We start from the raw sequence: 56326 nt of genomic DNA, 5'->3' as shown, positions 1-56326 counted from the left end.
TTCGGCCTGATCCCGAGAACGCTGCAGGGGCTGCCCGGCATACTCATGTCACCGTTTCTGCACGGCTCGTTCGCCCACCTGAGCGCCAACCTGATTGCCTTTGTGATCCTGGGCAGCCTGGTGATGATCGAAGGGCTCAATCGGTTTGTGGCCGTCAGCGCGATCATCATTGTGCTGGGTGGCTCGCTGGTCTGGCTGTTCGGTTTTGCCGGCATACACGTGGGCGCCAGCGGCTGGGTCTTCGGGCTATGGGCCTACCTGTTGTCTCGCGCCTGGTTCCACAGGAGTTGGGGCAACCTGATAACGGCCGCTGTCGTCGCGGCACTGTATGGCGGCTTGATCCTTGGCTTCCTGCCTCGCCAGGGTGTTTCCTTCGAAGGGCATCTGTTTGGCGCGTTCGCCGGATTTATTGCAGCCAAGGTACTTCTCTCCAAACCACGCAGCAGGTTTAATGCCGGCTGAGCGCGCTTGAGCATCCCGATGTCGAGGCGACAACGTCATCAGGTAATCAAGTACCCAAGGAGCCAGGGACAACGTGTCGATTTTTCTTCTGTTGCGCAGGTACGCTTCCTCGCTCTTTCACCGCTTCGGTTGGGCGGGGCTGGTGATCGCCCTGGGGATACACCTGATCACCGCCTACCTGGGCCTGGTGTACCTGGGCGAACAGCACCTCACCGCTCCCGCCACATTTATTTACTTCTACCTCACCACCACGCTGACGGTCGGCTATGGCGATCTTGCGCCGCAGACCTCGGCGGGGCGCGTGTTCGTGGCTGCCTGGGTGATGCTCGGGGGCATTGCGCTGCTGACGGCAGCCATCGGCAAAACCACCAGCACTGTCATCGATGCATGGAGAAAAGGCATGAAGGGCAAAGGCGATTTCACCGGTAAGGTCGGTCATACCGTGCTCATTGGCTGGGAGGGCGCGTCCAGTGAGCGAGTCATTGAGTTGTTGCTCCAGGACGAGACCTCGAACGACAACCTGATCGTCATTTGCGATTGCACCCTCGAAGAAAACCCGATGCCGGGCAAGGCGGCGTTCATCCGGGGTGAAAGCCTGTCTTCGACAGCGTTATTGTTGCGTGCCGGCGTGCCCGGTGCCGAGCGTGTGCTGGTGCGCACTCCGTCTGATGATCTGACGCTGGCCACCGTGCTGGCGGTGAATCAACTGAGCCCGGTTGGTCATGTGGTTGCCCACTTCAATGAAAGCGAAATTGCCGCCCTGGCCAGCTCCTACGCCCCCAGCCTGGAATGCACATCAAGCATGGCTATCGAAATGCTGGTGCGCGCGTCTCAGGATCCGGGCTCGTCGGTGGTCATCAATGAGCTGTTGTGCGTGGGCCAAGGTGCCACCCAATACTTGATGAAATTGCCCGAGGCCTTTGAAGCCACGTTCGGCGACCTGTACACCCAAATGAAAGAACGCCACAACGCCACACTCATCGGCTATCGCGCCCAAGGCGCCCCGCAACCCTCGATCAACCCGCCCAGCAACACGCGCGTTGCAGGTGGCGAACTCTTCTACATCGCCTCCACCCGCCTCAAGGAAATCTCCAATGGGATGGTTTAAACAGTTGATGGGGCTTGAGGCCCCGCACGCCAATACACAATCGAAAGAGCCTGGCCAAGCCGTGCCGACCACCGGGCCGCTGGGCCTGGCGCCGGGCAAAGGCGTGATATTCGACACGAGCCTGAAATTGCTGCTCGACGGCAAAACCACGGTGATCATCCCCGGCACCCAGGAAATCTGGAGCAACGGCACCGTTGACCTCGGGCAGTCGACCTGGCTGTCTCGCTACTACATGAACGACGAAGATTACTGGCTGCAGGTACACACCACGGGCGATATCACCGGGCAGGTCGAGTCGGTGATCCTGTTCAACTACCTGAGTTACGTCACCCTCAGCAGCGAGGCCGAACTGCGCCGCCTGGCGGGGCCGCAGAGTCTGATCGGTTTGCCGACCTACACCCACAACGGCGTCGAATACGCGCGTGTATGGGGCAGCGAGGAAGGTCAGACAGAATTGGTGGCCATGAGTGAGCAGGTGATCAACCCCGAAGACGCCTACAGCGTCGAGCACCGTTCGATGCTATACGCACGGGATACAGGCCTGACCGATCGACGTGAGTTCCTGCTGTTTTCCGTCGAGGAAGACGCTGAAGGCACCGTTAGCCTGAGCACATCGCTGGGCATTTCGCTGTACACAACCGACTTCAAAGCGCTCTAAAAAAGGAAGAAACACATGCTAGAAGCTCTCTCCATTTCACTGAACAAAACCGCTGTGCTCGGGTTTGTGACCTACATCCTGGGCGCTGCCGTACTGTTCGCATTGTTCCAGTTCATCTACACCCGCATCACCCCGCACAAAGAATTCGAACTGATCCGTGCAGGCAATGTTTCCGCAGCCGTTGCCCTGGGCGGTGCCATCGTCGGGTTCGCCATTCCGGCCAGCAATGTGATTGCCTACTCGATCAGCATTCTCGACTTCGTCGTCTGGGCAGTGATCGCGGCCGTCGTCCAACTGCTGGCGTTTCTGCTGACCAGCCTGGTACTCAAAGGCACGTCCGAGCGCATCAGGAAGGGCGAGCTTGCGGCAGGCATCTACGTGGCCGCCGTGGCTATCAGCGTCGGCATGTTGAATGCCGCCTGCATGACGCCCACCCAGAACTGATTGCGCACGGAGCTCCCGATGAAACGAAGCAAGTACGTCCAGCTTTCGCTGGCAGCGTCGGTCGCGATGGCGATTTCCGGCTGCGGGCCGACGGAAAAAACCTACGATCTGCAGAAGAAGTACAACTTCCAGTCCGTTCAGCAATGCGCCGATGAAAAGCTTCCGGTGGACGTCTGCTCGGACGCCTACATGACCGCCATGGCCGAGCATCGCCGCATCGCTCCGGTGTACGCCAGCCAGGCCGACTGCGATGCCGACTTTGTCGCCGGCTGGTGCCAGCTGGACTCCAATGGCCAGTTCATTCCCAAGCTGGGCGGTTTCGAGCTGACCGCCGAAGGCCAGGTGACACAATCCCAGGTCGACGCTGCCAATGCTCAGGCGGGTAATGCTCAGGCAAGCGGCGGCTCCGGCTTCTCCACCAGCAGCCTGCTGACCGGTCTGCTGATCGGCAACATGCTGAGCAGCAATCGCAACAGCTACCGTTCTGAGCCCGTGTATCGCTATCGCGATGATCGCGGCGACTACGCCAACTCGACGCTCAATCAGCGCGTCTCCAATGGCGCCACGTTCGGCCGCTCGAACCAGGCCCGGTATGGCAGCAGCAGTTACACCAACACGCTGCGCTCCTCCGGCACGTCGGGCTCCGTGGCATCGGCCACCTCCCGTGGCGGTTTCGGCAGCAAGGCCAGCGCACGCAGCGGCTGGGGCGGCGGGTCGAGCAGTTAAGGAAAACCCGGGCATGAAGAAGATCCATTGCGCAGAGCGTCATGACTGGAAACAGACGGCCGACAGCCTCGGCTTTCTGTTCCACACCATCGACAACGAACCCTATTGGGACGAGAGCGCGTACTACCAGTTCACGCTCAAGCAAATCGAGCAAGACCTGGAAGACCCGACCACCGAGATCCATGACATGTGCATGGACCTCGTGGCACGCGTCGTCCAGAGCGAAGAACTGCTCGAACGCCTGAGCATCCCCGCGCCTTTCTTCGACATGATCAGAACGTCGTGGCTGGAAGGTCATCCGCACCTGTATGGGCGCATGGATTTCTCCTACAACGGCACCGGCCCCGCCAAGCTGCTGGAGCTCAACTACGACACACCGACCAGCCTTTACGAGGCTGCGGCGTTTCAGTGGGGCTGGCTGGAGCAATGCATCGAGCGCGGCCTGCTGCCCAAGCATGCCGACCAGTTCAACAGCATCGACACCAAACTGCACCAGGCTTTCGCGCAGTTGCAGGTCAACCAGCCGTTCTACTTCGCCTCGATGAAAGACTCGGTCGAAGACAAAGGCACCACCGACTACCTGCGCCTGGTCGCGGAAAAAGTCGGCATCGAATCACGCCACATCGACATCGAAGATATCGGCTTGACCCCCGAAGGCCGCTTCGTCGACCTCCAGGACCGTTGGATTCCCCATCTGTTCAAACTGCACGCCTGGGAATTCATCTTCCACGAACCCTTCGGCGCCGCGATTGCCGAGAGTGATACCCAGTTTTTCGAGCCTGCGTGGAAATCCATCATTTCCAATAAAGGCATCCTGCCGCTGTTGTGGGAATTCAACAAAGGCCACCCGAATCTGCTCGCCGCCCATCTGGATACCGAACCGGGTAAAGCGGTGCCGAAGGGGTGGGTGCGCAAGCCGTTTTTCTCGCGGGAAGGCGCCAACATTGAGCTGCAAACGGCTGATGGGCTGGTTGTGAAGGAGGACGGGCCCTACACGGATGCGCCGTTTATCCTGCAGGAATTTGCGCCGTTGCCGCGGTTTGGGGACAGCTATACGTTGATTGGGTCCTGGGTGATCGGGGACCAGGCGGCGGGGATTGGGGTGCGGGAGGATAATAGTTTGATTACCAAGGATTCGAGCCGGTTTTTGCCGCATTTGATATTGGATTGAGGCTGGCGCTTAAAGGGCCAGCAGGGCTGATCCCTTTCATTTGCAGGACGTTTCCGAGAGAATCCCAACCGCATTGCGCCAGCGGGAATGCGTGGCTAGGCTGCGGATCGTCACTGCCTATTCAGTGATCGGGTTTAGTCGCCCGGATTCGATTGGCGCATAAGCAACTCATGAGTCAGGCCCCCCTTCGCCTGCATCTTATGGTGGCTGTGCGCAGGGCACCTCCGGGTGCGCCGGGTTTCCAATCGACCGGTCGACTAACCTGCGTACAGCTGCCGCCTTTTGTTTAGTCGCGAGAAGTGGCAGCTCCAAATTATCGATTGGAGGTTTGCTATGGATAACGTTGTTTCGGATTCGCTCTCATCGCCTGCGACCAACCCTTTTACTGTCAATGAAGAGCTGAGCTTTGAGGATGCCTGGGTGCGCGTGGCTGAGTTGCTGCAGTGTGCGGTGGCGACTTCGCAGGTGCTTGGGGAGCCGTTGGCTGCGCCGCAGAGGGCGGTGATGCATCTGGTGGAGATGGCGAAAATGGTGGCGGATCGTGCTGTGGAGTGTATGCGGCCCGCATAAGGCCACAGAGAGAAGGGCAGGGTATAGCAGCCCGCTTTTGATTACTCAATTGTCCAACAGTTGTTGGACAATTGAGTCGGGGTACTTCGCTCGGCGACTTTTCGTACCAACCCTAGTTAACATCAGGGCGCCAAGTCACCTCACGCTTCCGATTTCTAAAGTTTATTTCGGAGTTTAGTTAGATCCGCTCGTTAACCCTCGACGGATCAGATCAACAACCGTCATGACCAGGCCAGATGCGTATCGCTGGGCTAGCATTCTTTCCTCTGCGTCTTCCTCGTTCTTACCATATAGGAACTGTGCGTAGGAAACCGGCCCAGTGAGTTCAAAACCCTCTGCATCGTCGCAATCACAGAACCGGAGCTCTAATGCTTTGAGAGCGGCGTCTACCGCCGGTTGGTGTAGGCCTGTCGACGCTCTGTCGATGAATTGTGCTGCTACAGCCTCAGGAGGGCCGAAGTACTGCATCACATGAATTAGATCCCCCGCATCCTTGGGTTCAGTACGACTGTCGAAGGCAAGGGCTTTGAGAATGATGAAAGCTGTGATATCTGCGTACCGGACCGTTTCGCGCGAGATTCCGCCGCCATCCAGTAGGCTGGCGGTGACCAGCCTCTCCTCATACCATTCATGTACGATTTCAGCATGCTCGATCGGCAACGCAGCGACATCTTCACCGTCGATGTTTCTTGCTTTGCCTGGAGGCGACTCAGCCGTGGCGCCCTGTAAAAACTCTACAAGGACGTACTCGTGCTCCGATAAGCGTCGCATCCAACGCCAACCAGAGGACCAGCCATTCAGCGGGTTAACATAGCGCTCAAATCCGCGCTCCTTCAACTGTTGGCCGAGGGAGGCGTAACCCTCACCATCAGCCATCAACTGAAGGTTCAACACCATGTCCACATCCGAAGTGCCGAAATGTGCAGGAACTTCAGGCGACTCTGGCGTGAGGTACCTGGGCACCAATCCGCCTACGAGGCGAAGCGTCGATTTAAGGGGGCCAAACGCTCCCAGAAGCGTCACAAGAACTTGTTCGCAGGCATCGGTCTTATTAGGGGAGTAGCCAGCTGCAGTCTTGGGTTTTGGTTCTAATGCCATGGTTTAGACCTTCAAAATGTCCTGTCGGAACTGAGCTGCCAGCTCAGCATTTCGGCCTCGACCATCCAGCAAGTCCAGATATTGAACGAATGGACTGGCAAACCAGCCCTCGTACCCCTCTAGGCGCTGTCGGAAAAGCATGCTTGAGCCTGAGCGTTCGATCAGCACTACGTTGGTCCCTTTCTCAGCAGGCTTCAGTCCAATTATGTGGGCCATCTCTTCAATGCGCCCGGGCGTGACCTGTAGCTCTGCGGTATTTGTCTGGGTAAGTAAGGGAGAGATAGCGTTTGCAGCAATTGCTCCGGTGATGGCCCATTCGATGTCATAACCGGCCGCCTCAGCTCTGTAGCTGATCTGGTTCAAAAGTTGGCCGGGTTTGGGGCAGAAAAAGTACCATTTAGTTTTGTTTTCTTTCCGCTTTTGCCAAGCCTCAACCCAAGCGTCTAGTAGATCACCCGGTTTGGAGAGCCTTCTGCGCAGTTGGCGCCCCTTGCCTTCGGATTCGACCCACTCCAGTCGCTCAAGCTCTTGCAGGACCGTTGAAACAGTGAACGATGAGGTTTTGGACAATTCTGAAAGAGCTAATCCTGTGAGCCAGTCGCCTTTGCTCTGCAGCAATGCGTGGATCACCATCTCGCGAGAGCCGGTAAAAAGGGAAATGGTACGTTGCTTTGGAGAGGTCTTAGGTTTGCGATCAATGTTGACTAGCCATTTATCATGATGCAGGTATAGCGAGCCACTGGCATCGTAGAAGCCTATCCCTCGGCGGATTAGCTCTTCACGGGCACCATAACTCAACTGTTCTGCTAGGAGCATTGGGACGATGGCATTGTCTGTTGGGGTGCTGCGGTATCCATCTAGAACCCATACTGCTTGGCGAACGTCGCGAGGGTATACCACTCGCTTGAGTTCTATCGGCATCTCCCATGTTCCAGAAGGTGTTGCGATCTTGAGCAGGAGATCAACGTTGCCATCATGGCAAGGAACCTCATATTTTCGGTCCAGAACCTTGGCGCCCGTCGCGCGTTGAAATGACTCAACGAATGACTCGATAAGTGGGAGCTGGTGGTGCTCAGAAATCTCGTACCGCATAGCTTGATCGTCCAGATAATGTAGCAAAATAGACGTTTATTTATGTTTTTTATAGATTAGCTGTACAGATAAGCAAGGGCAATGAATTTTTATTTATGTATATTAGCTAGTTTAGCTGTACAGCTAATATGCCATAAAGAAAGGCTTCTTATGGTTTTTGCCGCTTGTTTAGCTGTGTTTTTTTGGTCAGGGGAAACTCGTAAGCGGGGCCAGTTATTAGGGAATTCCGTCTGGAGGGTATGCCTCAGCGCCCAGTACATGCCGTCCCACAAGGTCGGCCGGCTTTGGAAGTTCTAGAAAACAGAGGTGGATGCCTGGATTAAGGCCGGTGGTGCCAGTGACAGCTGCGCACGAGGCTCGTGATGATGTCTGAACGCTATCGCTTGTCTTATGCCGCGAGCGTATTGTTTGCTCGGCAGGATGAGCGGGTTGTCGGTCGCAATTTTTCATTGCACAACGCTGGGGATCTGGGGAAACCCGTCTGCGGGTAAGTGAACTTCCTTGCGCACATTGTATTGAAGCGTCCGCAGACGCCCGAAGGCGAGAGCAACGCATTCATGACTGCTGGTTATCAAATCGAAGTGGAAGAAGAAACAACGCATGGATAACGTATTCAATTTCCGCGATCAATTGATAAATGAATACAGCAGCTTTTCCCGCAGCTTCTCCCGGATTCAAGCTGCCGACATCCGAGAAGAAGTCGAGCGTCAGTATGCCAGTGGTCGTTATTGGCCTGAGCCTCTTATCCAGATCAACCCAAACTATCAGCGCAAGGGGACGGTGCAGCAACTTGCTGCGGATGGTCTATTGCACAAAGCCTGTGCCGAGCTTTTTCAGGTAGGCACTCGCCGTTTGCGGTGTAGCTGGAAGCGCAGCAACCAAAATTTTCGACCTGAGTCCTTGATGACCATGCGTAATCCATCGCCGTCTTCATAGGTTCGTGGTTCGGTCAAATTTTCGACTTGTTTCGCGGTCAGCTTGCCCATTTTTCTACTCAGTTCCCCCGCCGGTTCCCCCACTTTGCCGTGGAAGAGAGTGGTTCAAAACGGAAGTCACAGGAATAAAAATAGGCTGAAACCCTTGATCTAGCAGGGCTCTAGCACATTTCAGTAGATGAGGGTGGCTATCAAAAAGACATTAAAAAGCCGGCTTGTGGCCGGCTTCTCGCTGACTGCCTCGGCTTGTTTTTGACAAACCTCACCAGCCTTCAAATCGCTCAGCCCACATTGTGTCGGGCTGAATAGTAGGGGCATCCGCGGGAACTCCTCCGCATCGCCGAGCAGGGTGGATAGCGCAAAGCCACCCCCTGCCAAATGTGCGGCGCATGATACCCGCATTCATCTCAGTTGCCCACCTCGGGTTCCGATTTAGAGCCTTCCCAGCCCAAAAGATGCTCATCCAGCGGCACGGGCGGGCGGCGGTTGTTGAGGGTGGACCACCAGAATACCCAACCCACGATCTGGAAGTTCTGTTCGAAGCGTTCCTCGTAGGTGAGGTATTCGTCCGGGTGTTCGCCGGCGTTGTGGCTGCGCATGCGCAATCCGCCCCCAGGTCGGTTGTAGAGGTATTTGATGCGTAGCATCCCGTCGTGTTCGACGGCGTAGATTTCGCCGTCGATGATTTGGCTGCGGCCTCGGTCGATGGCGAGGGTGGCGCCTTGTTGGATGATGTCGATCATGCTGTTGTCGACCATGTAGGCGCCCAGTGCGCGGTCGGGGTTGACGTTGAGGGTTTCGAGGGCGTGCAGGGAGATGCGGATGCGCTCGGTTGAGGTGAAGGAGGTGTGGAGGGGAATCTCCACGTCGATTTTTTCCGGGCTGCAGGCGGGGCCTGTGAGGTATTTGCCGCTGTCTTCGCGGGTGGGCAGTCCTTTGCGTGCACTGGGTGCTTCCAGCAGGAAATTGGCCGGTGGGTGTTTGGGGCCTTCGCCGGTGCGCAGCCAACGGCTGGAGACGCAGAGCAGTTCTGCGAACTCGTTGAGTCGGCCCATGGGCACGCCGCGCTTGAACCAGTTGTTCACGTGTTGAGGCGTGACGCCGCGGTTCTTGGCGAAGTCGGAAGCGGAAAGATGAACTTCCCGCAGTAGTGCTTTTAAACGATCACCTGATGTATTCATAAACGCAGAGTTTACTGGCGGATAAAAACCATCAAATAAACCATGCGTTGATTTGCGCGTGTAGGTTTTGGCTTAGTTGTAGCCGGTTTTTTCAACTTTCTTGTCTGTTTAAACGTTAGTTGATGTTAGTTGAACTCGCTGTTTAATTTTTTCCAAAAAAAAAGCCCCGAATGAACGGGGCTTTTTCAATTGCCGGGGCAATGAGTAGCGGGTATCAGCCTTTGTAGGCCGCGACCGACTTCATGATCTCGGCGCGGGCGGCGTCTGCGTTGCCCCAACCGTCGATCTTCACCCATTTGCCTTTTTCGAGGTCTTTGTAGTTCTCGAAGAAGTGCTTGATCTGCTCCAGCAGCAATGGCGGCAGGTCGGTGTATTCCTTCACGTCCACGTACAGCTGGGACAGCTTGTCGTGTGGCACTGCGATCACTTTGGCATCGCCGCCGCCGTCGTCGGTCATGTTCAGGATGCCGACTGGGCGCGCGCGGATGACCGAGCCTGGGGTAACCGGGTAAGGGGTCACGACCAGCACGTCGAGGGGGTCGCCATCGTCGGCCAGGGTGTTCGGGATAAAACCGTAGTTGGCCGGGTAGAACATCGGGGTGGCCATGAAACGGTCAACGAACAGGCAGTCGCTGTCTTTGTCGATTTCGTATTTGATCGGCGCGTGGTTGGCCGGAATCTCGATGGCGACGTAGATGTCGTTCGGCAGGTCTTTGCCAGCCGGAATCTTGCTGTAGCTCATTGGGCGTTGCCCCCGTTAGTTGGCCAAGAAACTTGGCCGGATTGGCCTAAAAGTGGCCGCGATTATAGGCACATTCTGACGCCGATGCCATGCGCCAGACGTCGTACGGTTATTCGCCCGATGGCTGATAACGTGGGTCGTGGGCCTGCAGTTGGCTCAGGCGGGCCAATGGATCCTGGCGATAGAAGCAGCTGAGTTGGGCGTACACCTGTGGATAACTGGTGGCGAGCAAATCCGGGGCACTGAAGAAATATTCGCTGGTGACCGCGAAGAATTCCGCCGGGTTTTCGGCGGCGTAGGGGTCGATGGCAGTCTCGGCGTCGGGGTCGGCATCGAGTTGGCGGTTAAGGTCATCAAACGCGCTTTGCATCACGCTGGCCCACTCCTGCACGCGCATATCGCTGTGCAGCGGCGGAAGACCGTTGGCGTCGCCGTTGAGCATGTCGAGCTTATGCGCCAGTTCGTGGATCACCAGGTTGTAGCCTTCCCATTGGCCGCTCGCCAGCACACCGGGCCAGGCGAGGATCACCGGGCCTTGCTGCCAGGCCTCGCCGCTGTGTTCGCCGTCCCACTCGTGCTCGACGCCGCTGGCATCGCGATGGCGTTGCGGGCTGAGGAAGTCGTCGGGGTACAGCACGATTTCGTGAAAGCCCTGATACCAGTCCAGGTCGCCCAGGTTCATCAGCGGCAGTTGCGCCTGGGCGGCGAGCAGCAGGCGTTGTTCCTGATGCAGCTCGACGCCAGGCAGGGCGGTGAGGTGTTTTTCAGCGAGGAACACCACGCAGGCTTCGCGCAGCCACTGGTCCTGCTCGGCGCTGATGCCATCGAGGAAGGTCAGGTGGTGCCGCACCCGCTGCCAGGTGTCATCGGCAATCGGGTGCTTGGCCAGCAGGCGCCGGCGACGCCAGCCGCTGAGAGACCACATCGCCGATTACTGCTGGTTGGCTTCGGAGGAACTGCGGCCGAAGCGGCTGCGGAACACGCTGATGATCATCGGTACCAGGGACAGCAGGATGATAAACACCACCAGCAGCGACAGGTTCTTCTTGATAAACGGCACGTTGCCGAAGAAATAACCGAGGGTCACCAGGCCACCGACCCACAGCACGGTGCCCAGCACACTGAAGCCGAAAAAGCGTGCGTACGGCATTTTGGCGATGCCGGCGACGAACGGCGCAAATGTGCGCAGGATCGGCAGGAAGCGCGCCAGGGTCACGGTTTTACCGCCGTGTTTGTCGTAGAAATCGTGGGTTTTCTGCAGGTAATCGCGGCGGAAGATTTTCGAGTTCGGGTTACTGAACAAGCGCTCGCCGACGGTTCGCCCAATCACGTAGTTGGTGCTGTCACCCAGGATCGCCGCCAGCATTAATAAACCGGCCAGCAACACCGGGTCCATGCCGCCGCCTGCCGCGACGGCACCGGCGATAAACAGCAGGGAATCCCCCGGCAGGAAGGGCATGACCACCAGGCCGGTCTCGCAAAAAATCACCAGGAACAGAATGGCGTAGATCCATGGACCGTAATTGGTGACCAGCATGTCGAGGTAAACATCGAGATGCAGGATAAGGTCAAGCGGGTTGAAATCCATGGATGGCACCTGTGTGAACGGCCCGACTCGGCAGGCCTGTGCGGAAGCTCGGGTAAGTAAGGCTACAAGCGTATGCCGTGATTCTTACAACCCTGAAAGGTGCGCATTATACGGATTGATCGGTGAAAAGCGTGTTGCTTTTGTAGCGGGGGATGTCGTGGAGCCCGATGCGCTGATCGCCACAAATCCAGCGTGATTGCCAAAGTGGTGGGTCAGTTATAGATGGGCTGGCTGAGCAACCATTATCGGGGGCAAGCCCCTCCCATATTGGAGTAGTGTTGAGGCAACTGACTCAGAGCGATCCCGTGCATTCACACGGCACCACCGGCCCCCCACTGCCTAGCCACTATGCCAATAAGGCCAATGTGGGAGAGGGCTTGCCCTCGATAGCGGTGTGCCTGTCCGGGCGTCAGTCTTCGCTGATCGGCAGTGTGTAGTTCTTGAATTCGGTGTCCTCGCGAAAGCCGATCGACTCGTAGGTTTTCTGCGCCACCTGGTTATCACTGCTGGTGGAAACCCGCAGCCGCACCGCATGGGTTTCCTTGGCCATCTTTTTCGCCGTGCGCATCAGGTTATCCGCCACCAATTGGCGCCGCGCATCTTCGGCTACATAGATGTCATTGAGGATCCACACGCGCTTGAGCGACAGCGAAGAAAAACTGGGGTACAGCTGGCAGAAGCCAAGTAACTTTTTGTCGTCGTCATCGGCCAAAGCCAGATAGACCACCGATTCCTTGCGGCGCAGGCGCTTTTCCAGAAAAGCCCGGGTTGAATCCGGAAAGGGCAGCGCCCCATAGAACTCGCGGTATTTGACGAACAATGGGGTCAACAGGTCCAGGTGTTCCAGGGTCGCTTGAATAATCCGCATGCCAGGCCTCGACTTCCTAGGGGGTATGACCACACAAGCGGCCGTGACCCGATGCTGCCTAATGCCGCAAAAAAGCGCAATCGCGCGGCTATCGGTCATCTGGTGAGCTGAGCAGGAAATTTCCTTTCATCAGGTCCGGGTCGTCCGACTCGATGGTCTGAACCTGCGCCTCGTCCTTCAAGTTGACCCCCGATAACTGCCGACGGCACGCCTCCCGCATCAAGTAAAGCAGGCGATGCGCCGCCATGCCGTAACTCAACCCTTCCAGGCGTACATTGGAGATGCAGTTGCGGTAGGCATCGGTGAGGCCGACCTTGGGGTTGTAGGTGAAATACAGCCCCAGGCTGTCCGGCGAGCTGAGCCCCGGTCGCTCACCGATCAGGATCACCACCATTTTGGCGCCGAGCAATTGCCCGATTTCGTCAGCCACGGCCACACGGCCCTGTTCCACCAGAATCACCAGCGATAACGACCAGCCCTCGGCGTGGGTCTGTTCCTCCAGGCGGGTCAGAAACGGCACCGTATGTTTATGCACCGCCAGCGCCGATAAACCATCGGCCACCACCACGGCCAGGTCCACGCCGCCAGGGTTGGCCTGGGCATGCTCGCGCAGGGTCTGGGCCGAGTCGTCACTCAAGCGTCGGCCCAGGTCCGGGCGTTGCAGGTAACTGTGGCGATCGATGGCGGCGCTGTGCAGCAACAGGCTGTCCCGCCCGCGCTCGGCGAGTTGCCGGCTCAGGCCGGCATGGTCGAACGGCAGGTGCACCGCGTCGCGCGCCTGGGCGTGGGCAAACTGGAAATCCAGTTGCGCGCTGGTGGGAAGGCTGGTGCCGGTGCGGCCCAGGGCAATGCGCGCCGGGGTGAGGCTGCGCAGTTGCAGCCAGGGGTTGTCGGGCAGGTCTGGTTGCACGGTAAGCTCCTTCATCCCAATTGCGCCAAGGCGTGGCGAAACGCTGGTGGCAGGCTGTTGCCGAAGCGCACCTTGCCGTCGGCCTGCGTGAAGATGCCCATTTTCGCCAGCCACTGTTCAAATTCCGGTGCCGGTTTTAAACCCAGTGTCTGCCGGGCGTATAGCGCGTCGTGGAAGGAGGTGGTCTGGTAGTTGAGCATGATGTCGTCGGAACCGGGGATGCCCATGATGAAGTTGATCCCGGCCACGCCCAGCAGGGTCAACAGGGTATCCATATCATCCTGATCGGCCTCGGCGTGGTTGGTGTAACAGATGTCGCAGCCCATCGGTACGCCCAGCAGCTTGCCGCAGAAGTGGTCCTCCAGGCCGGCGCGGATGATCTGTTTACCGTTGTACAGGTACTCGGGGCCGATAAAGCCCACCACCGTGTTGACCAGAAACGGCTTGAAATGCCGCGCTACTGCGTAGGCGCGGGTCTCGCACGTCTGTTGGTCGACACCAAAGTGCGCGTTGGCCGACAAGGCGCTGCCCTGGCCGGTTTCGAAATACATCAGGTTTTGCCCCAGGGTGCCGCGCTTGAGGCTCAAGCCCGCCTCGTACCCTTCCTGCAGCACACTCAAGCTGATGCCGAAACTGGCGTTGGCTGCTTCGGTGCCGGCAATCGATTGAAACACCAGGTCCAGCGGTACACCGCGGTTGATCGCTTCAATGGAGGTGGTGACGTGGGTCAGCACGCAGGCCTGGGTCGGGATCTCATAGCGCTGGATGATCGCGTCGAGCATTTCCAGCATCGCGCAGATCGAGGCGATGCTGTCGGTGGCCGGGTTAATACCGATCATGGCGTCGCCGTTGCCATACAGCAGGCCGTCGAGGATGCTCGCGGCGATGCCGGCCGGTTCGTCCGTGGGATGGTTGGGTTGCAGGCGCGTCGACAGGCGCCCGCGCAGGCCCATGGTGCCGCGAAATTGGGTAACCACGCGGATCTTCTGCGCCACCAGCACCAGGTCCTGCACGCGCATGATCTTGGAGACGGCCGCTGCCATTTCCGGTGTCAGCCCCGGCGCCAGGGCGCGTAGGGATTGTTCATCGGCCGCATCGCTGAGCAGCCAGTCGCGCAGTCCGCCGACGGTCAGGTGGCTGACCGGGGTAAACGCCTGTTTATCGTGGGTATCGATGATCAGTCGGGTGACTTCATCGCTTTCGTAAGGGATCAATGCCTCTTCGAGAAAATGCTTCAACGGGATATTCGCCAGCGCCATTTGCGCCGCCACCCGCTCGCCATCGTTCTGCGCCGCCACGCCGGCGAGGAAATCTCCGGAGCGCGCGGGGCTGGCCTTGGCCATCACGTCTTTAAGGCTGTCGAAGCGGTAGGTTTGTGTACCCCCCGCGTGGGAAAAGCTTGCCATACAGTGTCTCCTTGGCGACGCGGGCCAGATGAGGTAACAGCGCCCGCGTCGAGGTTTACGGCTCAGTGCAAGGCGGCCTCTGCGGCCTGGATCGCCGCGAATTCCTCTTCGGGCGTGCCTGCTACCAAGTGATGCCGGCTGTAGAAAGCAAAGTAAGCAATTAATACTCCATAGATGATCGCCGCGCCAATCACCACCCGTGGGTCCACCAGAAAGCCCGCCACCACGGCCACGCAGGCCAGTACCAGAGCGACCCCGGAGGTGAAGATGCCACCGGGCGTGCGGTAAGGGCGTTCCATTTTGGGGCGACGGATGCGCAGGGTGATATGCGCGGCCATCATCAGCACGTAGGAAATCGTCGCGCCGAACACGGCCACCAGGATCAGCAGGTCGCCCTGGCCGGTCAGCGACAGGCCGAAGCCGATAACGCCGGGGATCACCAGTGCCAAGACCGGAGCCTTGCTTTTGTTGGTCTCCGACAACTTGCGCGGCAGGTAGCCGGCGCGGGACAAGGCAAAGATCTGCCGCGAATAGGCATAGATAATCGAGAAAAAGCTGGCGATTAAACCGGCCAGGCCCACCAGGTTGACGAAGCCGCCCATCCAGGTCGAGCCGCCGTAGGACAACGCCAGCGCTTCAACCAGTGGGTTGCCGGATTTGATCAGCGCATAGGTCCCCGCACCGCCCGGTGCGATCACCAGAATCAACAGGGCAAAACTGGTGAGCACCACAATGGCGCCAATCAGGCCGCGAGGCAGGTCGCGCTTGGGGTTCTTGGTTTCTTCGGCGGCCAGTGGCACACCTTCAACCGCGAGGAAAAACCAGATCGCATAGGGGATCGCAGCCCACACGCCAACGTAGCCGAAGGGCAGGAAGGTGCTGGCGCCCTTGGCCTCGGTCACCGGGATGTCCAGCAAATTGGCGACATTGAAGTGCGGCACCATCGACACCAGGAACACGCCCAGTGCAATCGCGGCGATGGCGGTGATCACAAACATCAGCTTCAAGGCTTCACCGACGCCAAAGATGTGGATGCCGATAAAGATGATGTAGAACGCCAGATAAATCATCCAGCCGCCAATGCCAAACAGCGACTCACAGTAGGCGCCGATAAACACCGCAATGGCGGCGGGGGCGATGGCATATTCGATCAGGATGGCCGTGCCGGTGAGAAACCCGCCCCAAGGCCCGAAGGCGCTGCGGGCAAAGCCGTAGCCACCGCCGGCGGTGGGAATCATTGAGGACAGCTCGGCCAGGGAAAAGCACATGCACAAGTACATGGTGGCCATCAGCAATGTGGCGAGGAACATGCCGCCCCAGCCACCCTGGGCCAGGCCGAAATTCCAGCCGGCGTAGTCGCCGGAGATCACGTAGGCAACACCGAGGCCGACCAGCAGCACCCAGCCGGCGGCGCCTTTTTTCAGTTCGCGTTGTTGGAAGTATTGGGAGTCGACTTTTTCGAAGTCGACGGAGGATCCAGTCGGTTCGCTAGGCATGGGGAAGTACCTTTCATTCTTATTGTTTTATGCAGCAAGGGCGATCGTCCCCACGCTCTGCGTGGGAATGCATCCCATGACGCTGCGCGTCACCTTGCGCAGGGCTTGAACCTTGCGCAGACATCGGGACGCGGAGCGTCCCAGGTGGCGTTCCCACGCAGAGCGTGGGAACGATCGAGGCGGGTTAGAAGAAGCCCAATGGATTAATGTCGTAGCTCACCAGCAGGTTCTTGGTCTGCTGGTAGTGATCCAACATCATCTTGTGGGTCTCACGGCCCACGCCGGACTTCTTGTAACCGCCGAACGCGGCATGCGCCGGGTACAGGTGGTAGCAGTTGGTCCACACACGACCCGCCTTGATCGCGCGGCCCATGCGGTAGGCGCGGTTGATGTCGCGGGTCCAGACGCCGGCGCCCAAACCGAACTCGGTGTCGTTGGCAATCGCCAGGGCTTCGGCTTCGTCCTTGAAGGTAGTGAGGCTCACCACCGGGCCGAAGATTTCTTCCTGGAATACGCGCATGTCGTTGGTGCCCTTGAGCAGGGTCGGCTGGATGTAATAGCCGCCGGCCATGTCGCCACTGAGCTGCTCCACCTTGCCGCCGGTGAGCAGTTGCGCGCCTTCGCCCTTGGCGATTTCCAGGTAGGACAGGATCTTGTCGAACTGCTGCTCGGACGCCTGGGCGCCAACCATGGTGTCGGTGTCCAGCGGGTCGCCGCGCTTGATCTGCTCGATCTTCTTCATCACCACTTTCATGAAGTCGTCGTAGATCGACTCTTGCACCAGCGCGCGGGATGGGCAGGTGCACACTTCGCCCTGGTTGAAGAACGCCAGCACCAGGCCTTCCGCCGCTTTTTCGATGAATGACGGCTCGGCTTGCATGATGTCGGCGAAGAAGATATTCGGCGACTTGCCGCCCAGCTCAACGGTGGACGGAATGATGTTGGTGGCCGCCGCGTGCATGATGTGCGAACCCACCGGGGTAGAGCCGGTGAAAGCGATCTTGGCGATGCGCTTGCTGGTGGCCAGGGCTTCGCCGGCTTCTTTGCCGAACCCGTGCACCACGTTCAGTACGCCCGGTGGCAGCAGATCGCCGATCACTTCCATCAGCACGTTGATGCCCAGCGGCGTCTGCTCGGCCGGCTTGAGCACGATGCAGTTGCCGGCGGCCAGGGCCGGGGCGAGTTTCCACGCGGCCATCAGCAGCGGGAAGTTCCACGGGATGATCTGGCCGACCACGCCCAGCGGTTCGTGGAAATGGTAGGAAGCGGTGTGTTCGTTGATCTCGGCGCTGGTGCCTTCCTGGGCGCGCAGGCAGCCGGCGAAGTAGCGGAAGTGGTCGGCAGCGAGCGGGATGTCGGCGTTGAGGGTTTCACGCACGGCCTTGCCGTTGTCCCATGTTTCGGTGATGGCCAGCAGTTCGAGGTTCTGTTCGATGCGATCGGCGATTTTCAGCAGCACCAGGGAGCGGTCCTGGGCTGAGGTTTTGCCCCAGGCGTCGGCGGCGGCATGGGCGGCGTCCAGCGCTTTGTCGATGTCTTTGGCGGTGGAGCGGGGGAATTCGGCGATAGGCTTGCCGTTGACCGGCGAGGTGTTGGTGAAATAGTTGCCATCGACCGGGGCAACGAATTCGCCACCAATGTAGTTGCCGTACTTGGCCTTGAACGAAACGATCGCGCCTTCAGTACCGGGGTGTGCGTAACGCATGGTGGGTATCTCCTGGCTTTTATGTTTATTGGAGTGCAGCGCTCAAGCGCGTAATAAAGCGTAGAGCAAAGGTTGGGCCAGCGCTGTGCACACCAGGTAAATCAAGGCGGCGGGCTTTGTTGCAGGGCGTTGCTGTGACACGCCTGGTACAGCCTGTGTGACAGTTTGTGCCACTAACGGTACAGCCCATGACCGATCAGTCGGCTCGGCATTGCATTGGCTGGGTGGCTGGGGGATGCTGGTCCCTCTCACGCCGGGAGAATAATAAGAACATGCACAACGATCATTTCAGTCGCCATGCCCAGCAGGTATTGACCGTCGCGCGCGGGCAGGACCTTTCCCACGGACCTGCCAGCGACCCCTCCATCGCTCGCTCCTGGCTGCGTTGCCTGCATGACTATCACCTCGACCCCGCATTGACCATGGCGCCCACCGTGCTTGAGCACGGTCGCCTGCTGGAAAGCCGCGAGCGCCTGCAGCACGTGCTGCACATTGCCGGCAGCGAAATGAACAGCCTGCACCAGCAACTCTCGGGCGCTGGCCATGCGGTGCTGCTCACCGACGCGCGCGGGGTGATCCTCAACTGTGTCACGGCGCCATCGGAGCGCAAGATTTTCGAGCGTGCCGGGTTGTGGCTCGGCGCGGACTGGAGCGAGGCCTGTGAAGGCACCAACGGCATCGGCACCTGCCTGGTGGAGCGCCAGCCGCTGACCATACATCGTGACGAACACTTTCGCGGCCGGCACACCGGGCTGACCTGTTCGGCGAGCCCGGTGTTCGACCCCAATGGTGACCTGCTCGCCGTGCTGGATGTGTCATCGGCTCGTGAAGCGGTGTCGCGCCAGAGCCAGTTCCACACCATGGCGTTGGTCAACCTGTCGGCAAAAATGATCGAGAGCTGCTATTTCCTGCGGCATTTCGAGCAGCACTGGCTGCTGCGTTTTCACCTGCAGGCCGAGTCCGTTGGGCTGTTCAGCGAAGGCTTGCTCGCGTTCGATGGCGACGGGCGCGTCTGTGCGGTCAACCAAAGTGCGTTGAACCTGTTGGGGCAGGTACGCGATGGTTTGCTCGGGCGCCCGGTGGACGCCTTGTTCGACTGTTCCCTGGATCAATTGCTCGGTCGCGCCAGTGCCACCGCCTCCAACAGTTGGCCACTGCGCACGCGCGATGGTCGACAGTTGTTTGCGGCGTTACGGGGCCAGTCGCGTAGTGTGCCGACCGTACTCGCGCCTGCGCCCAGGCCCGCGCCCCGGTCGGCGCCCGGCATCTGCCTGGGCGACCCGACGCTGCAGGAGGCTTTTCGAAAAGCGCTGCGGGTGTTCGAGCGCGACGTGCCACTGTTGATCAACGGCGAAACCGGTTCCGGCAAAGAAGCGTTCGCCAAGGCCGTGCACCACGCCAGCCAACGCGCCGATAAAGCCTTCATCGCCCTCAACTGCGCCGCGATCCCGGAAAGCCTGATCGAAAGCGAACTGTTCGGCTATCGCGGCGGCAGCTTTACCGGCGCGCGCAAGGAAGGCATGCCAGGCAAATTGCAACAGGCCGACGGCGGTACGCTGTTTCTGGACGAAATCGGCGACATGCCGCTGGCGCTGCAGACCCGGCTGTTGAGGGTGCTGGAAGACCGCCTGGTCGTGCCCATCGGCGGCGAGCCCCACGCGGTGGATGTGCGCATCATCAGCGCCACCCACCGTCATTTGCTCGAACGCGTACAGGACGGCAGCTTTCGCGAAGATTTGTATTACCGCCTCAACGGTCTGGAGGTGGGCCTGCCGCCGCTGCGCGAGCGCGCTGACAAGGCCCAGTTGCTGGACGTGCTGCTGGCCGAGGAGGCCGGGCGCCAAACGATCAGCCTGGAGCCTGCTGCGCGCCAGGCCTTGCTGGCGTTCGCCTGGCCTGGCAACGTTCGGCAGTTACGCACGGTGCTGCGCACAGTGGTGGCGCTGTGCGACAACGGGCGCGTAGGGCTGGCGGACCTGCCTGCACCGGTGCGCCAAGCGCCTGTGCACAAGGTGGCCGAGTTGCCGCTGGCGGATGCCGAGCGCCAAACCCTGCTGGCGGCATTGGAACGCCAGCGTTGGCACATGACCCAAACCGCAGAACAGCTTGGCGTCAGCCGCAATACTCTGTACCGAAAGTTGCGCAAACATGGGATTGCCCGTTTAACGGCGTTATAAATTTAATGTTCAATGATATAAGCACTGAGGTTGTAGGTTTTATGTTTCAACGTAGTCGGAAGTAAAAGGCTTTTTATTGTCAGGTCGGAATTGTCGTAGTCGTTGAGTTGGATACCACTCGCGGAACTGTTCCCGTGGGGTTGTTCACTCAATAAGTGCAACTAAAGCGATCCTTACAATAAAACTACGTGGGTGAACATGATGAAGATTGCAGCGCCATTTATTCCTTTACTTCCAATGCTGTCCCCCTCGGAACCAGCGCCTCCGGACCCGGCCGCAGGAGCCGATCATGAGCCTGCCGATCCGTCGCACGAGCGCAGTAAACGAGGGGCCAGAAGCTTTTTCGGGTTTGGACGAAGGCACTCCGCGCCGCCATCGCTCCCGCCGGTCGTCCACGCGCCTTCCGTGCCTAAATCTCCCCTCAAACACTCCGTGTCGTTGAAGCCAGTAATGCCTGCGCCGGTGGAGAAGTTCAAAGGCGCCGGGCAGGCGTTCCTTAATGCCGAGAGAATCAAGGCGAACGATGAGCTACTCATGGCCAATTTGCGCAAGCAAGCGCCGATCAGTGTGGCGGAGGCTGCCAAGCGGCTGATCGATGCGGAAAGTCTGGTCAAGGCCGGGGTGATCTCTACCGGACCGAATGCCAGCCGGGTAGCGCGCGATGCATTTATCAGTGCGGGCATCACCGGGCTGGTCAGCGCTCCGATCAACGTTGGCGCCTATGCCGGTTCGGCGGCGGCGGGGGAGTCGATCAAGTCATCGTATACGCCCGGGGTGCTGCCGCCGCCCTTTTTGCCAGGCGCCGCCAACTCGCCCAAGCCGGCTACCGTGGCAGTTGCGCCGACCCAATCGTCCACCGTGTCGACATCGCCGGATCCTCTCAGCCAACGCTTGGATGAAGTTGAAATGAAGTTGCTGGGGATGGCCTCGACCGTCATGTTTGCCTTGGGCGATACCAGCAGTGTATTTACCAAAGATGAAAACTGGCCATCCGAGCGTGGCGCGCGTTTGAATAACATGGAGAAGTTGCTCGGTGTTGCCGAGCAGCACTTTAAAAAAGCTGCTCGGCAGAATGCCTTGGTGTTCAAACCTTACAAACCCGGAGAGGCCATTCCCACGGAACCCAAGGAGCGCTTGGACCTTATGGAAAGAAAATTGGAACGCATGGTCGACACCTTTGAGAAGTTACGCTATTTGGCGGCCATGAAAGACAGTGAAAATAAAGCCGGTAATTCAACCGTCGCGTGAAAGATACCCAAGGCCAGGCGCAGGTCTGCTTCGCCTGGCCTTGGGCCGCATAAAGAGTGCGATTTCCCCCTCCCTGCGCTAACCTGCCTCGATGTTTTACGAGGTCGACTATGCACATTCATATTCTCGGTATTTGCGGCACGTTCATGGGCTCGATGGCGGTTCTGGCCAAAGAGTTGGGCCACCACGTCACGGGCTCCGATGCCAATGTTTACCCTCCCATGAGTACGCAACTGGAAGCTCAGGGCATTGAGTTGACCCAAGGCTACGACCCGACGCAATTCGATCCGGTCCCGGACTTGGTCGTGATCGGCAACGCCATGTCCCGTGGCAACCCAGCGGTCGAGTACGTGCTCAATAAAGGCTTACCTTATGTGTCCGGCCCGCAGTGGCTGGCGGATCATGTGTTGCAAGGTCGCTGGGTATTGGCTGTTGCGGGCACCCACGGCAAGACCACCACCAGCAGCATGCTGGCCTGGGTGCTGGAGCATGCGGGCATGAGCCCGGGCTTCCTGATCGGCGGGGTGCCACAGAACTTCTCGGTGTCGGCGCGTCTGGGCGAGACCCCGTTTTTCGTGATCGAGGCGGATGAATACGACAGCGCTTTCTTCGACAAGCGTTCCAAGTTCGTGCACTACCGTCCGCGCACGGCGATTTTGAACAATTTGGAATTCGATCACGCGGATATCTTCCCCGACCTGGCGGCCATCGAGCGGCAGTTCCACCATTTGGTCCGTACTATCCCAAGCGAGGGCCTGGTGATCCACCCGACCACCGAACCGGCTCTGCAGCGAGTGATCGATATGGGCTGCTGGACCCCGGTACAAACCACCGGTGTCGGCGGGCAGTGGCAGGTCAAGTTGCTCAGTGACGACGGCTCTCGCTTCGAAGTGCTGTTCGAGGGCGAGTCCCAGGGCATTGTCGAGTGGGGCATGACCGGCCAGCATAACGTCGCCAACGCGCTGGTCACTCTGGCGGCGGCACGGCATGTGGGCGTAGTGCCGGCGATGGGCATTGCGGCGTTGGGCGCGTTCAAGAGCGTCAAGCGGCGCATGGAAAAAGTCGCCGACGTGAACGGGATTACGATCTATGACGATTTTGCCCACCACCCAACCGCTATCGCCACCACGCTTGACGGGCTGCGCAAACAGGTCGGTACGGCGCCGATCATTGCGATTGTCGAGCCACGTTCCAACTCCATGAAGCTCGGCGCGCACCGCGACGGTTTGCCGGAGAGCGTCAACGATGCCGATCAGGCCGTGTGGTACGCCCCGGCCAACCTCGGCTGGGACCTGCCGGCCATTGCCGCACAGTGCACGGTGCCTTCGCAGGTGTGCGATTCCATCGAAGGCATCATCGCGTTCGTCAAACAAAAGGCGACGCCGGGCACCCATGTGGTGGTGATGAGCAACGGCGGCTTCGGCGGCCTGCACGGCAAACTGGCCGAGGCGCTCAAATGAGCGGCCCGGAACGCGTCACGCTGGCGATGACCGGCGCGTCGGGCGCGCCCTATGGCTTGCGCCTGCTCGATTGCCTGGTGCGCGAGGATCGCGAGGTGCACTTTTTGATCTCCAAGGCCGCGCAATTGGTATTGGCCACCGAGACCGATGTGGCACTGCCCGCCAAGGTGCAATTAATGCAAGCCTTCCTGACCGAGTACACCGGGGCGGCGGCGGGGCAGATCAAGGTCTACGGCAAGGAAGACTGGATGTCGCCGGTGGCCTCCGGCTCCGGTGCGCCGGCGGCGATGGTGGTGGTGCCGTGTTCCACCGGCACCTTGTCGGCAATTGCTACCGGGGCCTGCAACAACCTGATCGAACGTGCGGCGGACGTGACCTTGAAAGAGCGCCGCCAACTGATCCTGGTGCCGCGAGAAGCACCCTATTCGAGCATTCACCTGGAGCACATGCTCAAGTTGTCGAACATGGGCGTGACGATCCTGCCGGCGTCGCCGGGGTTTTATCACCAGCCGCAAACCATCGACGACTTGGTGGACTTCGTGGTGGCGCGCATTCTCAATCTGTTGAATATCCCCCAGGACATGCTGCCCCGTTGGGGCGAGCATCATTTGAGCAGCGATGAATAGGGCGCTGCTGGTGCTGATGGCGTTGCACCTGGCCGGCTGCGCCACCGCTCGCACGCTGGACGCCGCGCAACCGGGCGCGCCGGTGGTGTACGCCGGCACGCGGTTGGATTTATACGCAATGAATGGCGGCTGCTGCGCCAAGGACCGGTTTGGCGCCGAAGCACCGAGCTATCCCGGCGTCGACCTGCCGGCCAGTGCATTGCTCGACACCTTGCTGTTGCCACTGTCAGTGTTGACGGTGCTGGGGGTTGGGTTCAACGCCACGGGCGGGCTTTAGCCTGGGGTTATAGGTCGGTTGACACGCCGCCATCGGGGGGCACGCCCCCTCCCACATTTGGGCTCATTTACCGAGCTTGCGCAGCTCGTCCGACTCTACCACTCGCACCCCGTCCTGTTCTTCCAGCGCCAGGCGCCACATGGCGCGGGCCAGTTCGCACACTTCGATGCCGTGGTATTTACCCGGAATCAGGCGCGACAACGGGCCGGCCAGTTGTTCGGCCAGGCGTGGTTTGAGACGTTCGCCCAGCAGCAACGATGGGCGCACGATGGTCAGTTGCGGCCAGTCCTGAGCTTTGAGCGCCTGCTCCATTTCGCCTTTGACACGGTTGTAGAAGATCGAAGACTTCGGATCGGCGCCGATCGCGCTGATCACGATCAGGTGCCGCGCGCCCATTTCCCGCGCACGTTTGGCGAAGGCCACCACCATATCCAGGTCCACCGCGCGGAACGCTTCTTCGGAGCCTGCTTGTTTGATGGTGGTGCCCAGGCAGCAGAAAGCAATGTCCACCTGCCCGCTGAGCTGCGGCAGAAATACCGCCGGGTCGCCCACTGGGTTTTCGAGGCGCGGGTGTTCGGCCAATGGTTTGCGGCTGGGCGCGAGTACGCGAGTGACGGTGGGTTCGTTGAGCAGGCGATCGAGCAGGTGTTCGCCGGTAAGGCCACTGGCTCCGGCAAGCAGAATATGCTGAGGCGTCAAGTACATGGTGTTTCCCCCTTGTTACACGGTTCAGCTTAGTTGCCTTTGGCTTCCTTGCTATTCATTGAGACGCTTTCCAGCGCCTTTCGTGCCTGCTGCTTGCGTAAGAGTTGCCAGTGAGCGATCACGCCTTTGGGGGCCCATATCTGTGGTTCGGACGCTTCGAAATTGTCCGCCTGTTCGCGTTCGCTCACGTGCACCTGGGCCAGCTTGAAGGCTTGCTGCAAATCGTCGGTCTGGTTGAAGGCCTGGGCGAAGAGCGCATCGCCGAAGTAGGTGAAGTCGGCTTCTTCAGAACAGCCAAAGGACACCCGATCAGCCCGAGAGGCGGTCATGATCAGGGTGCGCTCGTCTTTGAGGGCCGGAATGAAGCCGCCGGAGTAGCAGGCGGAAATCACGATGACCTTGTCGCGGTTTTTCAAAGGGGCCATGACGATTGCCAGTTCATCGGCGGGCAGGTCGGCCAATTCCATGCGCGGCTGGTCCAGCACCAATTCGTGTTCATGGGTGCCGTGGCTGGTCAGGTAGATAAACACCAGGTCTTCCGGCCCGGTGCGCTCGGCCAGGGTCTGCACGGCGCGGCGCAGGCTCTCGCGCGTGGCCAGGGGGCGGTCGGTGATGTGATCGCGGTGGTTGACCAGGCGAATCTGCCCGCGCGCGCCAAAGCGGCTTGCCAGCAGATTGCTGACGTAATCGGCCTCGCGCAGGAATACGCTTTGTTTACCGTCGCCAGCCAGCACCAGGCTATACAGCTCCACGGCCGGCGTGGAGGTCGGCACGGCGGCGAGGGCGGCATCGAGTAACCGGCCCTGGGCCAGTACGCCTGTTTCCAGTGGGTCGGGCAACAGCCGGCCGTCGGCGTCCCTTACGCGCATGCCGTTGACCCAGGTGCCTGCCTGTACGCTGCCGTCGGCGAGCACGAGGGTGCCTTGCCCCTGATAGTTGTCGCTGTCGAAGCCGCCCACATAGAAGCTGCCGTCGGTAAGGTTCAGACGGCCTTCGCCGCTGAAGCGCCAGTCGGCGAACTGGCCGACGTAATGGCTGCCGTCCACCCCGATCAATTCGCCCTTACCGGTCAGCGATCCTTCCTTGAACTGACCGATCCACACATCGCCGTCGGCGTTTTCGTAGCGGCCCTTGCCATTGAGCTGGTTCTGTTTGAACTGGCCGACATAGATGTCGCCATCGGCGCTGTTGAAGATGCCGTTGCCCTCCAGCTGGCCGTCGACGAAGTGGCCGCTGAACTGGTTGCCACTGTCGTCGTTGCGCTGGCCTTCGCCATTGGGCTTGCCATGGGCGAACTGGCCCTGGTACTGGCTGCCGTCGGCCAGCTCAAGGCGCCCGAGGCCGGAATACTGGTCATCCTTGAATTCGCCGCGATAGGTCATCTGCCCCTCTTTGAGGGTGCCTTCGCCATGCCGTCGACCGTTCTTGAAACCGCCCACGTACTGGCTGCCGGCGGTGGTCAGGCTGCCCTGGCCTTCGAACAGACCCTGCCGGAACTCGCCTTTATAGACTTCGCCATTGCTGCCGTGCCATTCGCCCTGGCCATGCCACTGGCCCTTGTCGAACGTGCCGGCGTACCAGCTGCCATTGGGGTAATCCACACGGCCCTGGCCTTGCAGCAAGCCATTGACCACGTCGCCCCGGTAGCGGCCACCATCGGGCAGGCGTGCGTCCGGCGGCAACAGCGATTCGCCGTCTCCGCAAGCGGTGAGCAACAGGGCAAGGGCAAGTGGGGCGAGTGGGCGCATAGCGGGATCCGGATAATTGAGCGCCGAGTATGCCGCAGCTGCGCGTTTCATACATAAATTTACATACCCTGCGACGAGTGTGGGGGCCTCGCCGCAGGGAAAGTCCTACACGAAGTAGAGCGACAGCGACTCGGCGATGTAAGCGGGTTTTTCCTGGCCTTCAATTTCCAGGGTGGCGGTGGCCTTGAGCAGCCATTGACCAGGTTTTTTTTCAATGACGTCGGTGAGCTTGACGCTCAGTCGCACCTTCGAATCGACTTTCACCGGCTGGATGAAGCGCACACTGTCCAGGCCGTAGTTGACCGCCATTTTCAGGCCTTCGGGCGCGATGAGGATGTCTTCCATCAATTTAGGCATCAGCGACAGCGACAGGAAGCCGTGGGCGATGGTGCTGCCGAACGGAGTCTGCGCGGCCTTGACCGGGTCGATATGGATGAATTGATAATCGCCGGTGGCTTCTGCGAACAGGTTGATACGGTCCTGGTCGATGGTGAGCCATTCGGAACATCCCAGTTCCTTGCCGACATAATCTTTGAGCTGCGCTACGGGTACATAGGGCATTGCGTTTCTCCTGGGTTCATCAATTTTTTCTCCCGGCACAGGCATGCGTTCATCCAGTGGCGGCGGGGCTTTTATGGGTGACAGAGAACCAATGTAGATCATCATGGGCAATCGACTCGGTCAACCCACCATGCTGATGGCGAATGCCTGGGCATAGAGCCGGCGTGCTTATAATGCGAACGTGTTTTGAAGGGGAGAGGACGGATGCTGTTACGTGGCCTGACGTGGCTGGTGCTGTTTCAACTGATCGGCACGGCGCTCAATCATTTGCTGCTGCCGGTTCTGCCGGGGCCCATCATTGGCCTGCTGTTGATGCTCGGCTTTCTGGTGTGGCGCGGCGAAGTGGGTGAGCCCCTGAGCCTGGCCGCCGGCAGCCTGTTGCGCTACCTGCCGTTGCTGCTGGTACCGCCGGCGGTCGGAGTGATGGTGTACGCCAGGGATATCGCCGCAGACTTCTGGGCGATCGTCGGCGCCCTGGTGTTGTCGCTGGTGATTGCCATGGCCGTGATCGGCGTGATGATGCAGCGCCTGGTCAGGCGCCATGCCCATGAGGAGGAGGGCCAATGATCTTCGACTGGCACGGCGCGTGGACGGCGGTGATCCACCATCCCTTGTTCGGCATCGGCATCACCCTGGGTGCCTATCAGTTGGTGCTGGCGGGCTTCGAGAAAACCCGCTGGATCTTCCTGCAGCCGGTACTGGTGTCCATGCTGCTGGTGATCGGCGTGCTGCTCAGCTGTGGCCTGGACTACGCCGAGTACCGCAAAAGCACCGAGATCATGGGCATCCTGCTGGGCCCGGCGACGGTGGCCCTGGCAGTGCCGCTGTACCTGAACCTGCGGCGGATTCGCCAATTGTTCTGGCCGATTTTTACTACGCTGGTGATAGGCGGGGTGCTGGCCACCGGCTTGTGTGTCCTGCTGGGCTGGTGGTTCGGCGCCGAACACATGGTGCTGATGACCATGGCGCCCAAGTCGGTGACGTCACCGATCGCCATGCTGGTGGCCGAGCAGATCGGCGGCGTGGCGGCGCTGGCGGCGGTGTTTGTGCTGATCACCGGCGTGGTTGGCGCCATGGTCGGCCCGGCGTTATTGTCGCGCCTGGGCGTGCACAGTGCCGAGGCGCGCGGCATGGCCCTGGGCATGACTGCCCATGCGGTCGGTACCTCGGTGGCCTTGCAGGAAAGCGAAGAGTGCGGCGCCTTCGCGGCGCTGGCCATGAGTTTGATGGGCGTGGCCACGGCGGTGTTCCTGCCGCTGGCCGTGTCGGTCATTGTTTAAACCGGGTTTAAGGAACGCTTTATGAGTCTGGCGCTGTTTCCACTCAATACCGTGCTGTTTCCTGGCTGCACGCTCGATCTGCAGATCTTCGAGGCGCGCTACCTCGACATGATCGGGCGCTGTATGAAAAAGGGCGAAAGCTTCGGCGTGGTGTGCATCCTTGGAAAAACCGAGGCCGGCCATATTACCGACGCTCACGCGGTGGTCGGTTGTGAAGCGTTGATCCGCGACTTCAAACAGCAGGATAACGGCCTGCTGGGCATTCGCGTTGAAGGTGGGCGGCGTTTTCGCGTGTATGACGTCACTGTGCAGAAAGACCAGTTGCTGGTGGGTGAGGTGCACTGGCTGGATGAGCAACCGGACAAAGCTCTGGAAGAAGAGGATGAAGACCTGCTGGCCTTGCTGCAGGCCCTGGCCGAACACCCGATGGTCGCTTCATTGGACATGGACACCAACGCTGAAGGCCAACAAGCGTTGGCCAATCAGTTGGCGTATTTGCTGCCGTTCACGGATGACGACAAGGTCAGGCTCCTGACCATGGACAGCCCGCAGGAGCGTCTGGATATGATCCAGGCGCTGCTCGACGAACTGCAGGGCGAGCTGTTCACTTAATAGGCGTAGCGCAGCAGGGCATGCGAAGTACCGATCAGCGCGATAAAACCCATCACCGCCGCCAGTGCCGGCAGCAGCAGCCACCAGGTTTTCTGCGGCATGGCGGGCAGCGGGCGGCGATATTCACTGAGCCCCAGGCAGAACGCGCACACCGTCATTGCCAGTAATGTGCCGGCAAGGATGTCCGTGGGCCAATGGGCACCGAGGTAAACCCGCGACAACGCGATAAACGCTGCGGGAATACAGCCCAGCAGCATCCAGGTCAGGCGCAGCCGCGTGGGCTGGCCGCGACCGGCCAGTACCGCCAACGCCAGGAAGAACGCGAATGCGCCGGACGCGTGGCCGCTGGGCATACTGAAACTGGTCAGCGGGTCTGTGAGGATTTCCGGACGGCCTCGGGCGAAAAACAGTTTGCTCCCGGTATTGATAAGGGCCGACCCCGCCAGCGTGGCACCGACAAACAGTGCATGGCGCCATTGCCGCGCCAGTAACAACAGGCCGGTAAACACGGCACTGGCGAAAAACATCTTCTTGAACTCACCCAATTGGGTGATCCGCACCATCACCTCATCCAGCCAAGGGCTGCGGTGCTCCTGCACCAGGGCGCTGAGGCCGTGGTCAAAATTATCCAGCGAGCGATAGCCGATAAACAGTGCGATCAACAACGTCAGGCTGGCGCCGCCTATCCATAAAGTGGCGCGACGATGGCCGCGCAGGCTGCTGTTCAGGCTCAGCCCGATCACTACGGCAAGGCACCCCGCGACCACCGCCGCCTCGGGCCAGAACCCTTCGGGCAACGGCAGGCGGAACGCGGCACCCGTCGCCCAGCCGGGCAGGAGGTAAGCCACCGACCAACCCGCCGCCGCCAGAATGCTGACCCCGGCGAAGCGCGGGAAGGGCATGTCGCACATGCCTGCCACCATCGGCAGCATGGGCCGCAGCGGGCCGATGAAGCGTCCGACCAGCAAGCTGGCGATGCCGTACTTGTGAAAGTAGGTTTCTGCGCCGTTCATCCACTCGGGATGTTGGCGCAAGCCGGGCAGGCGCCGAATGTTCTGGTGAAAGTGTCGGCCCAGGTAGTAGGAAACCCCGTCACCAAGCAAGCCGCCGAGGAAGCCCAGCAGCAATGTCTCGCTCAAGGACAACGCGCCGCTGCCGGCCAGCGCGGCAATGGCGAACAGCAGCACCGTCCCGGGCACGATCAACCCGGCAATCGCCAGGCATTCCACGCACGCGACGATAAACACCGCCACGGCCAGCCACTGCGGGTTGACGGTCAGCCAGCCGGTAATGCTATCGAGCCATTGGCCCATACAATCCACTCCATCGGTGTTCGTGGGAATTCACAGCAAAAAATAGTCGCGGCCTTCGACCTGGCCTCGGCGCAGCGGGTTCCGCGTGCAATAAGGCGCATAGCCAGCATCGACGAAGCGGTACATCAGGTGTTCATCGCGGCCGCTGGGGATGCCCAGGCGGGTGGTCTGGATGATCTGCGTCGGGGTCTGGCCGACGTCTTCGACATAGAGGCGCTCCTGGTCAAACCGTTTGGCATCCCACATCGGCACCTTCAACCCCAGCGCCTTGCATAACAGTGTCTGGCCGGCGCACAGCGTGTGCGAAGGACGCGGCAAGCCCTTGGCGTCCGGATTATTGAGCAGCATCTGCGCCAGGCTGTCCGGGCCGGACACCTCATCGACCCACGGGTAGGCCGATTTGATCAGCACCGCGTTGCCGGGGCCCTGGGCGCTGAAGTTCAGGGAGTCGCCACCGCGTGCGTAATACATATAGATATGCCCGCCATCCAGAAACAAAGCCTTACGCTTTTCTGTGTAGCCGAGTGAAGAATGGCTGCCTTTTTCAGCGGCGTAATACGCTTCGGTTTCGATTATTCGCGCCGAAAGCCAGATGTCGCCGACGCGATGGCGGATGACTTTTCCGAGCAATTCACACGCGAGCAATTGCGCATCGCGGTCGAAGAAGCTGTCGGGCAGGGCGCTGGCGGGGAGTTCGGGGGCAAAGCGGGACATGGCACCAAGGGTTATTGCGGCTAAATGTGACGGAATAATAACAACTCTCGCCTTAATTACCGCTGAAGGCGATGTTTTTACAGTTCATTTCGACCATCCGCCCCTCACCGCTGTCAGTCGGGCGGCGTCACGGCTATAATCTGCCGCTTTCCTCTTTGCCAAGACTCCCCGACCATGACTGAGTCCGTTCTTGACTACATGACCCGACTGGGTCGCGCTGCCCGCCAGGCGTCGCGGTTGATCGCCCGTGCGAGCACTGCGCAGAAAAATCGCGCCCTGCTGGCCGCCGCCGACGCTCTGGATGCCTCGCGCTCCGAGCTGGCCGCCGCCAACGAACTGGACCTGGCCAACGGCCGTGCCAATGGTCTGGAGCCAGCTCTGCTGGACCGCCTGGCGCTGACCCCGGCGCGCATCGACGACATGATCGAAGGCCTGCGTCAGGTAGCCAAGCTGCCTGACCCCATCGGTGAAATCCGCGATATGCGTTACATGCCGTCCGGTATTCAGGTCGGCAAGATGCGCGTGCCCCTGGGCGTGATCGGCATCATCTATGAGTCGCGCCCGAACGTGACCATCGACGCCGCGAGCTTGTGCCTCAAGTCCGGTAACGCCACCATCCTGCGTGGCGGTTCCGAGGCCATCCATTCCAACCGCGCCATCGCCGCCTGCATCCAGCAGGGCCTGGCCGTGGCCGAGTTGCCGGCCGAAGTGGTGCAAGTGGTGGAAACCACCGACCGCGCCGCCGTCGGTGCCTTGATCACCATGCCGGAGTTCGTCGACGTCATCGTGCCGCGCGGTGGCAAGAGCCTGATCGAACGCGTGAGCCGCGATGCCAAGGTGCCAGTGATCAAGCACCTGGATGGCGTCTGCCACGTGTACATCGACATCGCGGCCGATATCGACAAGGCGATCCGCATCGCCGACAACGCCAAGACCCATCGCTACGCGCCGTGCAACACCATGGAAACCCTGTTGGTGCACGCCGGCATCGCCGAGCGCGTGCTGCCAGCGCTGGCGGCCATCTACCGTGACAAAGGCGTGGAGCTGCGTGGTTGCGAGCGCACCCGCGCGCTGCTGGGCGCCGACGTGATCGAAGCCACCGAGCAGGACTGGTACACCGAATACACGGCGCCGATCCTGTCGGTCCGCATCGTCGACGACCTGGACCAGGCCATCGAACACATCAATACCTACGGCTCCAAGCACACCGACGCAATCGTGTCCGAGCATTTCAGCGATGCGCGCCGGTTCCTTAATGAAGTGGACTCCGCTTCGGTGATGGTCAACGCCTCGACGCGTTTTGCCGACGGCTTCGAGTACGGCCTGGGCGCGGAGATCGGCATTTCCACCGACAAGCTCCATGCTCGCGGCCCGGTGGGCCTCGAAGGCCTGACCAGCGAGAAGTATGTGGTGTTCGGCGATGGGCATGTGCGCACTTGATGGCTAAGCGTATCGGGCTGCTCGGCGGTACCTTCGACCCTGTGCACATCGGCCACCTGCGCAGTGCGCTGGAGGTGGCGGACGCGCTGGCGCTGGATGAACTGCGTCTGATCCCCAATTTCCGGCCGCCCCATCGCGACACGCCGCAAGTGTCGCCCCAGCAGCGTCTGGAAATGGTGCGTCTGGCGGTGGAAGGCATTGCACCGTTGGTGGTGGACGACCGCGAACTCAAGCGCGATAAACCGTCCTACACGGTCGACACCCTGGAACTGATGCGCGCCGAACTGGCCGCGGACGACCAGTTGTTTCTGCTTTTGGGCTGGGACGCATTTTGCGGCCTGCCCTCTTGGCATCGCTGGGAGGATCTCCTCCAGCATTGCCACATCCTGGTTCTGCAACGCCCGGATGCCGACAGCGAACCGCCGGATGCCTTGCGCAACCTGCTGGCCGCGCGGTCGGTAAGTGACCCCTTGGCCCTGACCGGGCCGAACGGGAATATTGCATTCGTCTGGCAGACCCCGCTTGCGGTGTCCGCCACCCAGATCCGTCAACTGCTGGCCAGCGGGAAGTCGGTACGGTTCCTGGTGCCTGACGCGGTCCTGGCCTACATCGATGCGCACGGGCTTTACCGTGCGTCGAACTGAAAAGGCGCGCTTGAACGTACGAAACGTCGTACAGCGAGCGCCCGAACATACGAGCAAAACGAGTTTTATATGACCAACAAAGACGTAAGCAAAGTTAAGCGCAAAGGCACTTTCAAAAGCGCCCCTCTGCCGGTAGAAGCCCACACCGGTCCGGAACTGGCCGGCGAAGAGCTGGTAAAAGTCGCCGTGGCGGCCCTGGAAGATGTGAAGGCCCAGGACATCCAGGTGCTGGACGTGCGCGATAAGCAGAGCATCACCGACTACATGATCATCGCCACCGGTACCTCCAACCGCCAGATCGGCGCGATGCTGGACAAGGTGCGCGAAGCCGTCAAAGCCCAGGGCGTCAAGCCGTTGGGTGAAGAAGGCAAGGGCGACAGCGACTGGGTGCTGTTGGACATGGACGACGTGATCGTCCACATGATGACGTCCAACGCCCGCCAGTTCTACGACCTGGAGCGTCTGTGGAAAGGCGCCGAGCAGAGCCGTGCCGCCGATGGCAAGCACCACAGCCCTGAAGTGGGCCACGCTCACTTCGACAAGCTCAACAAAGACCAGGAATAAGGAACGGCTGTGCGCCTGCGTCTGATTGCTGTCGGTTCACGCATGCCCAAGTGGGTGGAAGAAGGCTGGCATGAGTATGCCAAGCGTCTGCCCGCCGAGCTGTCGCTGGAGCTGGTGGAGATACCGCTCAACACCCGGGGCAAGAATGCCGACGTGGCGCGCTTTATTCGTCAGGAAGGCGAAGCCATGCTGGCCAAGGTCGGCCCCAACGAGCGCATCGTCACCCTGGAAGTGCACGGCAAGCCCTGGAGCACCGAGCAGTTGGCGGTGGAACTGGACCGCTGGCGCCTGGACTCGCGCACCGTCAACTTCATGGTCGGCGGCCCGGAAGGGCTGGCGCCGGAAGTCTGCGCGCGGGCGGACCAGCGCTGGTCGCTGTCGGCACTGACGCTGCCGCACCCGTTGGTAAGGATTCTGATCGGTGAACAGCTGTATCGCGCCTGGACAGTTCTGTCCGGGCACCCTTATCACAAATAGTCTGCGCCCCTCCCGATGACTCAGCCGATCCGCATCAAGGACCATGAGAAAGACGCACGTCTGGTACGTGCGCGTGTGGTGTTTGGCGCGATCATGGTGGTGACGCTGATCGGGGTACTGATTGCGCGCCTGTATTTCCTGCAGGTAATCCAGTACGACTATCACTCCACGCTGTCGGAAAACAACCGCGTGCATGTGCAGCCGATTCCGCCGACCCGTGGGCTGATTTTCGACCGCAATGGCGTAGTGGTGGCGGATAACCGGCCCAGCTTCAGCCTCAGCATGACCCGTGAGCGTTCCGGCGACTGGCAGCAAGTGCTCGACGTCATTGTCGAGGTCCTGCAGCTGACCCCGGAAGACCGGGTGATCTTCGAGAAACGCATGAGGCAGGGGCGCCGACCGTTCGAGCCGGTGCCGATTCTGTTCGAGCTGACCGAAGAGCAGATCGCACGCATTGCGGTGAACCAGTTCCGCCTGCCTGGCGTGGAAGTGGTGGCGCAGTTGGTGCGGCACTACCCGCAGGGGCCGCACTTTGCTCACTCCGTCGGCTATATGGGGCGCATCAACGAGAAAGAGCTGAAAACCCTCGACCCCGTCAATTACAGCGGCACCCACCATATCGGCAAGACCGGCATCGAGCGTTTCTACGAACCCGAGCTGCACGGCCAGGTGGGTTACGAAGAAGTCGAGACCAACGCGCGCGGCCGCGTGTTGCGGGTGCTCAAGCGGACCGACCCGGTGCCGGGCAAGGACATCGTGCTGAGCCTGGACATCAAGCTGCAGGAAGCCGCCGAGATGGCCCTGGGTGGCCGGCGTGGCGCCGTGGTGGCGCTGGACCCGAAGACGGGCGAAGTGCTGGCCATGGTCAGCCAGCCCAGCTTCGACCCCAACCTGTTCGTGACCGGTATCAGCTTCAAGGCCTACGCCGAGCTACGCGATTCCATCGATCGACCGCTGTTCAACCGGGTGCTGCGTGGCCTGTATCCGCCGGGTTCGACGATCAAGCCGGCGGTGGCGATTGCAGGTCTGGACGCCGGTGTGGTGACCGCTTCCAGTCGGGTATATGACCCCGGTTACTACATGTTGCCCAATTACGATCACAAGTACCGTAACTGGAACCGTACCGGTGACGGCTATGTCGACCTGGACACCGCGATCATGCGCTCCAACGACACCTATTTTTATGACCTGGCCCACAAGCTGGGCATCGATCGTCTGTCGGCCTACATGGGCAAGTTCGGCCTCGGGCAGAAAGTCTCCCTGGACATGTTCGAAGAGTCCCCAGGCCTGATGCCGTCGCGGGAGTGGAAGCGCGCGACGCGCCGCCAGGCGTGGTTCCCGGGCGAAACCCTGATCCTGGGGATCGGTCAGGGCTACATGCAGGCGACGCCGTTGCAACTGGCCCAGGCTACCGCGCTGGTGGCCAACAAAGGCGTGTGGAACCGTCCGCACCTGGCCAGGACCATCGAAGGCGAAAAGCCGGTGGATGAGAACCCGATCCCGGACATTGTGCTGCGCGACCCATCGGACTGGACCAAGGTCAACCACGGCATGCAGCAGGTGATGCACGGCGCGCGCGGTACGGCGCGCAAGGCAGCGATCGGCGCGCAATACCGCATTGCGGGCAAGAGCGGTACCGCCCAGGTGGTGGCGATCAAGCAGGGCGAGAAATACGACCGTTCCAAGGTCCAGGAACGCCACCGCGACCACGCGTTGTTTGTCGGCTTCGCGCCGGCCGACGACCCGAAAATCGTGGTGGCGGTGATGGTCGAGAACGGCGAGTCCGGTTCCGGCGTCGCCGCGCCTGTGGTGCGCCAGGTGATGGACGCCTGGCTGCTGGCCGAGGACGGCAGGCTCAAGCCTGAATATGGCGGCCCCCCTTCAACCACCGAGGTTACGGCCAGTGAAGAGTAATTTTGACCGCATCCTCTCCAGCGAGGATGTGATGCGTCGCCGCGCGACGTTGCTGCAGCGCATGCACATCGATGGTCCGTTGCTGATCCTGCTGCTGACGCTGGCGGCCGGCAGTCTGTTTGTGCTGTATTCGGCCAGTGGCAAGAACTGGGACCTGCTGATCAAGCAAGCGTCGTCGTTCGGCCTGGGCCTGTTGTCGATGGTGGTGATCGCCCAGCTGGAGCCGCGCTTCATGGCGCGCTGGGTGCCGCTGGGCTATGTGGTCGGCGTGTTGTTGCTGGTGGTGGTGGACGTGATGGGCCATAACGCCATGGGCGCCACGCGCTGGATCAACATTCCAGGGGTGATTCGCTTCCAGCCGTCGGAATTCATGAAGATCCTGATGCCGGCCACTATCGCCTGGTACCTGTCCAAGCGCACGTTGCCGCCGCAGCTCAAGCACGTAGGCATCAGCCTGATCCTGATCGGCGTGCCCTTTATCCTGATTGTGCGCCAGCCCGATCTCGGTACTTCGCTGCTGATCCTGGCCGGCGGTGCGTTCGTGCTGTTCATGGGCGGGCTGCGCTGGCGCTGGATTCTCAGCGTGCTGGCTGCCGCGGTGCCGGTGGCGGTGGCGATGTGGTTTTTCTTTATGCATGACTACCAGAAGCAGCGGATCCTCACGTTCCTCGATCCGGAAAGCGACCCGCTGGGCACCGGCTGGAACATCATCCAGTCCAAGGCGGCAATCGGTTCGGGTGGGGTGTTTGGCAAGGGCTGGCTGTTGGGCACCCAGTCGCACTTGGATTTCTTGCCCGAGAGCCACACCGACTTCATCATCGCCGTGTTAGGCGAAGAGTTCGGCCTGGTGGGGATCTGCGCCTTGCTGCTGATCTATTTGCTGTTGATCGGTCGCGGCCTGGTGATTACCGCCCAGGCGCAGACGCTGTTCGGCAAATTGCTCGCAGGCAGTTTGACCATGACGTTTTTTGTTTACGTTTTCGTCAACATCGGTATGGTCAGTGGCCTGCTGCCGGTGGTTGGGGTGCCGTTGCCGTTCATTAGCTACGGCGGAACTTCGCTGGTGACGTTGATGTCAGCGTTTGGGGTTTTGATGTCGATTCATACGCATCGCAAGTGGATCGCACAGGTTTGAATAAGGTGAAGATGTCAATGCAAGTAATGCGCGGCTGGGCGACTCGGCATGCGTCCTGGATGGGCCTGATCGGGCTGCTGGGGGCAACGCAGGAGACGCTGGCCGGTGACTACGATGGTTCACCTCAGGTCGCCGAATTTGTCGGTGAAATGACCCGCGACTATGGTTTCGCCGGTGAGCAACTGATGGGCGTGTTCCGCGAAGCCCAGCGCAAGCAGGCGATCCTCGACGCCATCTCCCGCCCCGCCGAACGTGTGAAGCAATGGAAGGACTATCGCCCGATGTTCCTCACCGATGCCCGCGTGGCCCGTGGCGTGGACTTCTGGCGCCAGCATGAAGCCGCCCTGGCCCGCGCCGAGCAGGAATACGGTGTGCCGGCCCAGGTGATTGTGTCGATCATCGGCATTGAGACCTTTTACGGGCGTAATACCGGCAGCTACCGGGTGGTCGACGCGTTGTCGACCCTTGGCTTCGATTACCCGCCGCGTGCCGAGTTCTTCCGCAAGGAGCTGCGCGAATTCCTGCTGCTGGCCCGCGAAGAGCAGGTCGACCCGCTGACGCTCAAGGGCTCGTATGCCGGCGCGATGGGCTTGCCGCAATTCATGCCGAGCAGCTTTCGCGCCTACGCGGTGGATTTCGACAACGACGGCCACATCAATATTTGGAGTAACCCCGACGATGCCATCGGCAGCGTGGCCAGCTACTTCAAGCGCCACGGCTGGGTTGCCGGCGAACCGGTGGTGGTGCGGGCGGACGTCAGCGGGGAGCGCGCCGACGAGGGCCTGACCCAGGGCATCGAGCCGGCCAGGACCGTCGGGGAGTTGCGGGCGCTGGGTTGGTCGAGTCAGAATGCGCCCCACGACGAAATGCCGGTAACGGCGTTTCGCCTGGAAGGCGAAAACGGCCCTGAATACTGGATGGGCCTGAAGAATTTCTACGCAATCACGCGTTATAACCGCAGTGTGATGTACGCCATGGCCGTGCATCAGCTGTCAGACATGCTGGTCCAAGCACGGGGCAACAAGTAATGCGGGCATCGCCGTTCAATAAACCGCTCAAGCTGGTGGCGTTCACCGCGTTGTCCTTGCTGGTTGTCAGCTGTTCCACCTCCACCAGTCGCGGTCCGGCGCAGAAGTCCGGCGGCACTGTTGTCCGGTCTCAGCCTGGCCTGGACATCAACCGCGCGCACAAAGACGGTGCGCCGTGGTGGGATGTGGATGTGTCGAAGATTCCCGACGCCACACCGACCCTGCACACCGGTGCCTACAAGGCCAACCCTTACACAGTGCTGGGCAAGACCTACTTTCCGCTGCAGGACTCCAAGACCTACGTGCAGTCCGGCACGGCGTCCTGGTACGGCACCAAGTTCCATGGCCAGAACACCGCCAATGGCGAAGTGTATGACCTGTACGGCATGAGCGCAGCCCACAAGACCCTGCCGTTGCCAAGCTATGTACGCGTGACCAACCTGGACAACCACCGCACGGTGATCCTGCGGGTCAATGACCGTGGGCCGTTCTATTCGGATCGCATCATCGACTTGTCCTACGCCGCCGCCAAAAAGCTCGGCTACGCCGAAACCGGCACCGCGCGGGTCAAGGTCGAAGGCATCGACCCCGCGCAGTACTGGGCCCAGCGCGGCAAGCCGGCGCCGTTGATGCTCAACGAGCCGCAGACCCCGCAACCGCAGATCACCGCGTCGGCGGGCAAGGTCGAACAGTGGACGCCGCCGCCGCAACAGCATGCCCCGGACACCGTGGCCGTGCCTCAGGCCGCGCCGGGTGCCTCTCTGGCGGGCGGGCAATACCTGCAGGTCGGCGCTTTTGCCAACCCGGATGCGGCGGAACTGTTAAGGTCCAAGCTCAGCAGCATGGTCAATGCGCCGGTGTTCATCAGCTCTATCGTGCGCAACCAGCAGACCCTGCACCGCGTGCGAATGGGCCCGATCGGCTCGCCGAGCGAGGTTGCACAAGTGCAGAACAGCGTGCGTCTGGCCAACCTGGGGCAACCCAGCCTGGTCACCGCCGAGTAAGCAGTAATGGATTGATGGTTCAGGCGCGTACGCGGGCCTGGGCCCTGGTTGTTGGCTCGTTTGAACAATAAAAACCTGGGAGCAAGGGGTGAGCGGGCAACCGAACACGCGACAGTCTGGTAGCGGGCTGTCTGAATAAGTTTTGCCCGCGAGGGCAAGTTTCCATAAGCAATTTCGAGAGACGGATGAACATCACCACCTTAGCCAAACGCACGTGCCTGCTTATCTCGCTGATCATCACCCCGGCCGCCTGGGCGGTTGAAATGGTGCCGGCTTCACCGCAACTGGCCGCCAAGGCCTGGGTGCTCATGGACGCCGCCAGCGGCAACGTGCTGGTCGAGAACAACGGTGACCAGCGCCTGCCGCCGGCCAGCCTGACCAAGCTGATGACTGCCTATATCGCGACCCTGGAAATCCGTCGCGGCCAGATCGGCGAAAACGATCCGGTGACCGTCAGCGAAAACGCCTGGCGTACCGGCGGTTCGCGGATGTTCATCAAGGTGGGCTCGCAGGTCACCGTGAGCGACCTGCTGCACGGCATCATCATCCAGTCCGGCAACGACGCCAGCGTCGCCCTGGCCGAGCATATCGCCGGCAGCGAAGACGCGTTCGCCGACATGATGAACAAAACCGTGGCCGACCTGGGCATGACCAACAGCCACTTCATGAACCCGACCGGCCTGCCGAACCCAGAGCACTACTCGTCGGCTCATGACATGGCGATCCTGGCGCGCGCGATCATCCGCGTCGACCCGGTGCACTACGCGATCTACTCCCAGAAGGAGTTCTTCTGGAACAACATCAAGCAGCCTAACCGCAACCTGCTGCTGTGGCGTGACAAGACCGTCGACGGTCTGAAAACCGGCCACACCGAAGAAGCCGGCTACTGCATGGTGTCCTCGGCGGTACGTGACGGCCAGCGCCTGATCGCCGTGGTGTTCGGTACCAACAGCGAACAGGCCCGTGCGGCCGAGACACAGAAACTGCTGACCTATGGCTTCCGTTTCTTCGAAACCCAGACCTTCTACCAGAAGGGTGCTGAGCTGGCGACCGCGCCGGTGTGGAAAGGCGCGACCTCCCAGGTCAAGGCCGGCCTGGCCGAAGACCTGACCCTGACCATGCCTAAAGGCCAGCTGAAAAAGCTCGCTGCCAGCATGACCATGAACCCGCAATTGGTTGCGCCGATCGCCAAGGGCGACGTGATCGGTAAAGTCGAAGTGAAACTGGACGACAAGGTGGTGCACAGCGCCGACCTGATCGCGCTGGACGCCGTCGACGAAGGTGGTATCTTCCGCCGCGTGTGGGATAGCATCCGTCTATTCTTCTACGGCTTGTTCAACTGATTGTGTGCACCTGCAAAGCCCCGCGTTGATAAGACGCGGGGCTTTGCCGTCGCCACGGCTTACCGCTTACGAGGCTGTTCTGCCATGACCGATAAAGAAGTAAAGGCGCCCAAGATCGAGTTCCCGGTGACGGATTATCCCGTCAAGGTGATCAGCGATACCGGTGTTGGCAACAAAGACAAGATCCTCGACATCGTGCGTAAACACGCCACGATCAACGACAACCGTGTGGACGAACGCTCCAGTACCAACGGTAAATACACCACGATCCAGTTGCACATCGTGGCGACGGATCAGGACCAGCTCTACAACATCAACAGTGAACTGCGGGCCACCGGCTTCGTACACATGGTGTTGTGATGCCGCAGGTCCTGGGCTTTCGCGAGCTCGGCCAGATGGCCTACGAGCCCGTGTGGCATGCCATGCGGCGCTTCACCAACGAGCGCGGCACGTCGGCACCGGATGAGGTCTGGCTGGTGGAGCACCCGCCGGTATTTACCCAGGGCCAGGCCGGCAAGGCCGAACACCTGTTGCTGCCGGGGGATATTCCGGTGGTGCAGGTCGACCGAGGTGGCCAAGTGACTTACCATGGGCCCGGTCAGCTTGTCGCTTACCTGTTGTTGGATGTGCGCAAGCTGGGGTTTGGTGTGCGTGATCTGGTCAGCCGCATCGAGGCTTGCCTGATCGAGCTGCTGGCCAGTTATGGCGTGACCGCCGCCGCCAAGCCGGATGCTCCGGGGGTGTATGTGGACGGTGCGAAAATCGCCTCCCTGGGGCTGCGGATCCGCCACGGCTGTTCCTTTCATGGCCTGGCCCTGAACGTGGACATGGACCTGGCACCGTTCCGACGCATCAACCCGTGCGGTTATGCGGGGTTGGCGATGACACAACTGAGCGAGCACGTCACACCGATTAAATTTGCCGAGGTAAGTGCCCGGCTGCGTGCGCAGCTCGTCAAACACCTCGACTATGCTGAGCAGACGACCCTCACGGGCGGAATCGACTGATTATGACTACTGATGCAGTGCAAACCATGATCCCGACGCTGGACGTTACCGAGCGTCCGGCCCCGGCCCCGCGTGCCAAGGTGGAAGCCGGTGTCAAGCTGCGCGGCGCCGAGAAGGTTGCACGCATCCCGGTGAAGATCATTCCGACCACCGAACTGCCGAAAAAGCCCGACTGGATCCGCGTGCGCATCCCGGTCTCGCCGGAAGTCGACCGTATCAAGGCCCTGCTGCGCAAACACAAGTTGCACAGCGTGTGCGAAGAGGCCTCCTGCCCAAACCTGGGCGAGTGCTTCTCCGGCGGCACCGCCACCTTCATGATCATGGGTGACATCTGCACCCGTCGCTGCCCATTCTGCGACGTCGGCCACGGCCGGCCGAAGCCGCTGGACGTCAACGAGCCGGAAAGCCTGGCCATCGCCATCGCCGACCTTAAACTCAAATACGTGGTGATCACCTCGGTAGACCGCGACGACCTGCGTGACGGCGGTGCCCAGCACTTTGCCGACTGCATCCGAGAAATCCGCAAGCTGTCGCCCAACGTCGTGCTCGAAACCCTGGTGCCGGATTACCGGGGCCGTATGGACGTGGCGCTGGAAATCACCGCCGCCGAGCCACCGGATGTGTTCAACCACAACCTGGAAACCGTGCCGCGCTTGTACAAGGCTGCGCGTCCGGGTTCGGACTACCAGTGGTCGCTGACCCTGCTGCAGAAATTCAAGCAGATGATGCCGCACATCCCGACCAAATCCGGCCTGATGCTGGGGTTGGGCGAGACCGACGAGGAAGTGATCGAAGTCATGCAGCGCATGCGCGAACACGACATCGACATGCTGACCCTGGGTCAGTACCTGCAACCGTCGCGCAATCACTTGCCGGTACAGCGTTTTGTGCACCCGGACACCTTCGCCTGGTTCGCCGAGGAAGGCTACAAGATGGGCTTCAAGAACGTGGCATCGGGCCCGCTGGTACGTTCTTCGTACCACGCTGACGAGCAGGCCAAGCTGGTCAAGGCAAGCCTGATCTCCTGATCGGAGTTTAGATCCGGAGTGGGAGGGGCTTATGTGGGAGGGGGCTTGCCCCCGATAGCGGTAGGTCAGTCACTCCTGTGCTGGCTGATCCACCGCTATCGGGGCAAGCCCTCTCCCACATTCGTACTGCGTTAACCAGGGAGAGTTGTGTATGACCATTGCCGTTCCAGCCCTTCGTTCCGAAGGCACCATCGCCCTGATTGCACCTGCCGGCCCCGCCGCGCTGGATGTTGAAAAGGCCGGCCAATGGATGCGCACCCGCGGCTATGGTCTGCAAATTTTTCCTGGGGTGTATGAACGCGACGGCTACCTTGCCGGCAGCGATGAGGTGCGCTTGCGTGACCTGCACGCCGCTTTCGCCGACCCTGAAATCGATGCGATCTTCTGCCTGCGGGGCGGTTACGGTACGCCACGGCTGTTGGACTGTTTGGACTTCGACCTTCTGCGCGCCAATCCCAAGCCATTTGTCGGCTATAGCGACATTACCGCCCTGCACCTGGCTATCAATCGCTACGCGGGCTTCGTGACCTTTCACGGGCCGATGCTCAATGCCGACCTGCTCGGCGACAAGCAGCAACCTACCGAATCCTCATTGTTCAGCCTGCTGCGTGGGCAACTGGGCGCTGGCAGCGTGCTGACGCACCCCGTGGCCTACCCGCTGACCACTCTTGAGCCCGGCATTGCCTGTGGGCGTCTGCTGGGAGGCAACCTGTCGATGATTGCGGCGGTGATGGGTACGCCTTACGAAATCGATGCGCAAGGCATCATCCTGTTTATCGAGGACGTCAACGAGCCGATCTATCGCATCGATCGTCTGCTCACGCATTTGCGCCTGGCGGGCAACTTGGCTCAGGTAGCTGGGGTGCTGGTCGGGGACGTGGCGGGAGTGGATAACGTCGCGCTGCAGCGCCTGCTCAAACAGACATTTGAACCGTTGTGCATTCCGGTGCTGGCCGGCTGGCGCAGTGGGCATTGCGATCCGAACCTGACCCTGCCGATGGGCGCGTGGGTGCGGCTGGATGCGGGAGAGCAGCGGGTGGTGTTGGAGCAGGATGTGGTCGTTACACTTTGAATCTGGGATCACTCGCTAAACCGCCATCGGGGGCAAGCCCCCTCCCACATTGATCAGTGATCGACATGACAACTCGGTCAGCTGTGGGAGGGGGCAAGCCCCCTCTCACATTGATCAGTGATCGACATGACAACTCGGTCAGCTGTGGGAGGGGGCAAGCCCCCTCTCACATTGATCAGTGATCGACATGACAACTCGGTCAACTGTGGGAGGGGGCTTGCCCCCGATAGCGATAGTCGCCATCAGCAGATCTAGCGGCTCTGCAGCGATTCCAGCAACTTCACCGTCGGATACCCATCCGCCGGCCAGCCCAGTGCCTGCTGCGCCGCGCGAATGGCCTTGCGGGTATTGGCGCCAATGATGCCGTCCGGGTTGCCCGCGTCATAGCCTTTGGCGCTGAGTGCTGTCTGCAGGTCAATGCGCTGCGTGCGGCTCAGGGGCAGTTCATCCTTCGGCCATTCGCCACGAATCACGCCACCGCCGCCAAAGCGCTCGGACAGCAGGCCGACCGCCAGCGCATAGGACGAAGAGTTGTTGTACTTGAGGATCGCGCGGAAGTTATCCAGTACCAGGAACGCCGGGCCACGGTAACCCGCCGGCAGCAGCAGCGCGGCGGAGAGTTGATCGACGTTGGGCGGCATGCTGGCGCCCGGTGGCAATTGGATGCCCAATTTCAGCCATTCGGCGACGGTCTTGCGCGTGCCGCCGTCCGCCAGGGCGTAATCGAAGCTGGATGGCAGTTGCTTGACCTCAAAGCCCCACGGCTGGCCTTTCTGCCAGCCGGAGCTTTGCAGGTAGTGAGCGGTGGAGGCGAGGGCGTCGGCCGGGCTGTTCCAGATATCGCGGCGGCCGTCGCCGTCAAAGTCCACGGCGTGGGTGTTGTAGGTGGTCGGGATAAATTGGGTCTGGCCCATGGCCCCGGCCCAGGAACCCTTCATCTGGTCGGCGGCGATATCGCCGTGTTGGATGATCTGCAGCGCCGCCAGCAATTGCGCCTGGGCGAACGCCGGTCGGCGGCCTTCGTAGGCCAGGGTCGCCAGGGAGCGGATCACCGAATTGTTGCCCTGGAACTGGCCGAAGTTACTTTCCATGCCCCACACCGAAACCAATGCCTGACGGTCGACGCCATAGCGTTGTTCGATGCTTTGCAGGATGTCGGCATATTTGATCAGCAGCGCCTGGCCATTGCGCACGCGTACCGGCGACAGGGCGCCGTCGAGGTATTCCCAAACCGGGCGAGAAAATTCCGGTTGGCTGCGGTCGGCGCGTATCACCGCCATGTCAGGGGTGACATTGGCGAAGGCCGTGTCGAACACCGCAGGCGCGATGCCGGCCTTCAGGGCCTCCACACGAAAGCCGGCCTGCCATTCGGCAAAGGTCTGGGTCGGTTGGATATCCAGGTTGTCCACGGCCAGCGGGGCCACGACAGCGGGCGCTACCACAGGGGCGGTCTGGAGTGAGGGCAGGGGCTGGGCGTCGGCGGCGGTAGGTTTTTCCGCGCAGGCGACGAGCAGGATGAGGCTGGAGGCAGCAATCAATTGGCGCAGGTGCCAACGACGGGAAAGACTAGAGGGCATGCACAGGTCCAGGGATTACAAATCAGGTGCAGACCTTATCATGCCAAAGGGGCGCTTGCCTTCAGGCAGCCAGAAAGTAAGAAGCCTCCCAGCTGTTAGACTGGAAGGCTTCGCGACGGTAACTGCCTTTGCCCTTGCCGGCGCGTTCCTGACGGCTGCGGAACAGTGGCTGGGCGATGATGGATTTGGCCTTGTTGGGGCCATGCTTGGATGGCTTTTTGCTCATGGTCGGTACTCTCGATAGGTGGTTACAACGGCGCAAATCATCTGCCGAAGTTTGACCGCTGTAAAGCCCGACACGTTTTTTGAAATGTTAACGCGGTCAACAGGTGGGAGGGTTATTCGGCGGGAAGTGTCAGGCGTTGCCCGGACATCAGCAGCGCCAGACGACTCAGGCTCATCCACGGCGAGCCGGCCGCTTGTCCTTTGATCTGCGCATCGATGCGCTGAGCTTCCAGCAACAGTTGCGCCCAGCGTTGCGCCGAGTGCCGTTGCAGGGCTTTGCTCATCAAGGGTTTGCGCTTGTCCCATATCGGCGGCCGGGCCTGGCTGAAGCACTTGTCCAGCGGCGTGCCCTGGCTGTATTGCAGGGAAATATTGGCCAGCACCCGCAATTCACGGGCCAGGGCCCACAGAATCACCGGCGGCTCCACCCCTTCGCCGCGCAGGCCTTCGAGCATGCGCAGGGCGTGGGCGGGTTCGCCGTTGAGAATCGCATCCACCAGTCCGAATACGTCAAAGCGCGCGCTATCCGCCACGGCGCCCTGGACGGTTTCGACGGTAATCTGCCCGTCTTCTGCCATCAGCTTGAGCTTTTCGATCTCCTGGGCGGCGGCGAGCAAGTTGCCTTCGACCCGTGCCGCAATCAGCTCGACCGCGTCCTGGGTCGCTGCCAGCCCCGATTGAGACAGGCGCTGGCGAATCCATTGCGGCAACTGGTTGCTGTCCACCGGCCAGATCTGGATGAACTGGGTCTGTGCACCTTCGACCAGGGCCTTGCCCCATTTGGTTTTTTGCGCACTGCCGTCGAGTTTGGGCAGGCTGATCAGCAGCACGGTGTCCTCGGCGGGGCGCGCGCAGTATTCCATCAAGGCGGCGGCGCCTTTGTCACCGGGCTTGCCCGAAGGCAGGCGCAGTTCCAGCAGGCGCTTTTCGGCGAACAACGACATGCTCGCACCAGCTTGCAGCAACGTGCCCCAGTCGAAACTGGCGTCCGCGCTGAAGACTTGGCGTTCATCGAAACCTTGCTGGCGTGCGGCCGTGCGAATGGCGTCCGCGGCTTCCTGGCACAGCAGCGGGTCATCGCCGCTGACAATATAGACAGGCGCAAGGCCACCTTGCAGGTGTTTGGCGAGTTGGGCGGGAGCGAGTTTCATAGGCAGGGCGAACGGGGCGCCTGGGGCGCCCCGTCGGGCTTACTCGACCGGAACCGGTACTTCGACAGGCGATTGTTTCGGCGTGTTGTCTTCGTACTCTTGGGCTGCTTTCAGGGCATCGGCTTCGGCCTTGGCCTTGTTGTCAGCCGTACGTTGCAGCTCCTCCAACTGCTGCGGAGTGAGCAATTGCAGGCGCAGCATCATGCGCTGGATCAGCTCGCGACGCATTTCCTTGCGCACTTGGATAACTTCCGAATCCGAACCCACCAGGTTGTTGCCATCGTGGCTCACGACCTTCTGCACCTGGATCTTGTCACCCATCAACGGCAGGTGGTCACGGCCCTGCACTTCAAACATGAGCAGGGTGCTCAGTTCGACGTCCGAGGCACGGCCTGCACTGGCGTAGCTCAGGTTACGCTGGGTTTCTTTCTCGTCCACCAGCACCAGCTTGTAGGGCGCACCGGCGTAGACGCGCACGCCGCTGTTTTCCAGGACCTGACGCAGTTGCGTCACGGTTTCGCCGTAGGCGTTGCGGGCACTGAGATCCAGTTCCTTGATCGTCAGGTCGTTGGTGCCGGTACCGCGCAGCTGGAAGCCGCAAGCGCTCAGCAGCACGGCAAGGCCCATAACCAGCAGATTGCGTTTGATCATTTTGTTGCTCCCCTTGAAACCAGGCGGGCCTTATCGCGGCCCCGAAGGTTTAATTCGGCGCAGGGCTCAAGCCCTGCGCCCGATCCGATTAGCTGGCGACGATATTGACCAGTTTGCCAGGCACAACGATTACTTTGCGAATCGTCAGGCCTTCGGTAAAGCGCAGCACGTTCTCATTGCTGCGCGCGGCCGCTTCGACGTCTTCGCGGCTGGCGCTGGCCGGCATGTCGATCTGGCCACGCAGTTTGCCGTTGACCTGGATCACTAGTTGCAGCGTGTCCTGGACCAGGGCGCTGTCATCGGCCACCGGCCAGCGGGCGTCGATGACGGCGTCGCTGTGGCCAAGGCGGTTCCACAGTTCGTGGCTGATGTGCGGCGTGATCGGAGCCAGCAGCAGGGTGACCGTTTCCAGGCCTTCCTGTACCAGCGCGCGGTCCTGCTCGGTAGCCTGCGGGGCTTTTTCCAGCACGTTCATCAGCGTCATCACCTGGGCGATGGCGGTGTTGAACTTGTGGTTCTGGCCCACGTCCTGGCTTGCTTGCTTGATGGCCAGGTGGATGCTGCGGCGAATGGCTTTCTGCTCGTCGTTCAACGCGGCTACGTCCAGCCTGGCCGGCAGGCCCTGGCTTACGTGGGCATGGGCCAGGCGCCAGACGCGCTTGAGGAAGCGGTGCGAACCTTCCACGCCGGAGTCGGACCATTCGGCGCTCATGTCAGGCGGCGAGGCGAACATCATGAACAGGCGGCAAGTGTCGGCGCCGAACTGGTCAATCATCGACTGCGGGTCGACGCCGTTGTTCTTGGACTTGGCCATCTTCTCGGTGCCACCGATTTCCACCGGCAGGCCGTCGGCGATCAGTTTGGCGCTGATGACCTTGGCTTTGCTGTCACGCTCCAGCTCGACGTCCGCCGGGTTGAACCAGGTATAGGCGCCATTGGCTTCACGGCGATAGTAGGTCTCGGCGATCACCATGCCCTGGGTCAGCAGGTTCTTGAACGGCTCGTTGGATGTCACCAGGCCTTCGTCACGCATCAGCTTGTGGAAGAAACGCGCGTACAGCAGGTGAAGGATGGCGTGTTCGATACCCCCGATGTACTGGTCCACCGGCAGCCAATGGTCGGCTGCGGTTTTTTCCACCAGGCCGCCTTCGTAGTGAGGCGAGGCGTAGCGCGCGTAGTACCACGAGGACTCGACGAAGGTGTCCATGGTGTCGGTTTCACGCTTGGCCGGCTGGCCGCATTTCGGGCAGCTGCATTCGTAGAACTCGGGCATGCGCGCCAGCGGCGAACCGGCGCCGTCCGGCACTACGTCTTCAGGCAGAACTACCGGCAGTTGATCTTCCGGCACCGGCACGTCGCCGCAGCTGGCGCAGTGGATGATCGGGATCGGGCAGCCCCAGTAGCGCTGGCGGCTGATGCCCCAGTCGCGCAGGCGGAACTGAGTGCGCGAGGCACCAAGGTTTTTCTTGATCAACGCCACTTCGACAGCGTCGAAAGCGCCGGCGAAATCCAGGCCGTCGAACTCGCCGGAATTGATCAGCGTGCCGTGCTCGCCGTAGGCGTCCTGCCACGGTGCCGGGTTGGTATCGCCCGAGCTGGTGCGCACGACTGATTTGATCGGCAGGTTGTACTGGGTGGCGAATTCGAAATCGCGTTCATCGTGAGCCGGCACGGCCATGACCGCGCCATCGCCGTAGTGCATCAGCACGTAGTTGGCGACCCATACCGGCAATTTTTCGCCGGTCAGTGGGTGCTCGACGAACAGGCCGGTCGGCAGGCCTTTTTTCTCCTGGGTGGCGACGTCGGCTTCGGCCACGCTGCCACCTTTGCATTCGGCGATGAACGCCTGCAGCTCAGGGTTGTTCTGTGCGGCCTGGGTGGCCAACGGGTGTTCGGCGGCCACGGCGACGTAGGTCGCGCCCATCAGGGTGTCCGGGCGGGTGGTGAACACCTTGAGGGTGCCCGCTTCGCCGATGGAGTCGACGTTGTACGGGAATTGCACTTCCATGCCCTTGGATTTGCCGATCCAGTTGCGCTGCATGGTCTTGACCTGCTCCGGCCAGCCCGGCAGATCATCCAGGCTCGACAACAGCTCATCGGCGTAGGCGGTGATCTTGAAGTAGTACATCGGGATTTCGCGCTTTTCGATCAGCGCGCCGGAGCGCCAGCCGCGACCGTCGATCACCTGCTCGTTGGCCAGCACGGTCTGGTCGACCGGGTCCCAGTTCACGGTGCCGCTCTTTTTATAGATCACGCCTTTTTCGAACAGGCGAGTGAACAGCCATTGTTCCCAGCGGTAGTAATCCGGCTTGCAGGTGGTCACTTCGCGCGACCAGTCCACCGCCAGGCCCAGGCTGCGCAGCTGGGTCTTCATGTAGGCGATGTTTTCGTAGGTCCACTTGGCGGGCGCTACGTTGTTTTTCATCGCGGCGTTTTCCGCCGGCATGCCGAAGGCGTCCCAACCCATGGGTTGCAGTACGTTCTTGCCTTGCATGCGCTGGTAGCGTGAGATCACGTCGCCGATGGTGTAGTTACGCACGTGCCCCATGTGTAGCTTGCCGCTGGGGTAAGGGAACATCGACAGGCAGTAGAACGTCTCCTTGCCCGGCTGTTCACTGACTTCAAAGGACTTCTGCTCGTCCCAGAAGGCTTGGGCGGCATTTTCTATTTCACGGGGCTGATATTGTTCGTGCATGGCTACTTTTTGAACTGAATAGGGGTGGCCTAATCCTCTTCGGTGCATTGTCCAGGGAGATCGACACCCAAAAGCGGCGCGTCGGTGCCCGAACCTGCGGGAAGTGGAGTTACAGGAAGCGCCGTAGCATACATGACCCCACTCTATCGAGGGAAACCCTGATTGCGCGCCCGAGGCCGTCTGTCGCGGCGCCGGGCAGGCGCAGCCACGGGGGCTACGCTGTTTATTGGGGAGCAAGTCTTTCTTCAATGAGGTGAGGGGATGGTTGAATCGCAGCGAATCGCAACGAAACCGGAAATCTACGAAGGACTGATCGACCGATTGGGTCGTGCATTGGATGCAGCGAGAACGGCTGGCCGATTGCGGGATGAGCGGCCTGTTGAGTTGGAACTGCGCGGTTTGAGCCGCGCGGAGTTGGAACTGATCAAGGCTTACCTGGAACGCAACAAGCGCAGTGCGCCTCCCCTGGCAACCCCGCCGGTCAAGGAGCCCACGCACTCTGCCAAGGTGGTGTGGCTCAAGGATGTGTCCGAGGGTCGTGGTCGGGAAAGGTTTCGGTCCGCCCGCAAGCAATAAGCTCTCCCCATGAACAGCACCCTTGTACACCGTCACAAATGTCACCGTCAGGGCTGTCGCTGAACCGCGCTACACCTTAGGCTTCGGGCATCTATGGAGATGCCCGATGCCTATTCGCTATTTCATCAAACAGTTGCTCCTGCCGCCCGGCATCCTTTTGCTGTTGCTGGCGCTTGCCTGGTGGTTTCGTCGCAGCCGTCCCAGGCTGGCCGGCGCGTGCTTTGCCCTCGGGTTTGGCGGTATGTGGCTGATCAGCCTGCCCGTGATGGTGGAGTGGGGGGCGCGCGCGCTTGAGACCGAGCCACCGCTGGCCCTTGAGGATTGGTCGAGCCTGGCCCAGCGTGCCGACGCCATTGTCGTGCTGGGCTCCGGGCGCGAGCGCGGTGACCCGGCCTGGGGCGCCGACCAGCCTACCGGTATCGGCCTGGAGCGCCAGCGCTATGCCGCACGCCTGGCCAAGGCATCGGGGTTGCCGGTGCTGACCACCGGCGGCCTGCATTACGGCACGCCGCCCAGCGAAGCGCAGTTGATGGCGGTGTCGATGCAGGATGACTTCGGTGTGACCGTGCGCTGGAAGGAAGAACGCAGCCGGACCACTTGGGAAAACGCGCAGATGAGTGCCGAGGTGCTGTTGCCCCAGGGCATCAAGCGCGTGGTCGTCGTGACCCAGGCCTGGCACATGCCGCGTTCGGTGTGGAGTTTTGAAAAGGCCGGCTTTACCGTCGTGCCCGCGCCGGTGGGGTTCCTGGGCGTGGACAACGCCCGGCCGCTGGGCGGCTGGATGCCCGAGTTCAAGTCGGTGTGGCAGAGCGGGCAATTGATCAACGAGGCGGTAGGGCAGGTGGGGTATCGGTTGTTCTATCGATAACACCGCAGGCCAATGTGGGAGGAGCAAGCCTCCTCCCGCATTGGCTTTGCGTTGTGTCGTTAGACGGTTTTGGCCATCCGGCCTGCCAGCAGCGCCCAACCAAACAACACCAGGCACACGATGATCAGCGGCCACGAGCGCCATTGCAGATACGGCGTGAGCTCGTGCATCGGCACCACTTCGCCGTACAGAATGCCGCGTTCGAACTGCGGGATCTGCGCGGTAATCTGCCCAAACGGGTTGATCAGACCGGTCACGCCATTATTGGTGGCGCGGATCATCCAGCGACCGGCTTCGAGCGCGCGCATCTGCGCCATCTGCAGATGCTGCAACGGGCCGATGGAGCGCCCGAACCACGTGTCGTTGCTGATGGTCAGCAACAGGTCGCTCTGGGCCGAGAGGCCTGCGGCGAATTCCGGGTAAACCACTTCGTAGCAAATGAACGGTGCGATCTGATAGCCCTTGGCTTGCAGCATCGGCTGGTCGGACGGGCCGCGCGCGAAGTCGGACATGGGCAGGTCAAAGAACGCGATCAGCCCGCGCAGCATGTCCTGCAGCGGTACGTACTCACCGAAAGGCACCAGTTTCTGCTTCAAGTAGGTGCCGTCGCCTTCGCCCACTACGGTAATGCCGTTGAAATAGCGCTTCTGATGGCGCACTTCCTGGCGAATCGGCACACCGGTGATGAGCGCGGTATGCCGATCGGCGGCAAACTTGCCCATCATGCCCAGGTAGCCCTCTACCGACTCCTTAAGCACCGGCACGGCGGTTTCCGGCCATACCAGCAGGTCGACAGGCTTGGACGTGAAACTCATGTCACGGTACAGCGCCAATTGCGCGTTGAGCTGCTCCGGGTCCCACTTCATGCTCTGCTCAACGTTGCCCTGAATGGCCGCCACGCTGAGCGGGGCGCCAGAAGGGTTGGTCCAGGCGTGATGCTTGAGGGCCAGGCCGATAGCCCACGGCGCAACCAGCAGCACCAGGCCCGCGCCGACAAACGCATTGCGCTTGCCGGCCAGCAAGCGCGGCAGGTTGCACAGCAAAGCGGCTGTGAGTGCCAGGGCAAAGGAAATCAGCCACATGCCGCCGACGGGCGCCAGGCCGCTGAGCGGGCCATCGAGTTGGCTGTAGCCGGAGTAGAGCCACGGGAACCCAGTGAGGAACCACCCGCGAAACGCCTCCTGGCCCACCCACAATGCGGCAAACGTCAGTGCATCCGCCAACGGTGCTTCATTGCGACGCAACCAGCGCGCCCACAGCCAGGCCGGCAGGGCGAAGAACCAGGCAATCGCAGCGGTGAACAGCAGCATCAGGAAACCCGCCAGCAGCACCGAGGCGCCGCCGAAGTGGTGGATGCTGTAGTAGATCCAGCTGGTGCCGGCCCCGAACAGGCCGAAACCGAAGCACCAGCCGCGCCCCAGGGCCTGGCGTGGGGTCAGTTCCCGCAGCCCGACATAGAACAGTCCCACGGCCACCAGCGCAAACGGCCATAGGTCGAATGGCGCCAACGCCAGGGTGGTGATGGCGCCGGCCACCACGGCCAGCAGGTTACCGGGCCAGCCGGGTGCGATGAGACGGCGCATGTCAGTCCTTAGCGGGCGATAGGTGTCAAACGAATCAAGTGGATACGGCGGCTGTCGGCATTCAGGATGCGGAAGCGATAAGCGCCGATCTCGGTGGTTTCGTTACGCTTGGGCAAGTGCCCGAACGCACTCATCACCAGGCCACCCACCGTGTCGAACTCATCATCGGAGAATTCGCTGTCAAAGAACTCGTTGAAGTTCTCGATCGGCGTCAACGCCTTGATCAGGAAATCGCCACTGGGCAGAGGCTTGATGTAGCTGTCTTCTTCGACGTCGTGCTCGTCTTCGATATCGCCGACGATCTGTTCCAGTACGTCTTCGATGGTCACCAGGCCCGCCACGCCGCCGTATTCGTCGATCACGATGGCCATGTGGTTGTGGTTGGCACGAAATTCACGCAGCAGGACGTTCAGGCGCTTGGACTCCGGCACGAACGTGGCCGGGCGCAGCAGGTCCTTGATGTTGAAACTGTCGCCGTTCTCCTTGAGGATCAGCGGCAGCAGGTCCTTGGCCAGCAGCACGCCCATGACGTCGTCATGGCTTTCACCGATGACCGGGTAGCGCGAGTGCGCCGAGTCGATCACGGCCGGGAGGAACTCCCGCGGGGTCTGGGTCGCCTTGATGCTGATCATCTGCGATCGCGGGACCATGATGTCCCGGACCTGCAGGTCAGCCACCTGGATGGCGCCTTCGACGATGGCCAGCGCTTCGCTGTCCAGCAACTTGTTCTGATGGGCCTCGCGCAGCAGCTCCAGCAGCTCCTGGCGGTTTTTCGGCTCGTGGGCAAAAGCCTGGGTCAGCTTACCCAGCCAAGACTTTTGCCCGTTGCTCGATCGGTCTTCGCTCATAGCGATTACTCTGAATCCTTTGTTGTTACAGTTGAGTGTTTTTTACGCTTCGTCATCTGCGTAGGGGTCCGGATGACCCAATTGGGTAAGCAACGTTCGTTCCAGTGCTTCCATTTCCTCGGCTTCATCATCGTCTATATGGTCGTAACCCAAGAGATGCAAGCAGCCGTGGATGACTAGATGGGCCCAGTGGGCCTCAAGTTCCTTGCCTTGTTCCCTGGCTTCGCGCTCGACGACTTCGACGCAGATCACCAGGTCACCCAGCAATGGGATGTCCAGCAACTCGTCGGGAACGTCGGCGGGGAAGGACAGCACGTTGGTCGCGTAGTTTTTCTGACGCCAGGTGTGGTTCAGTTCGCGGCCCTCGGGCTCATCCACCAGACGAATGGTCAGCTCCGAGTCGGCGGAGCGCTGGCGCAGCGCCAAGGCGCACCATTGCCGGAACTGTTCTTCGCTGGGGGCCGGCGCTTCGGTGGCCAGTTGCAGGTCAAGCTCAAGCATCGCGGCGAACGTCCTTGGCCGGTGCGTCATCGCGGTGGTCGAAGCGCTCGTAGGCTTCGACAATGCGCTGCACCAGCGGGTGGCGCACCACGTCCTTGGGCATGAAGTGCGTGAAGCTGATACCCGGCACGTCCTTGAGCACCTCGATCACCTGGGCGAGGCCCGACTTGGTACCTTTGGGCAGGTCGACCTGGGTGACGTCGCCGGTAATCACGGCCGTGGAACCGAAACCGATACGGGTGAGGAACATCTTCATCTGTTCGACGGTAGTGTTCTGGCTTTCGTCGAGGATGATGAAACTGTTGTTCAGCGTCCGGCCGCGCATGTACGCCAGCGGGGCGATCTCGATCACTTGGCGCTCGATCAGCTTGGCCACGTACTCGAAGCCGAGCATCTCGTAGAGCGCATCGTAGAGCGGGCGCAGGTACGGGTCGATCTTCTGGGCCAGGTCGCCGGGCAGGAAACCGAGCTTTTCGCCAGCCTCGACCGCCGGGCGTACCAGCAGGATGCGGCGCACTTGCTCGCGCTCCAGGGCATCCACCGCGCAGGCCACGGCCAGGTAGGTCTTGCCGGTGCCGGCCGGGCCGATGCCGAAGTTGATGTCGTTGCCGAGAATCTCTTTGACGTAGCGCTGCTGATTCAAGCCGCGCGGGCGAATCATGCCTTTCTTGGTGCGCAGGGCCACGCTGGCTTCGGCCACCGGGTTGTTGGCCAGGTCTTCCACGGCCGACTCCTGCAGGTACAGGTGCACGGTTTCCGGGGACAACTCGCTGCCCTTCGTCTCGCGATAGAGACGGCGCAGCAGGTTTTCTGCGGACGTAGTGTGTTGGGGTTCACCAATGAGCTCGAATTGATTGCCGCGGTTGCGGATCTCGATGCTCAGGCGTTGTTCGATCAAGCGCAGGTGCTCGTCGAACTGTCCGCACAGATTGGCGAAACGGCGAGCCTCAAACGGCTCGAGGATAAAACGATGGGGTTCTGCGATGGGTGCGTTCAAGGTTGCTTTTAGCCGCCCTTTGGCTGTTTAGGTGAAAGAGAGGATAACGCCAGTGACGCGGGTACGAAAGCACTTACGTCATTGGATGTTGCACGGTTCCAATGTGGGAGGGGGCAAGCCCCCTCTCACATTTATTGCACCAGCGAGCCGCGCAACGAGTGCGGCTGCGCCGCGTCGATATGCACATCGGCAAACTGACCGATCAATGTCGGATTATCGCAGCGGAAGTTGACGATCCGGTTGTTCTCGGTACGGCCCTGCAATTCTCCAGGATCTTTCTTCGAGTAGTCAGTGACCAGGATGCGCTGGATCGAACCGACCATTTGTCGGCTGATCTCGAAGCCCTGCTGGTTCAGGCGGTGTTGCAGGGCATTCAGGCGTTCTTTCTTCACCGCCTCCGGCGTTTCGTCTACCAGGTCGGCGGCCGGGGTGCCGGGGCGTTGGCTGTAAACGAACGAGTAGGAGAAATCGAAGCCGACGTCTTCGATCAGCTTCATGGTCTGCTGGAAGTCTTTCTCGGTTTCACCGGGGAAGCCCACGATAAAGTCCGAACTGATGCAGATACCAGGCACCGCCGCGCGCAATTTGCGCAGCTTGGATTTGTATTCCAGGGCGGTGTGGTTGCGTTTCATGGCCGACAGGATGCGGTCCGAGCCCGATTGCACCGGCAGATGCAGATGTTTGACCAGCTCCGGCACCTCGGCATGGGCCTGGATCAGGCTGTCGGAAAACTCCAGCGGGTGCGAGGTGGTGTAGCGAATGCGCTCGATGCCATCAACCGCCGCGACCACGCGGATCAGTTCGGCGAGGTCCGCCAGCCGCCCGTCGTGGGTCTGGCCGCGATAGCCGTTGACGTTCTGGCCCAGCAGGGTCACTTCACGCACGCCGTTCTCGGCCAGGTGGATAATTTCCGCCAGCACATCGTCGAACGGTCGGCTGACTTCTTCACCACGGGTATAAGGCACGACGCAGAAGGTGCAGTACTTGCTGCAGCCTTCCATCACCGATACGTAGGCGCTGGGGCCATCGATGCGCGGCTCGGGCAGGTGATCGAATTTTTCGATTTCAGGGAAGGAGACATCGACCTGCGGCAGCTTGGTCACGCGCGCGGCATCAA

General features: G+C 60.9%; 56 protein-coding genes and 1 pseudogene (2 of these 57 only partly in view). 30 read left to right on the top strand and 27 right to left on the bottom strand.

Translation table 11 applies throughout. From position 1 onward, the window contains the following. The 7 genes from G7025_RS14560 to G7025_RS14530 all read left to right on the top strand — a co-directional run. Window positions 1-462: the 3' portion of a rhomboid family intramembrane serine protease gene (locus G7025_RS14560; protein WP_181079872.1), read on the top strand. Its footprint begins 99 nt before the window's first position; only the last 462 of its 561 coding nucleotides appear in the window; its start codon lies off the left edge, out of view; it ends in the stop codon at window positions 460-462. 73 nt (window positions 463-535) lie between these two features. After that, complete coding sequence (locus G7025_RS14555) at window positions 536-1570, top strand: ion channel (protein ID WP_181079871.1); 1035 nt, start codon at window positions 536-538, stop codon at window positions 1568-1570. Beyond that, the gene (locus G7025_RS14550) at window positions 1557-2228 is read left to right on the top strand and encodes a DUF2491 family protein (RefSeq protein ID WP_181079870.1); all 672 of its coding nucleotides are present in this window, start codon (window positions 1557-1559) and stop codon (window positions 2226-2228) included. The genes G7025_RS14555 and G7025_RS14550 overlap by 14 nt, the downstream gene beginning before the upstream one ends. A gap of 15 nt (window positions 2229-2243) precedes the next feature. Beyond that, complete coding sequence (locus tag G7025_RS14545) at window positions 2244-2672, top strand: DUF350 domain-containing protein (RefSeq protein WP_034115228.1); 429 nt, start codon at window positions 2244-2246, stop codon at window positions 2670-2672. 18 nt (window positions 2673-2690) lie between these two features. Continuing rightward, a complete protein-coding gene (locus G7025_RS14540; protein ID WP_181079869.1) occupies window positions 2691-3398 on the top strand; it encodes a DUF1190 domain-containing protein in 708 nt (235 codons plus the stop codon). Between the two features lie 13 nt (window positions 3399-3411). Next, window positions 3412-4569 (top strand): glutathionylspermidine synthase family protein, encoded by a 1158-nt coding sequence (locus tag G7025_RS14535; protein WP_034115226.1) that lies wholly within the window; start codon window positions 3412-3414, stop codon window positions 4567-4569. Between the two features lie 333 nt (window positions 4570-4902). After that, entirely contained in the window at window positions 4903-5139 is a 237-nt protein-coding gene (locus G7025_RS14530) for a DUF6124 family protein (protein ID WP_181079868.1), read from the top strand. Window positions 5140-5313: 174 nt separating this feature from the next. On the opposite strand, the gene G7025_RS14525 is transcribed toward G7025_RS14530, so the two are convergent. The 12 genes and pseudogenes from G7025_RS14525 to exaC form a co-directional block, all read right to left on the bottom strand. Continuing rightward, window positions 5314-6237, bottom strand: a complete 924-nt coding sequence (locus G7025_RS14525) for a hypothetical protein (protein ID WP_258197690.1) — start codon at window positions 6235-6237, stop codon at window positions 5314-5316. A 3-nt stretch (window positions 6238-6240) separates the two neighbouring features. Next, window positions 6241-7329, bottom strand: a complete 1089-nt coding sequence (locus G7025_RS14520) for a type IV toxin-antitoxin system AbiEi family antitoxin (protein ID WP_181079867.1) — start codon at window positions 7327-7329, stop codon at window positions 6241-6243. Window positions 7330-8174: 845 nt separating this feature from the next. Further along, window positions 8175-8315, bottom strand: a pseudogene (locus G7025_RS26810) (integrase arm-type DNA-binding domain-containing protein); the annotation flags it as partial. Window positions 8316-8671: 356 nt separating this feature from the next. After that, window positions 8672-9445 (bottom strand): LexA family transcriptional regulator, encoded by a 774-nt coding sequence (locus G7025_RS14510; protein ID WP_181079865.1) that lies wholly within the window; start codon window positions 9443-9445, stop codon window positions 8672-8674. A 214-nt stretch (window positions 9446-9659) separates the two neighbouring features. Further along, window positions 9660-10187: an inorganic diphosphatase gene (gene ppa / locus G7025_RS14505; RefSeq protein ID WP_003176323.1), complete on the bottom strand. Its 528-nt coding sequence runs from the start codon at window positions 10185-10187 to the stop codon at window positions 9660-9662. Window positions 10188-10296: 109 nt separating this feature from the next. Continuing rightward, complete coding sequence (locus tag G7025_RS14500; protein ID WP_181079864.1) at window positions 10297-11112, bottom strand: M90 family metallopeptidase; 816 nt, start codon at window positions 11110-11112, stop codon at window positions 10297-10299. Between the two features lie 6 nt (window positions 11113-11118). Next, a complete protein-coding gene (locus G7025_RS14495) occupies window positions 11119-11775 on the bottom strand; it encodes a DedA family protein (protein WP_181079863.1) in 657 nt (218 codons plus the stop codon). A gap of 409 nt (window positions 11776-12184) precedes the next feature. Then, window positions 12185-12643, bottom strand: coding sequence for a GNAT family N-acetyltransferase (locus G7025_RS14490; RefSeq protein WP_181079862.1), 459 nt, complete (start codon window positions 12641-12643; stop codon window positions 12185-12187). 88 nt (window positions 12644-12731) lie between these two features. Beyond that, complete coding sequence (gene eutC / locus G7025_RS14485) at window positions 12732-13568, bottom strand: ethanolamine ammonia-lyase subunit EutC (RefSeq protein ID WP_181079861.1); 837 nt, start codon at window positions 13566-13568, stop codon at window positions 12732-12734. Continuing rightward, a complete protein-coding gene (locus G7025_RS14480; RefSeq protein ID WP_181079860.1) occupies window positions 13565-14959 on the bottom strand; it encodes an ethanolamine ammonia-lyase subunit EutB in 1395 nt (464 codons plus the stop codon). The genes eutC and G7025_RS14480 overlap by 4 nt, the downstream gene beginning before the upstream one ends. Before the next feature lie 62 nt (window positions 14960-15021). Further along, window positions 15022-16455, bottom strand: coding sequence for an ethanolamine permease (gene eat / locus G7025_RS14475; protein WP_181079859.1), 1434 nt, complete (start codon window positions 16453-16455; stop codon window positions 15022-15024). Between the two features lie 184 nt (window positions 16456-16639). Further along, window positions 16640-18160 (bottom strand): acetaldehyde dehydrogenase ExaC, encoded by a 1521-nt coding sequence (gene exaC / locus G7025_RS14470; protein ID WP_181079858.1) that lies wholly within the window; start codon window positions 18158-18160, stop codon window positions 16640-16642. A 272-nt stretch (window positions 18161-18432) separates the two neighbouring features. Between exaC and G7025_RS14465 the strand changes: the two genes are divergently transcribed. The 5 genes from G7025_RS14465 (at window position 18433) to G7025_RS14445 (ending at window position 23948) form a co-directional block, all read left to right on the top strand. After that, window positions 18433-20337, top strand: a complete 1905-nt coding sequence (locus G7025_RS14465; RefSeq protein ID WP_181079857.1) for a sigma-54-dependent Fis family transcriptional regulator — start codon at window positions 18433-18435, stop codon at window positions 20335-20337. A 450-nt stretch (window positions 20338-20787) separates the two neighbouring features. Further along, on the top strand, window positions 20788-21585 hold the full coding sequence (locus G7025_RS14460; RefSeq protein ID WP_181079856.1) for a hypothetical protein: 798 nt from the start codon (window positions 20788-20790) through the stop codon (window positions 21583-21585). Between the two features lie 110 nt (window positions 21586-21695). Then, on the top strand, window positions 21696-23045 hold the full coding sequence (gene mpl, locus G7025_RS14455) for a UDP-N-acetylmuramate:L-alanyl-gamma-D-glutamyl-meso-diaminopimelate ligase (RefSeq protein ID WP_181079855.1): 1350 nt from the start codon (window positions 21696-21698) through the stop codon (window positions 23043-23045). Further along, a complete protein-coding gene (gene ubiX / locus G7025_RS14450; RefSeq protein WP_181079854.1) occupies window positions 23042-23671 on the top strand; it encodes a flavin prenyltransferase UbiX in 630 nt (209 codons plus the stop codon). The genes mpl and ubiX overlap by 4 nt, the downstream gene beginning before the upstream one ends. Further along, entirely contained in the window at window positions 23664-23948 is a 285-nt protein-coding gene (locus G7025_RS14445) for a YceK/YidQ family lipoprotein (RefSeq protein ID WP_181079853.1), read from the top strand. The genes ubiX and G7025_RS14445 overlap by 8 nt, the downstream gene beginning before the upstream one ends. Window positions 23949-24011: 63 nt before the next feature. Here G7025_RS14445 and G7025_RS14440 read toward each other — a convergent pair whose 3' ends face one another. The 3 genes from G7025_RS14440 to G7025_RS14430 all read right to left on the bottom strand — a co-directional run bounded on the left by G7025_RS14440 (window position 24012) and on the right by G7025_RS14430 (window position 26962). Beyond that, window positions 24012-24653: an oxidoreductase gene (locus tag G7025_RS14440; RefSeq protein ID WP_181079852.1), complete on the bottom strand. Its 642-nt coding sequence runs from the start codon at window positions 24651-24653 to the stop codon at window positions 24012-24014. Between the two features lie 29 nt (window positions 24654-24682). Continuing rightward, window positions 24683-26401 (bottom strand): C13 family peptidase, encoded by a 1719-nt coding sequence (locus G7025_RS14435; RefSeq protein ID WP_181079851.1) that lies wholly within the window; start codon window positions 26399-26401, stop codon window positions 24683-24685. A 105-nt stretch (window positions 26402-26506) separates the two neighbouring features. Further along, the gene (locus G7025_RS14430; protein ID WP_181079850.1) at window positions 26507-26962 is read right to left on the bottom strand and encodes a MaoC family dehydratase; all 456 of its coding nucleotides are present in this window, start codon (window positions 26960-26962) and stop codon (window positions 26507-26509) included. A gap of 204 nt (window positions 26963-27166) precedes the next feature. Here G7025_RS14430 and G7025_RS14425 point away from each other — a divergent pair, with 204 nt between their 5' ends. The 3 genes from G7025_RS14425 to G7025_RS14415 are packed head-to-tail and all read left to right on the top strand — an operon-like array spanning window position 27167 to window position 28854. After that, window positions 27167-27529 carry a CidA/LrgA family protein gene (locus G7025_RS14425; protein ID WP_181079849.1) on the top strand — a complete coding sequence of 121 codons (363 nt, stop codon included), beginning with the start codon at window positions 27167-27169 and terminating at the stop codon, window positions 27527-27529. After that, complete coding sequence (locus G7025_RS14420) at window positions 27526-28242, top strand: LrgB family protein (protein ID WP_181079848.1); 717 nt, start codon at window positions 27526-27528, stop codon at window positions 28240-28242. The genes G7025_RS14425 and G7025_RS14420 overlap by 4 nt, the downstream gene beginning before the upstream one ends. A gap of 21 nt (window positions 28243-28263) precedes the next feature. After that, on the top strand, window positions 28264-28854 hold the full coding sequence (locus tag G7025_RS14415) for an LON peptidase substrate-binding domain-containing protein (protein ID WP_181079847.1): 591 nt from the start codon (window positions 28264-28266) through the stop codon (window positions 28852-28854). Here the strand turns inward: G7025_RS14415 and G7025_RS14410 are convergent. Beyond that, the gene (locus G7025_RS14410) at window positions 28851-30167 is read right to left on the bottom strand and encodes a bifunctional DedA family/phosphatase PAP2 family protein (RefSeq protein ID WP_181079846.1); all 1317 of its coding nucleotides are present in this window, start codon (window positions 30165-30167) and stop codon (window positions 28851-28853) included. The two genes, G7025_RS14415 and G7025_RS14410, sit on opposite strands and share 4 nt — an antisense overlap. Before the next feature lie 30 nt (window positions 30168-30197). Then, window positions 30198-30881, bottom strand: a complete 684-nt coding sequence (locus tag G7025_RS14405) for a DNA-3-methyladenine glycosylase (RefSeq protein WP_181079845.1) — start codon at window positions 30879-30881, stop codon at window positions 30198-30200. A gap of 174 nt (window positions 30882-31055) precedes the next feature. Between G7025_RS14405 and G7025_RS14400 the strand changes: the two genes are divergently transcribed. The 13 genes from G7025_RS14400 to G7025_RS14340 all read left to right on the top strand — a co-directional run bounded on the left by G7025_RS14400 (window position 31056) and on the right by G7025_RS14340 (window position 43537). Continuing rightward, window positions 31056-32321 (top strand): glutamate-5-semialdehyde dehydrogenase, encoded by a 1266-nt coding sequence (locus tag G7025_RS14400; RefSeq protein WP_181079844.1) that lies wholly within the window; start codon window positions 31056-31058, stop codon window positions 32319-32321. Beyond that, window positions 32321-32965: a nicotinate-nucleotide adenylyltransferase gene (gene nadD / locus G7025_RS14395; RefSeq protein WP_034115210.1), complete on the top strand. Its 645-nt coding sequence runs from the start codon at window positions 32321-32323 to the stop codon at window positions 32963-32965. Before G7025_RS14400 ends, nadD begins: the two co-directional genes overlap by 1 nt. Window positions 32966-33034: 69 nt before the next feature. Continuing rightward, complete coding sequence (gene rsfS, locus G7025_RS14390) at window positions 33035-33529, top strand: ribosome silencing factor (RefSeq protein ID WP_010206793.1); 495 nt, start codon at window positions 33035-33037, stop codon at window positions 33527-33529. A gap of 9 nt (window positions 33530-33538) precedes the next feature. Then, a complete protein-coding gene (gene rlmH / locus G7025_RS14385; RefSeq protein ID WP_003176297.1) occupies window positions 33539-34006 on the top strand; it encodes a 23S rRNA (pseudouridine(1915)-N(3))-methyltransferase RlmH in 468 nt (155 codons plus the stop codon). 15 nt (window positions 34007-34021) lie between these two features. Next, window positions 34022-35920: a penicillin-binding protein 2 gene (gene mrdA / locus G7025_RS14380; protein WP_181079843.1), complete on the top strand. Its 1899-nt coding sequence runs from the start codon at window positions 34022-34024 to the stop codon at window positions 35918-35920. A gap of 31 nt (window positions 35921-35951) precedes the next feature. After that, window positions 35952-37055, top strand: coding sequence for a rod shape-determining protein RodA (rodA, locus tag G7025_RS14375; RefSeq protein ID WP_181079879.1), 1104 nt, complete (start codon window positions 35952-35954; stop codon window positions 37053-37055). 17 nt (window positions 37056-37072) lie between these two features. Further along, window positions 37073-38083, top strand: coding sequence for a lytic murein transglycosylase B (gene mltB, locus G7025_RS14370; protein ID WP_181079842.1), 1011 nt, complete (start codon window positions 37073-37075; stop codon window positions 38081-38083). Then, window positions 38083-39087, top strand: a complete 1005-nt coding sequence (locus tag G7025_RS14365; protein ID WP_181079841.1) for a septal ring lytic transglycosylase RlpA family protein — start codon at window positions 38083-38085, stop codon at window positions 39085-39087. The genes mltB and G7025_RS14365 overlap by 1 nt, the downstream gene beginning before the upstream one ends. Window positions 39088-39272: 185 nt before the next feature. Beyond that, window positions 39273-40430, top strand: a complete 1158-nt coding sequence (locus G7025_RS14360) for a D-alanyl-D-alanine carboxypeptidase family protein (protein ID WP_181079840.1) — start codon at window positions 39273-39275, stop codon at window positions 40428-40430. Between the two features lie 84 nt (window positions 40431-40514). Continuing rightward, on the top strand, window positions 40515-40790 hold the full coding sequence (locus tag G7025_RS14355) for a DUF493 domain-containing protein (RefSeq protein ID WP_034100910.1): 276 nt from the start codon (window positions 40515-40517) through the stop codon (window positions 40788-40790). Next, on the top strand, window positions 40790-41437 hold the full coding sequence (lipB, locus tag G7025_RS14350; RefSeq protein WP_181079839.1) for a lipoyl(octanoyl) transferase LipB: 648 nt from the start codon (window positions 40790-40792) through the stop codon (window positions 41435-41437). The genes G7025_RS14355 and lipB overlap by 1 nt, the downstream gene beginning before the upstream one ends. Before the next feature lie 26 nt (window positions 41438-41463). Then, window positions 41464-42465 (top strand): lipoyl synthase, encoded by a 1002-nt coding sequence (gene lipA, locus G7025_RS14345; protein WP_181079878.1) that lies wholly within the window; start codon window positions 41464-41466, stop codon window positions 42463-42465. A 151-nt stretch (window positions 42466-42616) separates the two neighbouring features. Then, window positions 42617-43537, top strand: a complete 921-nt coding sequence (locus tag G7025_RS14340) for a S66 peptidase family protein (protein WP_181079838.1) — start codon at window positions 42617-42619, stop codon at window positions 43535-43537. A gap of 251 nt (window positions 43538-43788) precedes the next feature. On the opposite strand, the gene G7025_RS14335 is transcribed toward G7025_RS14340, so the two are convergent. From G7025_RS14335 to leuS, 5 genes are all read right to left on the bottom strand, one after another. Next, entirely contained in the window at window positions 43789-45114 is a 1326-nt protein-coding gene (locus G7025_RS14335) for a lytic murein transglycosylase (RefSeq protein WP_181079837.1), read from the bottom strand. A 61-nt stretch (window positions 45115-45175) separates the two neighbouring features. Then, on the bottom strand, window positions 45176-45340 hold the full coding sequence (gene arfA, locus G7025_RS14330) for an alternative ribosome rescue factor ArfA (protein ID WP_003176285.1): 165 nt from the start codon (window positions 45338-45340) through the stop codon (window positions 45176-45178). A gap of 112 nt (window positions 45341-45452) precedes the next feature. Then, window positions 45453-46490, bottom strand: a complete 1038-nt coding sequence (holA, locus tag G7025_RS14325) for a DNA polymerase III subunit delta (protein WP_181079836.1) — start codon at window positions 46488-46490, stop codon at window positions 45453-45455. A 39-nt stretch (window positions 46491-46529) separates the two neighbouring features. Further along, complete coding sequence (gene lptE / locus G7025_RS14320) at window positions 46530-47141, bottom strand: LPS-assembly lipoprotein LptE (protein WP_181079835.1); 612 nt, start codon at window positions 47139-47141, stop codon at window positions 46530-46532. A gap of 88 nt (window positions 47142-47229) precedes the next feature. After that, the gene (leuS, locus tag G7025_RS14315) at window positions 47230-49836 is read right to left on the bottom strand and encodes a leucine--tRNA ligase (protein WP_181079834.1); all 2607 of its coding nucleotides are present in this window, start codon (window positions 49834-49836) and stop codon (window positions 47230-47232) included. A 261-nt stretch (window positions 49837-50097) separates the two neighbouring features. Here leuS and G7025_RS14310 point away from each other — a divergent pair, with 261 nt between their 5' ends. Both G7025_RS14310 and G7025_RS14305 read left to right on the top strand, forming a co-directional pair. Next, complete coding sequence (locus G7025_RS14310; protein ID WP_181079833.1) at window positions 50098-50412, top strand: hypothetical protein; 315 nt, start codon at window positions 50098-50100, stop codon at window positions 50410-50412. Window positions 50413-50518: 106 nt separating this feature from the next. Next, window positions 50519-51280: a YdcF family protein gene (locus tag G7025_RS14305; protein WP_181079832.1), complete on the top strand. Its 762-nt coding sequence runs from the start codon at window positions 50519-50521 to the stop codon at window positions 51278-51280. A gap of 59 nt (window positions 51281-51339) precedes the next feature. Here G7025_RS14305 and lnt read toward each other — a convergent pair whose 3' ends face one another. The 5 genes from lnt to miaB all read right to left on the bottom strand — a co-directional run. After that, complete coding sequence (gene lnt / locus G7025_RS14300) at window positions 51340-52863, bottom strand: apolipoprotein N-acyltransferase (RefSeq protein WP_181079831.1); 1524 nt, start codon at window positions 52861-52863, stop codon at window positions 51340-51342. 8 nt (window positions 52864-52871) lie between these two features. Next, entirely contained in the window at window positions 52872-53711 is an 840-nt protein-coding gene (locus G7025_RS14295; protein ID WP_010206772.1) for an HlyC/CorC family transporter, read from the bottom strand. 42 nt (window positions 53712-53753) lie between these two features. After that, on the bottom strand, window positions 53754-54212 hold the full coding sequence (ybeY, locus tag G7025_RS14290) for an rRNA maturation RNase YbeY (RefSeq protein WP_181079830.1): 459 nt from the start codon (window positions 54210-54212) through the stop codon (window positions 53754-53756). After that, a complete protein-coding gene (locus G7025_RS14285) occupies window positions 54205-55209 on the bottom strand; it encodes a PhoH family protein (protein ID WP_181079829.1) in 1005 nt (334 codons plus the stop codon). Before G7025_RS14285 ends, ybeY begins: the two co-directional genes overlap by 8 nt. 131 nt (window positions 55210-55340) lie before the next feature. Then, window positions 55341-56326: the 3' portion of a tRNA (N6-isopentenyl adenosine(37)-C2)-methylthiotransferase MiaB gene (gene miaB / locus G7025_RS14280; RefSeq protein ID WP_181079828.1), read on the bottom strand. 343 nt of this gene lie beyond the right edge of the window; the window shows 986 of its 1329 coding nt (coding positions 344-1329); its start codon lies off the right edge, out of view — the gene reads right to left on this strand; its stop codon occupies window positions 55341-55343.

This window comes from Pseudomonas lurida, from assembly GCF_013522705.1.
GTDB lineage: Bacteria > Pseudomonadota > Gammaproteobacteria > Pseudomonadales > Pseudomonadaceae > Aquipseudomonas > Aquipseudomonas quebecensis.
This window is presented reverse-complemented; position numbering and strand designations above follow the sequence as displayed.

Coding starts and splice junctions, on each gene's coding strand:
- G7025_RS14550 (WP_181079870.1), top strand. CDS start 1,557: ATGGGATGGTTTAAACAGTTGATGGGGCTTGAGGCCCCGCACGCCAAT.
- G7025_RS14545 (WP_034115228.1), top strand. CDS start 2,244: ATGCTAGAAGCTCTCTCCATTTCACTGAACAAAACCGCTGTGCTCGGG.
- G7025_RS14540 (WP_181079869.1), top strand. CDS start 2,691: ATGAAACGAAGCAAGTACGTCCAGCTTTCGCTGGCAGCGTCGGTCGCG.
- G7025_RS14535 (WP_034115226.1), top strand. CDS start 3,412: ATGAAGAAGATCCATTGCGCAGAGCGTCATGACTGGAAACAGACGGCC.
- G7025_RS14530 (WP_181079868.1), top strand. CDS start 4,903: ATGGATAACGTTGTTTCGGATTCGCTCTCATCGCCTGCGACCAACCCT.
- G7025_RS14525 (WP_258197690.1), bottom strand. CDS start 6,237: ATGGCATTAGAACCAAAACCCAAGACTGCAGCTGGCTACTCCCCTAAT.
- G7025_RS14520 (WP_181079867.1), bottom strand. CDS start 7,329: ATGCGGTACGAGATTTCTGAGCACCACCAGCTCCCACTTATCGAGTCA.
- G7025_RS14510 (WP_181079865.1), bottom strand. CDS start 9,445: ATGAATACATCAGGTGATCGTTTAAAAGCACTACTGCGGGAAGTTCAT.
- ppa (WP_003176323.1), bottom strand. CDS start 10,187: ATGAGCTACAGCAAGATTCCGGCTGGCAAAGACCTGCCGAACGACATC.
- G7025_RS14500 (WP_181079864.1), bottom strand. CDS start 11,112: ATGTGGTCTCTCAGCGGCTGGCGTCGCCGGCGCCTGCTGGCCAAGCAC.
- G7025_RS14495 (WP_181079863.1), bottom strand. CDS start 11,775: ATGGATTTCAACCCGCTTGACCTTATCCTGCATCTCGATGTTTACCTC.
- G7025_RS14490 (WP_181079862.1), bottom strand. CDS start 12,643: ATGCGGATTATTCAAGCGACCCTGGAACACCTGGACCTGTTGACCCCA.
- eutC (WP_181079861.1), bottom strand. CDS start 13,568: ATGAAGGAGCTTACCGTGCAACCAGACCTGCCCGACAACCCCTGGCTG.
- G7025_RS14480 (WP_181079860.1), bottom strand. CDS start 14,959: ATGGCAAGCTTTTCCCACGCGGGGGGTACACAAACCTACCGCTTCGAC.
- eat (WP_181079859.1), bottom strand. CDS start 16,455: ATGCCTAGCGAACCGACTGGATCCTCCGTCGACTTCGAAAAAGTCGAC.
- exaC (WP_181079858.1), bottom strand. CDS start 18,160: ATGCGTTACGCACACCCCGGTACTGAAGGCGCGATCGTTTCGTTCAAG.
- G7025_RS14465 (WP_181079857.1), top strand. CDS start 18,433: ATGCACAACGATCATTTCAGTCGCCATGCCCAGCAGGTATTGACCGTC.
- G7025_RS14460 (WP_181079856.1), top strand. CDS start 20,788: ATGCCTGCGCCGGTGGAGAAGTTCAAAGGCGCCGGGCAGGCGTTCCTT.
- mpl (WP_181079855.1), top strand. CDS start 21,696: ATGCACATTCATATTCTCGGTATTTGCGGCACGTTCATGGGCTCGATG.
- ubiX (WP_181079854.1), top strand. CDS start 23,042: ATGAGCGGCCCGGAACGCGTCACGCTGGCGATGACCGGCGCGTCGGGC.
- G7025_RS14445 (WP_181079853.1), top strand. CDS start 23,664: ATGAATAGGGCGCTGCTGGTGCTGATGGCGTTGCACCTGGCCGGCTGC.
- G7025_RS14440 (WP_181079852.1), bottom strand. CDS start 24,653: ATGTACTTGACGCCTCAGCATATTCTGCTTGCCGGAGCCAGTGGCCTT.
- G7025_RS14435 (WP_181079851.1), bottom strand. CDS start 26,401: ATGCGCCCACTCGCCCCACTTGCCCTTGCCCTGTTGCTCACCGCTTGC.
- G7025_RS14430 (WP_181079850.1), bottom strand. CDS start 26,962: ATGCCCTATGTACCCGTAGCGCAGCTCAAAGATTATGTCGGCAAGGAA.
- G7025_RS14425 (WP_181079849.1), top strand. CDS start 27,167: ATGCTGTTACGTGGCCTGACGTGGCTGGTGCTGTTTCAACTGATCGGC.
- G7025_RS14420 (WP_181079848.1), top strand. CDS start 27,526: ATGATCTTCGACTGGCACGGCGCGTGGACGGCGGTGATCCACCATCCC.
- G7025_RS14415 (WP_181079847.1), top strand. CDS start 28,264: ATGAGTCTGGCGCTGTTTCCACTCAATACCGTGCTGTTTCCTGGCTGC.
- G7025_RS14410 (WP_181079846.1), bottom strand. CDS start 30,167: ATGGGCCAATGGCTCGATAGCATTACCGGCTGGCTGACCGTCAACCCG.
- G7025_RS14405 (WP_181079845.1), bottom strand. CDS start 30,881: ATGTCCCGCTTTGCCCCCGAACTCCCCGCCAGCGCCCTGCCCGACAGC.
- G7025_RS14400 (WP_181079844.1), top strand. CDS start 31,056: ATGACTGAGTCCGTTCTTGACTACATGACCCGACTGGGTCGCGCTGCC.
- nadD (WP_034115210.1), top strand. CDS start 32,321: ATGGCTAAGCGTATCGGGCTGCTCGGCGGTACCTTCGACCCTGTGCAC.
- rsfS (WP_010206793.1), top strand. CDS start 33,035: ATGACCAACAAAGACGTAAGCAAAGTTAAGCGCAAAGGCACTTTCAAA.
- mrdA (WP_181079843.1), top strand. CDS start 34,022: ATGACTCAGCCGATCCGCATCAAGGACCATGAGAAAGACGCACGTCTG.
- rodA (WP_181079879.1), top strand. CDS start 35,952: ATGCGTCGCCGCGCGACGTTGCTGCAGCGCATGCACATCGATGGTCCG.
- mltB (WP_181079842.1), top strand. CDS start 37,073: ATGCAAGTAATGCGCGGCTGGGCGACTCGGCATGCGTCCTGGATGGGC.
- G7025_RS14365 (WP_181079841.1), top strand. CDS start 38,083: ATGCGGGCATCGCCGTTCAATAAACCGCTCAAGCTGGTGGCGTTCACC.
- G7025_RS14360 (WP_181079840.1), top strand. CDS start 39,273: ATGAACATCACCACCTTAGCCAAACGCACGTGCCTGCTTATCTCGCTG.
- G7025_RS14355 (WP_034100910.1), top strand. CDS start 40,515: ATGACCGATAAAGAAGTAAAGGCGCCCAAGATCGAGTTCCCGGTGACG.
- lipB (WP_181079839.1), top strand. CDS start 40,790: ATGCCGCAGGTCCTGGGCTTTCGCGAGCTCGGCCAGATGGCCTACGAG.
- lipA (WP_181079878.1), top strand. CDS start 41,464: ATGATCCCGACGCTGGACGTTACCGAGCGTCCGGCCCCGGCCCCGCGT.
- G7025_RS14340 (WP_181079838.1), top strand. CDS start 42,617: ATGACCATTGCCGTTCCAGCCCTTCGTTCCGAAGGCACCATCGCCCTG.
- G7025_RS14335 (WP_181079837.1), bottom strand. CDS start 45,114: ATGCCCTCTAGTCTTTCCCGTCGTTGGCACCTGCGCCAATTGATTGCT.
- arfA (WP_003176285.1), bottom strand. CDS start 45,340: ATGAGCAAAAAGCCATCCAAGCATGGCCCCAACAAGGCCAAATCCATC.
- holA (WP_181079836.1), bottom strand. CDS start 46,490: ATGAAACTCGCTCCCGCCCAACTCGCCAAACACCTGCAAGGTGGCCTT.
- lptE (WP_181079835.1), bottom strand. CDS start 47,141: ATGATCAAACGCAATCTGCTGGTTATGGGCCTTGCCGTGCTGCTGAGC.
- leuS (WP_181079834.1), bottom strand. CDS start 49,836: ATGCACGAACAATATCAGCCCCGTGAAATAGAAAATGCCGCCCAAGCC.
- G7025_RS14310 (WP_181079833.1), top strand. CDS start 50,098: ATGGTTGAATCGCAGCGAATCGCAACGAAACCGGAAATCTACGAAGGA.
- G7025_RS14305 (WP_181079832.1), top strand. CDS start 50,519: ATGCCTATTCGCTATTTCATCAAACAGTTGCTCCTGCCGCCCGGCATC.
- lnt (WP_181079831.1), bottom strand. CDS start 52,863: ATGCGCCGTCTCATCGCACCCGGCTGGCCCGGTAACCTGCTGGCCGTG.
- G7025_RS14295 (WP_010206772.1), bottom strand. CDS start 53,711: ATGAGCGAAGACCGATCGAGCAACGGGCAAAAGTCTTGGCTGGGTAAG.
- ybeY (WP_181079830.1), bottom strand. CDS start 54,212: ATGCTTGAGCTTGACCTGCAACTGGCCACCGAAGCGCCGGCCCCCAGC.